This window comes from Desulfocastanea catecholica, from assembly GCF_054657295.1.
On record NZ_BAAHYZ010000009.1, the window covers coordinates 1 to 57,671 of the forward strand.

Annotated in this window: 49 protein-coding genes and 1 riboswitch (1 of these 50 running past the window's edge); of the genes, 24 read left to right on the forward strand and 25 right to left on the reverse strand. The window is 52.6% G+C overall.

The features are described 5' to 3' along the window. Nucleotides 1–10 precede the first annotated feature (10 nt). Entirely contained in the window at nucleotides 11–1,051 is a 1,041-nt protein-coding gene (locus ACYQ8U_RS09830) for an epoxyqueuosine reductase (RefSeq protein ID WP_459945365.1), read from the reverse strand. Between the two features lie 212 nt (nucleotides 1,052–1,263). On the opposite strand from ACYQ8U_RS09830, the gene ACYQ8U_RS09835 reads away from it, so the two are divergent. Both ACYQ8U_RS09835 and ACYQ8U_RS09840 read left to right on the forward strand, forming a co-directional pair. Beyond that, a complete protein-coding gene (locus ACYQ8U_RS09835; protein WP_459945366.1) occupies nucleotides 1,264–1,473 on the forward strand; it encodes a type 1 glutamine amidotransferase family protein in 210 nt (69 codons plus the stop codon). Nucleotides 1,474–2,071: 598 nt separating this feature from the next. Next, nucleotides 2,072–2,728, forward strand: a complete 657-nt coding sequence (locus ACYQ8U_RS09840; protein WP_459945367.1) for a PEP-CTERM sorting domain-containing protein — start codon at nucleotides 2,072–2,074, stop codon at nucleotides 2,726–2,728. A 641-nt stretch (nucleotides 2,729–3,369) separates the two neighbouring features. Here ACYQ8U_RS09840 and ACYQ8U_RS09845 read toward each other — a convergent pair. Continuing rightward, complete coding sequence (locus ACYQ8U_RS09845; RefSeq protein WP_459945368.1) at nucleotides 3,370–3,990, reverse strand: cell wall hydrolase; 621 nt, start codon at nucleotides 3,988–3,990, stop codon at nucleotides 3,370–3,372. 87 nt (nucleotides 3,991–4,077) lie between these two features. Here ACYQ8U_RS09845 and ACYQ8U_RS09850 point away from each other — a divergent pair, with 87 nt between their 5' ends. The 4 genes from ACYQ8U_RS09850 (at nucleotide 4,078) to ACYQ8U_RS09865 (ending at nucleotide 7,923) form a co-directional block, all read left to right on the forward strand. Further along, nucleotides 4,078–4,230, forward strand: coding sequence for a hypothetical protein (locus ACYQ8U_RS09850; RefSeq protein ID WP_459945369.1), 153 nt, complete (start codon nucleotides 4,078–4,080; stop codon nucleotides 4,228–4,230). Between the two features lie 324 nt (nucleotides 4,231–4,554). Further along, nucleotides 4,555–5,286, forward strand: coding sequence for a tyrosine-type recombinase/integrase (locus ACYQ8U_RS09855; RefSeq protein ID WP_459945513.1), 732 nt, complete (start codon nucleotides 4,555–4,557; stop codon nucleotides 5,284–5,286). Between the two features lie 222 nt (nucleotides 5,287–5,508). Continuing rightward, the gene (locus ACYQ8U_RS09860) at nucleotides 5,509–6,432 is read left to right on the forward strand and encodes a hypothetical protein (protein WP_459945370.1); all 924 of its coding nucleotides are present in this window, start codon (nucleotides 5,509–5,511) and stop codon (nucleotides 6,430–6,432) included. A gap of 339 nt (nucleotides 6,433–6,771) precedes the next feature. After that, a complete protein-coding gene (locus tag ACYQ8U_RS09865) occupies nucleotides 6,772–7,923 on the forward strand; it encodes a glycerophosphodiester phosphodiesterase (RefSeq protein WP_459945514.1) in 1,152 nt (383 codons plus the stop codon). A gap of 197 nt (nucleotides 7,924–8,120) precedes the next feature. Here ACYQ8U_RS09865 and ACYQ8U_RS09870 read toward each other — a convergent pair whose 3' ends face one another. The 4 genes from ACYQ8U_RS09870 to trpD all read right to left on the reverse strand — a co-directional run bounded on the left by ACYQ8U_RS09870 (nucleotide 8,121) and on the right by trpD (nucleotide 13,094). Next, on the reverse strand, nucleotides 8,121–9,401 hold the full coding sequence (locus tag ACYQ8U_RS09870) for a citrate synthase (protein WP_459945371.1): 1,281 nt from the start codon (nucleotides 9,399–9,401) through the stop codon (nucleotides 8,121–8,123). 236 nt (nucleotides 9,402–9,637) lie between these two features. Then, the gene (gene cobT / locus ACYQ8U_RS09875) at nucleotides 9,638–11,761 is read right to left on the reverse strand and encodes a nicotinate-nucleotide--dimethylbenzimidazole phosphoribosyltransferase (protein ID WP_459945372.1); all 2,124 of its coding nucleotides are present in this window, start codon (nucleotides 11,759–11,761) and stop codon (nucleotides 9,638–9,640) included. Continuing rightward, on the reverse strand, nucleotides 11,758–11,985 hold the full coding sequence (locus ACYQ8U_RS09880) for a hypothetical protein (RefSeq protein ID WP_459945373.1): 228 nt from the start codon (nucleotides 11,983–11,985) through the stop codon (nucleotides 11,758–11,760). The genes cobT and ACYQ8U_RS09880 overlap by 4 nt, the downstream gene beginning before the upstream one ends. Then, nucleotides 11,982–13,094, reverse strand: a complete 1,113-nt coding sequence (gene trpD, locus ACYQ8U_RS09885; RefSeq protein WP_459945374.1) for an anthranilate phosphoribosyltransferase — start codon at nucleotides 13,092–13,094, stop codon at nucleotides 11,982–11,984. Before trpD ends, ACYQ8U_RS09880 begins: the two co-directional genes overlap by 4 nt. A gap of 368 nt (nucleotides 13,095–13,462) precedes the next feature. On the opposite strand from trpD, the gene hisD reads away from it, so the two are divergent. The 6 genes from hisD (at nucleotide 13,463) to ACYQ8U_RS09915 (ending at nucleotide 21,319) form a co-directional block, all read left to right on the forward strand. Next, nucleotides 13,463–14,770: a histidinol dehydrogenase gene (gene hisD / locus ACYQ8U_RS09890; RefSeq protein WP_459945515.1), complete on the forward strand. Its 1,308-nt coding sequence runs from the start codon at nucleotides 13,463–13,465 to the stop codon at nucleotides 14,768–14,770. After that, nucleotides 14,770–15,462: a 16S rRNA (guanine(527)-N(7))-methyltransferase RsmG gene (rsmG, locus tag ACYQ8U_RS09895; protein WP_459945375.1), complete on the forward strand. Its 693-nt coding sequence runs from the start codon at nucleotides 14,770–14,772 to the stop codon at nucleotides 15,460–15,462. The genes hisD and rsmG overlap by 1 nt, the downstream gene beginning before the upstream one ends. A gap of 4 nt (nucleotides 15,463–15,466) precedes the next feature. Further along, nucleotides 15,467–16,540: a 3-isopropylmalate dehydrogenase gene (gene leuB / locus ACYQ8U_RS09900; protein ID WP_459945376.1), complete on the forward strand. Its 1,074-nt coding sequence runs from the start codon at nucleotides 15,467–15,469 to the stop codon at nucleotides 16,538–16,540. A gap of 81 nt (nucleotides 16,541–16,621) precedes the next feature. Further along, complete coding sequence (gene prs / locus ACYQ8U_RS09905) at nucleotides 16,622–17,539, forward strand: ribose-phosphate diphosphokinase (protein ID WP_459945377.1); 918 nt, start codon at nucleotides 16,622–16,624, stop codon at nucleotides 17,537–17,539. Between the two features lie 118 nt (nucleotides 17,540–17,657). Continuing rightward, nucleotides 17,658–20,294: a sigma 54-interacting transcriptional regulator gene (locus tag ACYQ8U_RS09910; RefSeq protein ID WP_459945378.1), complete on the forward strand. Its 2,637-nt coding sequence runs from the start codon at nucleotides 17,658–17,660 to the stop codon at nucleotides 20,292–20,294. A gap of 242 nt (nucleotides 20,295–20,536) precedes the next feature. After that, complete coding sequence (locus ACYQ8U_RS09915; RefSeq protein WP_459945379.1) at nucleotides 20,537–21,319, forward strand: MlaA family lipoprotein; 783 nt, start codon at nucleotides 20,537–20,539, stop codon at nucleotides 21,317–21,319. Between the two features lie 434 nt (nucleotides 21,320–21,753). Here ACYQ8U_RS09915 and ACYQ8U_RS09920 read toward each other — a convergent pair whose 3' ends face one another. Further along, a complete protein-coding gene (locus ACYQ8U_RS09920) occupies nucleotides 21,754–22,662 on the reverse strand; it encodes an ADP-ribosylglycohydrolase family protein (protein ID WP_459945380.1) in 909 nt (302 codons plus the stop codon). A gap of 337 nt (nucleotides 22,663–22,999) precedes the next feature. Here ACYQ8U_RS09920 and ACYQ8U_RS09925 point away from each other — a divergent pair, with 337 nt between their 5' ends. Beyond that, nucleotides 23,000–23,977, forward strand: a complete 978-nt coding sequence (locus ACYQ8U_RS09925) for an AsmA family protein (protein ID WP_459945381.1) — start codon at nucleotides 23,000–23,002, stop codon at nucleotides 23,975–23,977. A 53-nt stretch (nucleotides 23,978–24,030) separates the two neighbouring features. Here the strand turns inward: ACYQ8U_RS09925 and ACYQ8U_RS09930 are convergent, their stop codons facing one another. From ACYQ8U_RS09930 to ACYQ8U_RS09945, 4 genes are all read right to left on the reverse strand, one after another. Next, entirely contained in the window at nucleotides 24,031–24,714 is a 684-nt protein-coding gene (locus tag ACYQ8U_RS09930) for an ABC transporter ATP-binding protein (RefSeq protein ID WP_459945382.1), read from the reverse strand. Continuing rightward, a complete protein-coding gene (locus ACYQ8U_RS09935) occupies nucleotides 24,714–25,940 on the reverse strand; it encodes a lipoprotein-releasing ABC transporter permease subunit (RefSeq protein ID WP_459945383.1) in 1,227 nt (408 codons plus the stop codon). Before ACYQ8U_RS09935 ends, ACYQ8U_RS09930 begins: the two co-directional genes overlap by 1 nt. A gap of 27 nt (nucleotides 25,941–25,967) precedes the next feature. Beyond that, entirely contained in the window at nucleotides 25,968–27,473 is a 1,506-nt protein-coding gene (lysS, locus tag ACYQ8U_RS09940) for a lysine--tRNA ligase (RefSeq protein ID WP_459945384.1), read from the reverse strand. Between the two features lie 171 nt (nucleotides 27,474–27,644). Next, entirely contained in the window at nucleotides 27,645–28,220 is a 576-nt protein-coding gene (locus tag ACYQ8U_RS09945; protein ID WP_459945385.1) for an NUDIX hydrolase, read from the reverse strand. 156 nt (nucleotides 28,221–28,376) lie between these two features. On the opposite strand from ACYQ8U_RS09945, the gene ACYQ8U_RS09950 reads away from it, so the two are divergent. The 4 genes from ACYQ8U_RS09950 (at nucleotide 28,377) to ACYQ8U_RS09965 (ending at nucleotide 32,007) form a co-directional block, all read left to right on the forward strand. Further along, complete coding sequence (locus tag ACYQ8U_RS09950; protein ID WP_459945386.1) at nucleotides 28,377–29,069, forward strand: HAD family hydrolase; 693 nt, start codon at nucleotides 28,377–28,379, stop codon at nucleotides 29,067–29,069. A gap of 44 nt (nucleotides 29,070–29,113) precedes the next feature. After that, a complete protein-coding gene (locus ACYQ8U_RS09955) occupies nucleotides 29,114–29,338 on the forward strand; it encodes a hypothetical protein (protein ID WP_459945387.1) in 225 nt (74 codons plus the stop codon). A gap of 84 nt (nucleotides 29,339–29,422) precedes the next feature. After that, entirely contained in the window at nucleotides 29,423–30,421 is a 999-nt protein-coding gene (locus tag ACYQ8U_RS09960) for a TAXI family TRAP transporter solute-binding subunit (protein WP_459945388.1), read from the forward strand. A gap of 5 nt (nucleotides 30,422–30,426) precedes the next feature. Further along, nucleotides 30,427–32,007 carry an ExeA family protein gene (locus ACYQ8U_RS09965; protein ID WP_459945389.1) on the forward strand — a complete coding sequence of 527 codons (1,581 nt, stop codon included), beginning with the start codon at nucleotides 30,427–30,429 and terminating at the stop codon, nucleotides 32,005–32,007. Between the two features lie 68 nt (nucleotides 32,008–32,075). On the opposite strand, the gene ACYQ8U_RS09970 is transcribed toward ACYQ8U_RS09965, so the two are convergent. From ACYQ8U_RS09970 to rlmD, 11 genes are all read right to left on the reverse strand, one after another. Then, on the reverse strand, nucleotides 32,076–32,687 hold the full coding sequence (locus tag ACYQ8U_RS09970; RefSeq protein ID WP_459945390.1) for an FmdE family protein: 612 nt from the start codon (nucleotides 32,685–32,687) through the stop codon (nucleotides 32,076–32,078). 38 nt (nucleotides 32,688–32,725) lie between these two features. Next, entirely contained in the window at nucleotides 32,726–33,502 is a 777-nt protein-coding gene (locus tag ACYQ8U_RS09975; protein ID WP_459945391.1) for an ABC transporter ATP-binding protein, read from the reverse strand. Then, on the reverse strand, nucleotides 33,499–34,569 hold the full coding sequence (locus tag ACYQ8U_RS09980; RefSeq protein WP_459945392.1) for a FecCD family ABC transporter permease: 1,071 nt from the start codon (nucleotides 34,567–34,569) through the stop codon (nucleotides 33,499–33,501). The genes ACYQ8U_RS09975 and ACYQ8U_RS09980 overlap by 4 nt, the downstream gene beginning before the upstream one ends. 1 nt (nucleotide 34,570) lies before the next feature. Further along, on the reverse strand, nucleotides 34,571–35,680 hold the full coding sequence (locus ACYQ8U_RS09985) for an iron ABC transporter substrate-binding protein (protein ID WP_459945393.1): 1,110 nt from the start codon (nucleotides 35,678–35,680) through the stop codon (nucleotides 34,571–34,573). A 230-nt stretch (nucleotides 35,681–35,910) separates the two neighbouring features. Beyond that, nucleotides 35,911–36,552 (reverse strand): thiamine diphosphokinase, encoded by a 642-nt coding sequence (locus ACYQ8U_RS09990; protein WP_459945394.1) that lies wholly within the window; start codon nucleotides 36,550–36,552, stop codon nucleotides 35,911–35,913. Between the two features lie 40 nt (nucleotides 36,553–36,592). Further along, complete coding sequence (locus ACYQ8U_RS09995; RefSeq protein ID WP_459945395.1) at nucleotides 36,593–36,763, reverse strand: hypothetical protein; 171 nt, start codon at nucleotides 36,761–36,763, stop codon at nucleotides 36,593–36,595. Nucleotides 36,764–36,780: 17 nt separating this feature from the next. After that, complete coding sequence (locus tag ACYQ8U_RS10000; protein WP_459945396.1) at nucleotides 36,781–37,428, reverse strand: LysE family transporter; 648 nt, start codon at nucleotides 37,426–37,428, stop codon at nucleotides 36,781–36,783. Between the two features lie 166 nt (nucleotides 37,429–37,594). After that, a complete protein-coding gene (locus ACYQ8U_RS10005) occupies nucleotides 37,595–38,659 on the reverse strand; it encodes an ABC transporter ATP-binding protein (RefSeq protein ID WP_459945397.1) in 1,065 nt (354 codons plus the stop codon). Nucleotides 38,660–38,682: 23 nt separating this feature from the next. Then, complete coding sequence (locus tag ACYQ8U_RS10010; protein ID WP_459945398.1) at nucleotides 38,683–40,374, reverse strand: ABC transporter permease; 1,692 nt, start codon at nucleotides 40,372–40,374, stop codon at nucleotides 38,683–38,685. A 44-nt stretch (nucleotides 40,375–40,418) separates the two neighbouring features. Then, nucleotides 40,419–41,462 (reverse strand): thiamine ABC transporter substrate-binding protein, encoded by a 1,044-nt coding sequence (locus tag ACYQ8U_RS10015; protein WP_459945399.1) that lies wholly within the window; start codon nucleotides 41,460–41,462, stop codon nucleotides 40,419–40,421. 60 nt (nucleotides 41,463–41,522) lie between these two features. Next, a riboswitch (TPP riboswitch) is annotated at nucleotides 41,523–41,631 on the reverse strand. Between the two features lie 64 nt (nucleotides 41,632–41,695). Then, complete coding sequence (rlmD, locus tag ACYQ8U_RS10020) at nucleotides 41,696–43,042, reverse strand: 23S rRNA (uracil(1939)-C(5))-methyltransferase RlmD (protein WP_459945400.1); 1,347 nt, start codon at nucleotides 43,040–43,042, stop codon at nucleotides 41,696–41,698. 58 nt (nucleotides 43,043–43,100) lie between these two features. Here rlmD and ACYQ8U_RS10025 point away from each other — a divergent pair, with 58 nt between their 5' ends. Continuing rightward, nucleotides 43,101–44,888: an autotransporter assembly complex protein TamA gene (locus ACYQ8U_RS10025; protein ID WP_459945401.1), complete on the forward strand. Its 1,788-nt coding sequence runs from the start codon at nucleotides 43,101–43,103 to the stop codon at nucleotides 44,886–44,888. Then, on the forward strand, nucleotides 44,885–48,670 hold the full coding sequence (locus ACYQ8U_RS10030; protein ID WP_459945402.1) for a translocation/assembly module TamB domain-containing protein: 3,786 nt from the start codon (nucleotides 44,885–44,887) through the stop codon (nucleotides 48,668–48,670). The genes ACYQ8U_RS10025 and ACYQ8U_RS10030 overlap by 4 nt, the downstream gene beginning before the upstream one ends. A gap of 61 nt (nucleotides 48,671–48,731) precedes the next feature. Here the strand turns inward: ACYQ8U_RS10030 and ACYQ8U_RS10035 are convergent, their stop codons facing one another. After that, nucleotides 48,732–49,220 (reverse strand): asparaginase domain-containing protein, encoded by a 489-nt coding sequence (locus tag ACYQ8U_RS10035; RefSeq protein ID WP_459945403.1) that lies wholly within the window; start codon nucleotides 49,218–49,220, stop codon nucleotides 48,732–48,734. A gap of 148 nt (nucleotides 49,221–49,368) precedes the next feature. Between ACYQ8U_RS10035 and ACYQ8U_RS10040 the strand changes: the two genes are divergently transcribed. The 5 genes from ACYQ8U_RS10040 to ACYQ8U_RS10060 all read left to right on the forward strand — a co-directional run bounded on the left by ACYQ8U_RS10040 (nucleotide 49,369) and on the right by ACYQ8U_RS10060 (nucleotide 55,253). After that, nucleotides 49,369–50,664, forward strand: a complete 1,296-nt coding sequence (locus ACYQ8U_RS10040; protein WP_459945516.1) for a sigma-54-dependent transcriptional regulator — start codon at nucleotides 49,369–49,371, stop codon at nucleotides 50,662–50,664. 164 nt (nucleotides 50,665–50,828) lie between these two features. Beyond that, the gene (grpE, locus tag ACYQ8U_RS10045) at nucleotides 50,829–51,452 is read left to right on the forward strand and encodes a nucleotide exchange factor GrpE (protein WP_459945404.1); all 624 of its coding nucleotides are present in this window, start codon (nucleotides 50,829–50,831) and stop codon (nucleotides 51,450–51,452) included. 154 nt (nucleotides 51,453–51,606) lie between these two features. Beyond that, nucleotides 51,607–53,514: a molecular chaperone DnaK gene (gene dnaK, locus ACYQ8U_RS10050; RefSeq protein WP_459945405.1), complete on the forward strand. Its 1,908-nt coding sequence runs from the start codon at nucleotides 51,607–51,609 to the stop codon at nucleotides 53,512–53,514. A 158-nt stretch (nucleotides 53,515–53,672) separates the two neighbouring features. Further along, on the forward strand, nucleotides 53,673–54,638 hold the full coding sequence (gene trpS, locus ACYQ8U_RS10055; RefSeq protein WP_459945406.1) for a tryptophan--tRNA ligase: 966 nt from the start codon (nucleotides 53,673–53,675) through the stop codon (nucleotides 54,636–54,638). A 48-nt stretch (nucleotides 54,639–54,686) separates the two neighbouring features. Beyond that, nucleotides 54,687–55,253, forward strand: a complete 567-nt coding sequence (locus tag ACYQ8U_RS10060) for an HDIG domain-containing metalloprotein (protein ID WP_459945407.1) — start codon at nucleotides 54,687–54,689, stop codon at nucleotides 55,251–55,253. A 96-nt stretch (nucleotides 55,254–55,349) separates the two neighbouring features. Here the strand turns inward: ACYQ8U_RS10060 and ACYQ8U_RS10065 are convergent, their stop codons facing one another. Continuing rightward, on the reverse strand, nucleotides 55,350–56,315 hold the full coding sequence (locus ACYQ8U_RS10065; RefSeq protein WP_459945408.1) for a peptidylprolyl isomerase: 966 nt from the start codon (nucleotides 56,313–56,315) through the stop codon (nucleotides 55,350–55,352). A gap of 246 nt (nucleotides 56,316–56,561) precedes the next feature. Beyond that, nucleotides 56,562–57,671, reverse strand: the 3' portion of a protein-coding gene (locus tag ACYQ8U_RS10070) for a ChaN family lipoprotein (protein ID WP_459945409.1). The gene runs 1,968 nt beyond the window's last position; only the last 1,110 of its 3,078 coding nucleotides appear in the window; its start codon lies beyond the right edge, outside the window; it ends in the stop codon at nucleotides 56,562–56,564.

Here is a 57,671-nt window from a genome sequence, read left to right on the forward strand (position 1 = left end):
GAATTTTTGGTCAGGCGAGGATCTTTTTCTCCAATTTGTCGATAGCCCCCTGAGCGGCGTCGACAACCAATGAATTCTTGTTTCCCATGGCCATTTTAAGTGCTGGAATATGAGATGGATCTCCTGTGTTGCCTAATGCAATCGCCGCGTTTCGACGAAATATATCCATATCTTGGATGTAGTTGTACATAATCGGGCGAATGACATCCTCGTAATAGGCATCGTCGAGGAGCAGAATTTTTTCTAAATCGAAATCTTTCTTCAGCTCTTCAAGGAACCAGTCTTTTTTTGACATCTTCTCAATGACTTTTTTGTTGCGCGGGCAGGCAAGTTGACACTCATCACAACCATGTATTCTTGTCCCGAGTTTTTCATGTAATGCAGAGTTGGGGGAGCCAAGGATGTTATTCATCAACACGCAGTTCATCGGAAGCAACCGTCTTTCCTCTTTGATTGCCTGGGTGGGACACGCCTTCATGCATTCCTGGCATTTTGGTGGACAGTCACAGGTTATCGTTGGTTTGTCGTATTCCAACTCTGCATCCACCAAGAATGTGTATAGAATGATAAAGGAGCCATTTTCCTTGGTATAGGCAAAATTGTTCTTTCCAAATGTCGTGATCCCGGCCCTCGCACAAGCCATGCGCTTGGGAAGTTCGACATTTCCCTCATACAGGGAGATACCCAGCGATTTAATATATTCTTTGAAAGCATTCTCACGAATGCCGCAGGAAGACCCCTCCAACGGAGAGTATGATCGGCTTAAATAGGTTCGTCCAACATATGGCGTCAGCTCTTCAGGATACAGCATATCACCAAAGCCATAGGTTGAACATATGATGGATTTGCTCTCCGGATAGAATTCTTTTGGGCAGCATCCGTCAATCAAGCGACCCGTTTCGGGCTTGTTAACCCAGGGGGCATAGTCAGGACGGGTGCTCAGCTCCAGCGCATGATCGGCAAATGCATCCGTGGTAGTGATGCCGACTTTAGAAAATCCCAACTCTAACGCTTTCATTTTTAGTTTCTTGGTCAATTCGCTTTTGTCCATAATCCATCACCACTTTTCATTTTTTAATGTCTAATTCATTACCTCACCTGCCTGCAGGAGTTCAAAGAACAAAACCGTGAGGGTTTGAATGAGAGCCACTTTTTAAAATTATCATTTGTCAGGAGTTTGTAAAAGTGGCATAAATGACAAAAAACGAGCCATTAACGACATTTTCGGTAATCAATCGAAAATGTAACACCTCTGGATGATTTATGGTAAACATCACCTTTGTCGTCGATGCAGGTTGTCAATTCTCTGAGATTTCAGGACTGATTGACGGCTTCACTATCGCTAACCACTGGCACGCAACAGACACAGGGGCATGGTCAGAACCTCTCTTTACGACACGGATTCTCAGTCAGGATGGAAAGGCCGTCAAAGTAAGTGGCGACTTTCAGATTATGCCGGAAGGTGCGTTTTAGATTCCCAGCCAACTGACGTTGTTGTTCCACCATTTCTTCCCAGCGCTGAGCTTAATCCTAGTACTGCCGCGCCGTTGCTGGATTGGATCGTCGCCAGGTATGATGATGGAGTCAAGATTGCAAGTATCTGTACGGGGGAGTTTTATTCTTGCAGAAACCGGGTTGCTGGATGGTAGGGAACTACACACTGGTTCTGCTCAAAACTTTTTAAACGCCGTTATCCAAAGGTCCTATTGAAAACTGACAGAATCCTTACGCGTGACAAGGGCTTGATCTGTTCCGGTTCCATTTCGGCCTTTTAGTATATTGCACACTGCCTGACACTTTTGTCGTGTCAACCTCGACACCTATCATGTTTCCTAGAGGAGGGTGTACGAACGAGAATCTGGAAACATCTGGGATACTCTTTGGTACGAATATATGCTTTTAAAAAATATATGAAGCTTCGAAATCAAAATTTCTAATTAATATCACTTTTTTCCGGAATTTTCCGAAATTATTGTCCAGAAAACTGGAAAAAATACATCGATCCTTTTCAGGGAACAGATATATTTTGGTTATCTGTAAGGAATGATAAGCAAAGTGCTACAGCTTCTAAATGGCACAAATATTGCTTGATGAGACAAAAGGAAAGTTTGCTGAAATCTCAAAAGAGGGAACAAGGATGATTAAAATTATACTATCTTTTGTGTTTGTATTAGTTGGTGGACAAGCTCAGGCTTTGACAATTGATGCACTTAAGCTAAGTACTGATGGTTGGACGTTATACGATAACTATTGGACAGGAACAGACAACAGCAATTTATCCGCTGCAGAAATTGCAGCTATAGTTGGAGTCTCAGAGTTGGCTGAACTATATAAAGATGATGTAGATGGTGGAGAAGGGACAGGGTCTGATGCGTTATCTTATGATCCTTATTACACAACCTATTATTTTAACAGTGAATCGGATCCAAAGGATGCTACAATTATGTTCGATGGACCTACAGGCGAAAACATTGACAGCACAAATAAATTCCTATATGTGAAGGACGGTAATCACACTCCAGCTTTCTACGTTTTTGATATAGGAACAGCTTGGGATGGTATTGAGGATCTGGTTATGGTGAATTTCTGGGCCAGCCGAGGGGCGATTTCGCATGTAACTATCTTGGGCAATTCTCCTGTTCCTGTTCCCGAACCAGCCATCATGCTTCTTTTTGGTACAGGCTTGGTTGGTCTTGCTGGTGCTAGACTTAGAAAGAAGAAAAAGTAACATTCCTCTAATCCGAAATACTAAGGCAAGGTCAGAAATGGCTCTGCCTTTTTTTTGTCCGAATAAGAGATTTCCAGATTACCACCAAGATAATTGCTCTATTTCTGCAAAAATCGTTTGCTCGATACTACTTTCAAATCTGCCTTCCGGATAAAGTAACAATCAACCCTTTTCGAGCCGATATTTTTCCAGATTATGTCTGCAGGGCACTTTAGTGAAAGTGTTAGGCTGATCGTAAGATACCACAACAATATACGGAACAAATTCTCTTGGCCTAAAGTCAAGATATTTCCACTAGATCTTAACCGATGGAGTGAAAATCAGATAGAAGATGTTTTCAGGTTATCTTTAGGTAGCACAATCCAAACTTCATGGCAGGTATCTTGACCTTGGTTCCGACATGTATCACCAGTGCCGCCAATGAACTGGTTGCAACAGCGCCACTGTAGTTCTCCACGTTGACGCAAGTGCTTGGTTTGGCGTTATTGACGGTTGCTTTGCCTCAACCCATTTTGAAACCAAAACGTCGATATTGGGCATCAACCAAACCTTTCCCATGGATTAACTGTTTTATGACAGCCTGCTGGCAAGGTCTCCGTGGTTTTATTGAACGTATCCGAAGTCAGGCAAAATGCAGAATGCTATTTTGCCTCGCCGCCGTGAGGCTTGTAGAAGATATGTTCGCCGACCTCGACCGTCTTGCTGTATTCCTTGGACCAACTGGGGGTTACTTTTCGCTGGTGAAAATACAGAGCGCCGCCGGTTCGGTCCTTCAGCTGCCGGTTGAGAGCCTTTCGAGCTATTTCCTTGGCGATCGCGTAGGATTTTTCCTCCTCTGCGTCATCCGAACGGCCATCGCACCACCACGAGAACTGGCAGGCACCCTGCTCGCGGCCTTGCATGACAACTTCACAAATCGTGTTTGGAAAGCCCTCATGACCTAACCGGTTCATAACAACATTGGCTATTGCTTCCATACCGCTCGCCCCCTCGCCCCTGGTTTCCCAGTAGATGGTGCGTGAAAGACAAGTGATCGCGTCGTCCAGGAGCTCTTCGCCGGCCGGATCGACCGCCTGCGCTTCAGGCTTGGTGATGATCTCGGATGGAGACGGCCGCGACTTTCCGCCCTCGGCCGCTGCGTTTTCCTCCAATACCTCCGCCTTGATCTCAGCAGTTTCCGCAATCTGTGCCTGGTCAGCGGCGATCGCTTGGCCCACGAGAATAATTGCCGCAAGGCACGTGGCAATGCATATCCGGCGCATAATCAACCCTCCTTGATGAGTTAAACAAACATGGCCTGACGCCCGAGATTATACGTCAGACGGCCTTCGTGCAGAACGCGGAGCGGGGTGTTTGACAACACGCTCATCAGGCTTCTGTTGTTATCTGAGGTGCACGTCGCGATTTTCCACGAAGAGTTGCTGGATGAAAAACGCCATCACACCAACCCCATTCCCCGGACCGCACCTTCACCGACAATTGAAAAAGATGATCGTCCTTGAAGGCAAATTGAGCGGGAATTGCTGTTTTTTCTATGATATTTCAAAGAGTAATATGGATTATTTTTGATTGACATGCAATCGGACAAGGGTTAGAAAATGACAATAGTAGTTGATAACTAGCCCTGTCCTTTACCCATAAATATTTGAACAACGTAAAATCAAAGAGTTAGGGATATACGAAATAACTTTTTTATCCGATATTCAAAATCTGAGCTTGATAAAAATAATGAGTTAAATCTGCATAGCCATAACCGGAAATGATAGCGGTAAAGGGCGGAACTAGCCATAAAAAACTTAATCCCTGATGGCAAAATATTGAAAAACATGCTGGCGATTCCAGAAAATGTTTTAGCCCCGTTCAATGAAGTCTTACAACAACGAGCAGTTCAAGAATCCTTTCACGTCCATTACAGAAAGCGGCTTGGCTACTTTCTCGATTTTTGCAGAAAGTATCCACCTCCCGAGACCAGATCAGACCAGGTACGTTTGTTCATTGGAAAGCTGAAGTCCAAGAAACAAACCCCTCAACAATGTACTCAGTCACACGTTATCAGCCTGCTTTATGGCTGCGTTCTTCGTTTTTTCGAGTGTATCAGCCTTCGAGTGCAAAATTTCAATTTTGAAGACGGAATACTGACGATGCACGGCAAAGGCGACAAAGATCGAACCGTTCCTCTCCCTCAGAGGCTCATCCCTAAATTGAAAACCCAATTGGAGGTGGTGAGCGAACTCCATGACAAAGACCTGGCGGCAGGTTTCGCAGGAGTATTTCTTGTCGACTCACTCGAAAAAAAGTATCCGGCTGCTGCCAAGGATTTTATCCGGCAATGGTTTTTCCCGCAAAAGGGGTTGACTCCCATACCTGGCACAAAAGAGCATAGACGATATCATCTGCATGTATCGCAGGTTCAGGAGGCGTTGAAAAAAGCCGTAACGGTGCAAAACTCACTAAGCTCGTCAAATCGCATACTTTTCGGTACAGTTTCACCACACACCTTTTACAGGCCAATTACGACATATGAACGATTCAAACAATACTGGACCACACCGATGTGAGAACGACGATGATTTATACCCACTGCACACCTGGAAAAACCGTGAAAGAGGCAAAAAGTCCACTGGATTTTTGAACATTTTTGTGCCATATGACAAAAGCATCAAATCGGGCATGTATTTTGCTATTATTGTTAACACTACTACTGCGTGTATTAGCTAGGTGGAGTCCGTCCAGCTAGTACCTTGTTAGAGGGCAAGCAACCTATAGTGCGGGAGATTGGGATGAAGTACTCAGCGCTACAGGACGAATGGAAAGACATAGGCGACGATGGTTTCGAGTCCCCCTTAGCAGAAACTGCCCCTGAGCAGGTGCTCGTGTTCTCGGACCAGTTCAAGAACGGCTCGATACAGGTAAACATCACACCGCTGAAAGGCTCTAAAACCGGCCGAGGGGATGAAGGCAAGGAACACGCAATTGTGTTTCGGTACTCCGGTTATGAAGGCTACTATTACGCTGGGCTTGGCGCGTTCGATACCAAGTTCTTCATCGGGAAGGTTCTTCCTGGTCCGGTCTGGCAACTGCTCGCGCAAACAGGAAGGCGCTCATCCATCAAGAATACCCACACCTACAGGCTTCGCGTTGAGTGCAATGGAAACAGAATTACGTTGTACGAGAACGATGTGCGCCAGCTCGCTGTATACGATGATACTTATCAGCTTGGGCAGTGGGGGTTCAGATCCTGGCGCTCCAGCGCTCGCTATGCACATCCGATCTTCGCCGCGTCGAAACCTGTGTGTTTTGTGGTGATGCCATTCAAATCTGAACTAAACTTCGTACACAAAGTTATAAGTGAGGTTGTTGAGGAGCATGGCTTCGACTGTATCCGCGCCGACGAGATACTTATCTCTCGACCGGTCATTGAGGATGTAAAAGAACAGATCAGCGGCGCTGATCTGGTGATTGTTGATTTCACGGATAAAAATCCTAATGTCTACTATGAGGCTGGACTGGCAGATGCCTGGAAGAAGAAGTGGATCGTACTCGCACAGAGTCCTGAAGACCTGTTGTTTGATGTAAGACATATCAGAACTATCATGTACTCCAACAGGATGGGCGCCGACATTCAGTTGCGTGAAAAGCTATCCGGTGCTATCGAAGAGACGACAGGAATGCGCCGACAGGGGGACCTATCGGAAATAATTTGATTCCCTTCCAAATTCCAAATGCCCACAAATGCCAAACACCAAATGGTGCCAAATGGGGATAAAGAATTGATTTCACAATCATGAAACACATAAAGTTGTGTGTTTTTCTCTTAGAAGGCAACTTTTCAACGCCGAAAAGTAGCTTTTAAGGAAACCATCATGCCGAAATCAACTTTGAATGGGGTTGAGGTAATAATCTGATTGAGGCCAAATAAAAAACTAAGAGAGATGATCATGAACAAGTTTGTGAAGGTTTTTGATGCTCGGGCCGAGCGGTTCACCAAGCTGAAAATCCACAGCGCGGGCTGGTCATGCTTTCCGGTGGCGCTGGTCTGCTTCATGTTGTTTGCTGCAGCCTGCGGCAGTATTGGTCCCCTGCCGCTGCAAACGCTCGACGGCCAACAACCCCTGGTGATCGCTCATCGCGGCGCCTCCGGCTACTTACCCGAGCACACCCTGGAGGCCTACCAGAGAGCGATCGAGCTCGGCGCCGATGTCATCGAACCCGATCTGATCTCCACCAAGGACGGCATACTGATCGCCAGCCACTACCCCAATCTGGCCATGAACACGGATGTTGCCGGTCACCCGGAATTCGCAAGCCGTAAGCGCGAGGACTGGAAGGTGGATGGTGAGACACAGACCGGCTGGTTCGCCCATGATTTCACCCTCGCCGAAATCAAGACCTTGGGAGTCGTGACCACAGACCCTGAGCGTCCGCAACAGTACAACGGAAAGCTCCGGATGGTCACCCTGCAGGAGGTAATCGACCTGGTCAAGGCGGAGAGCACCAGGCTCGGGCGCTCTATTGCCGTGTACTCCGAGACAAAGAACCCCTCGTATCATCGCGACCTCGGTCTGCCGCTTGAGGACAAGCTCATCGCCGCCATTCAATCCGCAAACTGGAACAGCAGATCTGCACCCGTCTTCGTGCAGAGCTTCGAGCCGAGCAGTCTGAAGGAGATGCGAGCCAAAGGGTTAAACGTGCGCATGGTGCAACTCATCGACGCCGACGGCTACGACCTTAAGACGGGTGATCTCACCTATGCTGCTCCCTACCACCGCCCCTACGACTGGGAGAAAGCAGGCGACCAACGACTATTCAGCGACATGGTGACGCCCGTCGGGCTTGCCGAAATCAGAACCTACGCTGATGGGGTCGGTCCATGGAAACCGTACATCGTGCCAGTGAAAGGCCAACTCGATGCGGACGGCCAGGTGAAAGATATCAACGGTGACGGGAAGACCAATTTGATGGATGCCGACTCTCAGGATTCCACCTCGCTGATCGCCGACGCACATAAATTGGGACTGTTCGTTCACGCTTTCACTTTCCGGAACGAGAAGCGCCACCTGGCCCACAACTATGAAGGAGACCCTCAGCGCGAGTACCTGCAGTTCTTTCGTTTGGGCATCGACGGCGTGTTCAGCGAATTCCCCGACACCGCTTTAGATGCGCGGGCCAGGTACCTTAAAGAGACAAGGCGCTAAGGTTCCCAATACATTGCTTGCCTTTTCAGCGTCCTGTCGTCATTTCTTTTTCAATCACATGGAGCTGCTCTGCTCTTTCAGTCGTGCCTCGCAAAAAACCATAAATTGCGAGGCGAGAGCTTGCGACATCCGATGCTTGCCATCACACCGGTTATAAAAGAAGCCCCCAATCTTTATGAGCAGGAGCTCATCGGCAGCTAACGGGCGTGTATCGGAACATAATCATAACACAGGTTGCCCGTATAGATTTGGCGTGGTCGAGAGATTTTCCAATGGGGGTCATCGATGCTTTCCTTCCACTGGGCGATCCATCCAGGCAGCCGGCCGAGGGCAAACATCACCGTGAACATATTCGTCGGGATACCAATGGCTCGTAGAACAATGCCGCTGTAAAAATCTACATTGGGGTAGAGGTGGTGATCGATAAAATACTGGTCTCTCAAGGCAATTTCCTCAAGCTCTCTGGCGATATCCAGGAGAGGATCATCAATTTGCATTGATTCGAGCAGGTCATCACACATCTTTTTCATAATCTTGGCCCGTGGATCATAGGTCTTATACACCCTGTGGCCGAATCCCATGAGCCGGAAGGGATCGTTTCTGTCTTTGGCGCGCTGGACGGTTTTCTGGCAATTACCGCCGTCGTTTTGGATAGCCGTAAGCATTTCAATGACCGCCTGGTTGGCTCCTCCGTGCAGTGGTCCCCAAAGTGCGGCAATACCCGAAGAAATAGCGGCATAAAGGTTGACCCGGGCGCTGCCGACCATGCGGACTGCGGAGGTCGAACAGTTCTGCTCGTGGTCGGCATGGAGGATCCAGAACCCCCGCAGAGCATTGACTGTTTCCCGTTTGATCTCGTAGGGTTTCACCGGCGAGTCAAACATCATGTTCAGAAAATTTTCACAATAGGTCAGATCCGGGCGTGGAAAAACAATTTCATGACCCCTGGAAATTTTATAAGACATGGCCGCCATGGTCCGCACTTTGGAGAGGAGCCGGGTCATGGTAATGTTGATCTCTTCTTCATGACTATCAAGTGCCGGATAAAAGCTTCTCAGGGCGTTGACCATCGAGGACAGGATGCCCATGGGATGGGCTCCCCTGGGATAATTCTGAAAAAAGGTTTTTAAATCGGTATGGACCAGGCTGTTGTCATTGAGCATCACCGAAAATCGGGTCAGTTCATCCCTGTTGGGCAGCCTGCCGTTGATGAGCAGGTAGACGGTCTCCTTGAAGGAGGAGTGTTCGGCCAGCTGTTCCACGGGGATACCACGATAGCGAAGAATGCCTTTTTCTCCATCCATGAAGGTAATGGCGCTCAGGCAACTGCCGGTGTTGGCATAACCGGGGTCGAGGGTGATAAATCCGGTCTCGGCCCTCAGACTGGAAATATCTATGGCTTTTTCCCCTTCGCTCCCGGTAATCACCGGGAGCATTATTTCTTTTCCGTTATAAGTGAGAGTTGCAAATTCGTCCAAAATATCTCCTTTGTGCTATGATGCTCTGGTGACGCTGGAACCAGAGGCGTAATTTTTGAATTGTAATATCCTGCCGGAAAAAAAGGCGACACTGTATTTTGTAACCTACCAGAACCTCTTTGTAAACCTGGCAATTGTATCAGACAGACAAATAAGTCGGTATATGTTGGTTAGGGGGAGCAGGTCGTTTTTGCAATGTCCGTTTGGGCATCAAGAATGGCTTGTCGAGGTATCTCTCACTGAGAGCTATTATCCACCCCAGCATCCTCAAAAGAGGCCATTTCCCGCATCATGCGGCAGGAGAGGTCAACGAGATTCATGGTTATCGCCGCCCCGGTTCCTTCGCCAAGTCGCATATCCAGGTCGATAACCGGGGTAAGGCCGATGATGGACAGGGCAGACTGCTGTCCTGTTTCCACTGATCTGTGCCCCGCGACAAGATAGTCCTTGATTTCCGGACAGAGCAGATAGGCGAGAAGACCGGCGGCGGTGGAAATAATGCCGTCGAGGACCACACAGCAGCCTGTCGAGGCGGCGGCCAGGACCGCGCCGCAAATGCCGCCGAGTTCGTAACCGCCGACCATGGACAGGAGTTCCAGGGCGTCGGTTTTGCTCGGCTGGTGCAGTGTGAGGGCCTTTTCGAGCACTTCCCGCTTGCGCTCAAGGCCTCGATCGTCAACTCCGGTGCCGCGGCCGGCGATTTTTGATACAGGAAGCCCGGAAGCGCCGCAGATAATCGCCGTGGCGCTGCTGCTGTTGCCGATGCCCATTTCACCCATGCCGACGAGATCGCAGGGCTGCTGGGCGTGTTTTTCGAGAAATATCTCTGCCCCGGCCTCGATGGCTTTAAGTGCATCAGCCGGGCTCATTGCTCTTTGCACGGCAAAATTCCGGGTTCCCCGGGCTATCTTGCGCTTTATCAGCAGTGGGTGATCGCTGAAATCGCCGTTCACGCCCATGTCGATTATAGCCAGATCGATGTCATAGTGGCGGCAAAAGGCATTGATCGCCGCACCGCCATCGAGGAAGTTTTCCACCATCTGCACGGTCACCTTGGCCGGAAAAGCCGAAACGCCTTCCTCGACCACCCCGTGGTCACCGGCGAAGACAAACATTCGTTTGCAGGAAATTGCCGGATGGAGGTTTTGCTGGATGGCGCTTATTTGCACGGCGAGCTTTTCTATGCTTCCCAGGGCACCGAGTGGCTTGGTCTTCAGGTCGACTTTTTTCTGGGCCTGGCTTGTAAAATCCTCCGAGACAGGCTTGATCCCGGCGATGAGCGCGGTAATGTATGGCGACAGCCGGTCTTTGTCTCCGCTTTTACCATGGCTGTTGAGCCTTGCTCTTCCGCCAATGGCCGGTGCAGGAGATGGCAGCGGCAGCTTTGCCGCTGTGCTGAAATCGACAATATATTTCAGAGCATTTCCGGCGAGGATATGCGGCAGCACGGCTTCGACCTCTGTGGGCCCGATGATTTTTTCAACGAGCAGCGCCAGATTATCCTGCTGCCGTGCACAAAAGGGGACGGCCTGGACCATATGTTCTCTTCTCGGGCCGTAGGCACCATGGATTTCCAGTTCCTTGTAGTGGATCAGATTGAGCAGGTTGGTGTCTATCTCCTCGTTTTTTTTCAGGCCGCTGAAAAATACCAGCTGTCCGCCTTTGCGAAGCTTGGTGATACAGAGACTGAAGGCGATATGGCTGTCACAGCAGTTTATGGCCATATCAAAATCGGCGGCTACGGTATCCTTGCACAGGGTAATAGTGTTTTTTTTGCAGAAGGGGCGCAAGCGGTCTATCTTTTCCTGACTCCGTTCAACAACCGTGACCGGGCAGTTGTGCTCCCGGAAAACGAGGGCGGCGATCATGCCGACCACCCCGCCGCCGTAGAGAATGACCCGCTGATTTTCGGTGATGTTCAGGGACGAAAGGCCGTTGAGCACACAGGCCACCGGTTCGGCAAAGGTCAGAAGAGACGGCTCCAGGTCCTCGTTTACGGCAACCAGACTGTCTTTGGGGACGATCACCGTGTGGGCAAAGCCGCCATCCGCATGAAAGCCGATAATGCGCATCTCTTCACAGAGGTTTTCCCGGCCGGTCAGACAATAGCGGCACAGGCCGCAGGTCTGTCCCGGCCAGACGGTATAGAGCTGGCCGTTGTCCAGGTCATAGCCGGCAATTTCATGGCCGAGCACCCTTGGCAGGTGAAGGTCGCGATGGCCGCCACGCCACATCTTGGCATCGGTGCGGCAGACCGCGCAGCAGCTGACCGCCAGGGTGAAATAGCCATCTGGCAACGCGGGCGGGTTGTCTTGTGCAGTGTATTCCAATACTTCACACTGGGTCAGGGCTAATTTCATATCTTTTTATTGCGCAGAGGTTCGTAGCATTCTTCAATGATGGAGAGTTTTCTGAGTTCCGCGCCGACCACACCGGTTTCCTGCAGTTTTTTGCAGAGGTGTCTCGCCTTGTCGGCCTGCTCCAGCGGAAATACGCTGGCCTTGCTCAGGTCGCAGGGTTCAAAATTGTCTTCCCTGCAGCGGAAATAGCTTTCGCCGGCCTTGATTATAAGCAGCTCGGTCATAGCAACGCTCCCGCCCTGTGCAGCTCGGCCAGTCTGACCAGGCCGCCGGTGGGATCGCTGTTCTGGACTTCAACCCAGCGCTTCAGCGTGGACAGCGCCTGTCCGGACCGAAGAATATCCCTGGCCTTGTCGACCCCTTCGGCGATTGTCGCAACCGCATTCTGCACATAAAAGACCAAGCCGCTGTTCAAAATGACCGCATCCATCCGTGCCGCATCGCCCTTGCCGCTTAGCAGTTGGTGCATTTTAACGGCGGCGGTTTTTTTGCTCTGATCCGCGGCGAGCAGTTGCGGTGGATGGGTTTTCAGGCCGCAGTCCTCGGGGTGGAAGGCGAGGTCGGTGAGCATGCCGCTGTGCAGATGGACCCCGGAAGTCATGCCGCAGACGGAGCCCTCATCCATACCCTGCTCGCTGCCGGAGATGCCGCCGTAGACGACAAGGGCATCGGTATAGCCGATTGCCTGCATGACTTCGGCCACCGGGCGAAGCAGAGACGGCGAATAGACACCCCGCAGGGCAACCTTCGGCAGGGCGGGATGGGCAAGGGAGGCGGCAATATTCAGCGGGGAACCAAAACAGATCTGCGACAGGATACGCCCAAGCGCCATGGGGTGGACTTCCGGACTCATGCCGTTAAACAAGCCGATGCCTGCCTGGCGGATACTTTTTTCAACCGTTTTAACGCAACATTCCACATCGACCCCGAGACATTCGACCATATCGACCGTGCCGCAGCTCGAGCTGATGGCTCGAGCGCCATGGCGGGCAATGGTCACTCCTCCAGCCGCCGCGACCAGCGAGGCAGCAGTACTGATATTAAAGGTCTTGAAGCTGTCCATGCCGGTGCCGCAGTTGTCGACGATGGCCAGGTCGGCCAGGTCAACTTTTCGCGTATCGAGCTCGTACACCGCCCGCCAGCCGCCGGCGACCTCGGCCGCGGTTTCGCCTTTGGCGGTAAGGGCGGCGAGAAAGGCGCCCTGCTGCATTTCGGAAACCTCGTTGCCGAGCACCAGGCAAAAGGCCGCATGGGACTCTTCCTGGGAGAGATTTTCCTTGCCGATTAGCCGGGTGATTATTTGTCCAAGTTTTTTGTTCCTTTTCATGTCCATGACCATCTCCGCAATATTTCGAGTGATTTCAAGGTGCACCTGCACATCAGCTTTATACCTTGCTCGAAAAAAGAAAGCAATATCTCCGACACCCTCCTCGGCGAAGATGGCGGGTCAGTTCTGTGCGGCAGTGCACCTGTGCATGGCCAAAGGGCAAAAAGTGGCGGCCGGATGGATTTTTGTACACCGTGACAATTTCCTGTACTGTTACTTTATAATTGACGAGAAATAGCGTATAGTGCAATCCCTTTTGCACTTGGTGCGGGAGTGGGGCGGGCGTGTTGGGCGAGTTGTACTAAATGACAAGCGGAGGCCAGGAGGCCGTCGTGCAGGTCTACTTCAGTGGCTTCATGAATAAAGGAAAAAATATGTTGATTTCACCGGTTGCCATGGCCAGTCCGGAAGGCGAAAATATTCTCCATGGTCTGCTAGATCGTTTCCAGGCGGCCGACAGTTCCTGTCAGCAGTCGGTGACAGAAATAATCGAGGCAGTCAAGAACAACAAAGATGCGGCGGTGGTCGGCTATAGCCGGCAATTTGACGCGCCGAATCTCACCGCCCGGCAATTGCAGGTAAGCAGCAGCGAATTGCAGCAGGCCTATGAACTGGTCGATGACGATTTTCTTGACAGCCTCGGCCGGGCCATCGAGCGGATCCAGGGTTTTCACGAACGGGAAATGGAAGATTCCTGGCTGCAGACCAGGGAAGATGGCACAATTGTCGGGCGACTGGTTCGTCCCGTCGACTCGGCCGGACTGTATGTGCCGGGAGGCAAGGGCGGCAGTACCCCGCTGGTCTCCTCGGTGCTGATGAACGGTATTCCGGCCGGGATTGCCGGGGTTCCCCAGCGGGTCATGGTCACCCCCCCCGGCGAGGATGGCTCGGTCAGCCCGCATCTGCTCGTTGCCGCCCAGGAAATCGGCATTACTGAGATATATAAGGCGGGTTCTGCCTGGGCGATTGCCGCCCTGGCCTACGGTACCGAGACTATCCCCAAAGTAGACGTCATTGTCGGACCGGGCAATCAGTATGTTACCGAGGCGAAAAGACAGGTCTCCGGCATGGTGCGCATTGACATGATCGCCGGCCCGTCCGAGGTGCTGATTGTCGCCGACGAGACGGCCCGGGCGGCCAGTGTCGCTGCGGATATGCTTGCCCAGGCGGAACATGATCCCCTGGCCCTGGCCATTCTTGTCACCACCCATGAACCTCTTGCCGCCGAAGTACTGGCAGAACTTGATCGACAATTGCCGCTTCTTTCCCGGCAGGAAATTGCCCGAACCGCTCTTGGCGACCGGGGCGTGATTCTTATTGCTGCCGATGTCGAGGCGGCCATCGAGGTGGCCAACAGCATCGCCATCGAGCATCTTGAGCTGATGATTGCCGATCCCTGGGCGCAGGTTCCCCATATCCGTCATGCCGGGGCCATCTTTCTCGGCAACAATACCCCGGAGGCGGCGGGGGACTATTTTGCCGGACCAAATCATGTCCTGCCGACCATGGGCACGGCGCGATTTGCCTCGGCCCTGGGGGTGGAGACTTTTCTGAAAAAGAGCTCGATCATCAGTTATTCGGCGGGAGCGCTGGCCGTCGACGGGGAGCATATCATGCGCCTGGCCAGGCTTGAGGGCTTGACCGCCCATGCCGCTTCCGTTGCCGTACGGCTCGGCAAATAATGTTTGATTTCAGGCAGCGGCTGGAGACGGGACTGCACCTGCTGGGGCTGGAAATTTCTCCGGCGAGCGTCGATAGGCTGGCCGTATATTTTGCCGAGCTGAAAAAATGGAGCAGAAAGATCAACCTGATTGCCAAATCGGCCGGCGATGAACAGATCGTCGAAAACCATTTCCTTGATTCCTTGACGCTGCTGCCGCTCATTGGTACTGCCGGGAGCCATCTCCTTGACATCGGCACCGGGGCCGGTTTTCCGGCCCTGGTCTGCAAGGCGGCCTGCCCGGAGCTGGCCGTGACCCTTGTCGAACCGCGCGAAAAAAGGGTAAGTTTCCTCGGGCATATAGTCAGAACGCTTGGCTTGACCGAGGTACGGATTCTCTCCTGTCGGGTGGAAGATGAAATCCAGCTGCCGTCCGCCACGGCGTTCAGCCACATAACCGCCAGGGCGGTGACCGAGATCGGCCCTCTTCTGCAGATGGTCGAGCGATTTGCCCCGTCGAGCCCGCAGCTCGTCTGGATGAAAGGACCGCGGTGGCAGGAGGAAATTACAGCGGCAGCGGAGATTGTCAATCGTTCTTCCTTTCGTCTGGACCGTGTAGTAGAGTGTGCGCTGCCTTTTTCGGGGGCGGAACGTCGAATTGTGATTTTCACAGTGCATGAACATAATGAACATAATGAAAAAAATATAAGGTGAAAGAATGAAAAAAATTGCAGTGCTGACCGGGGATGGTATTGGTCCCGAGGTGATGAGAGAGGCAATCAAGGTCCTTGATGTGGCGCAGAAGAAATTTTCCTTTGCCCTCTCCTACGAGTATGGCGATGTCGGCGGGATAGCCATCGACAACCATGGCGAGGCCTTGCCCGCATCCACCCTGGAACTCTGTGAAAAGAGCGATGCCATCCTCTTTGGTTCCGTCGGCGGGCCGAAGTGGGAGAGTCTGCCTCCGGAGAAGCAGCCGGAGCGTGCGGCGCTGCTCCCGCTCAGGAAGCATTTCGATCTGTTCTGCAATTTCCGACCGGCCAAGGTATTTCCATCCCTGACCGCAGCCTGTCCCCTGCGAGCGGATATTATCGGTACGGGATTTGACATCCTCTGTGTGCGCGAGCTGACCTCCGGCATTTATTTCGGTACCCCGAAGGGCCGGGAAGGGAGTGGGGCAGACGAACGGGCCTTTGACACCATGGCGTATAAACGCTCCGAGATCGAGCGCATCGCCCGAATGGCCTTTGACGCGGCGCGTCTCAGACGAAACAAGGTGACCTCCGTCGATAAGGCCAACGTGCTGACGACCATGGTCCTCTGGCGTGAAGTGGTCATTGAAGTGAGTGGAGACTATCCGGACGTCGAGCTCAATCATATCTATGTCGACAACGCCACCATGCAGCTGGTCCGCGACCCGCACCAGTTTGACGTCATGCTCTGCGGCAATATGTTCGGCGACATCATCTCCGATGAAGCCGCCATGCTCACCGGTTCCATGGGGCTGCTGGCCTCCGCTTCACTCAACAGTGACAGGTTCGGTATGTATGAGCCGGCGGGCGGGTCGGCACCGGATATCGCCGGGCAGGGCATCGCCAATCCCATTGCCGAGATTCTCTCCGCGGCGATGATGCTGCGCTACAGTTTCGGCCTTGATGAGGCAGCGACGGCCATTGACAAGGCGGTTGCCGCAACGCTGGAACAGGGGATTCTCACCGCCGATCTGACACCCGACAAAACAAAGGCGGTCACTACCGCCGCTATGGGTGATGCGATCGTCAGGGCATTATAACAATGAAGCACAATTGACAGCACCGGGATGGGAGCAGCTGCTTCGCGCTGCTCCTGTCGTTCCGGTGTTCAGGGAAGACAGATGAGCAAAAAGGATAATGTCCTTCTGGTTACCAACCATGCCTCCAGTGACTTGGGATATAAGCTGGCGGAACGACTGTGGCTGCCGTTTACTGAAATGGAGCGGAAGTATTTCGCTGATGGGGAGAGCTACCATGCCTTTCCAGAATCCGTCGACGGCAAGGATCTGATCATCCTCGGCGTGACCCACGATGACAGCTCCCATCAGGAATTGATCGACCTGATTTCCGGCGGGAGATACTGGAACGCCGCCTCCATTAACGTTATTATTCCTTTTCTCGGCTACTCGACCATGGAGAGAGCGAAACCAAATTCCCTCGAAATTCCCAAGGGCATCACCCGTACCAGGCAGATATTTCGGGCACGGCCCAATTTTGTCGCCTTTGTCGATCTGCATTCCGAAGCAGTTCTGCATGCGCATGCCGGAGAGGTCCGGACAAAACATATCTGGACGGACGATCTGGTCGTCGACAAGATCAACAAGAGCGGCCTGACCGATTATGTGCTGGTTTCCCCCGATTATGGGTTTTCCAAAAGGGTGGCCCGGTTGGCGAGTTTGCTGAATTGTCCGCATACCGCGGCGGACAAGGACCGCTACGATACCGACAAAACCATTGTCAGCCAGGTTTCCAGCGTGGTCAGGGGCAAGACGGCGATCATCTGTGATGATATGATCCGTACCGGCGGCTCCATTCTGCAGACGGCTGCCAGATGCCTTGAGGCGGGAGCAAAAGACGTGGTGGCCCATGCAACACATCTCGTCATGGCTGGGAATTCCATGGAAAAATTTCGCGGCGGGCTGATCTCCAGGGTCATCGGCTCGGATACCTACCCGGGGCGAACCAGTGATGACCTGCTCGATGTCTATTCCGTGGCACCGCTGCTGGCGGAAGTGATCGAACAGCAACTGAAAATCTGACAGAAAAACAACAATACGGCTCTTTCCCTACCTCATGAAAAAATTGTCCAAGCATCACCCGTTAGTTCTGCAAGACTGTTTCTATTTTTAAAGTACGATATTTCCCCGCGACGGTCGCATGAAAAGAGAAATAATAGCCCAGAATCTTCAGAAATCCCTTCTCTTCAGTAACGCCATGCCGGCGGATGTCGCGGCCTTTGCCGAAGTGGCCCGGGTGCAGATTTTTGCCGAGGGCGAGTATATCTACCGGCAGGGAGATGCCAGTGAGGTCTTTTTTGTTATTGCCAATGGCGAGGCGGAGCTGGTTCTCCAGCGCGACGACCGGGTATCCCGCGTTGTCGGCAGGATAGGGGCCGGCGGCCATTTTGGCGAGACCGGTATTCTTACCGGTAAACCCCGTTCCCTTTCGGTGCGGGCCCTGTGCGATCTGGTGGTTATCTGTTTTGATAAAAGATTTTTCAAGACCGTCATTCTCTCCAATGGGAGAATTCACAGGCAGCTCGATGCGGCGCTGGCCGAGAGGCTGCGGGTCGCCTTTGTCGATCAGATGGATAATATTGGCAATGATTGCCGGCCTGAAGAAAAATCCGCCGCCGATGATGTGATTTTGTTCAAGGACAAATCCTTGTCGGCTATTCAACTGCGACGCCTGGCCAAACAGAATAAGGATGATATCCGTGCATCAAAAACTACCAGACGGACCCAGGCGGTAATCGATCGGTTTGCCGGCAACAGTGCACCTTTTATCTTAACCGGGGAAGCGGGCACCGGAAAATCGATTATTGCCTGGCAGATTCATCGGCAAAGCCACCGTGGCGGCGGGCAGTACCGGGAAATCGACCTGCGCGAGTTCGAGCCGATACGGCTTCTGCGCAAGCTCTTTGGCACGGAACAGAGTGTCTTTCCCTTTGCCCAGGCCGGTCAGGCCGGTTTTTTTGAACAGACCTCGGGGGGAACCGTCGTGTTCACCCATATCCACCTGATGCCGAAAGAGCTGCAGGAAAAACTCATAAAGGTCATTGAAAGCAGTACCTATACGCACATTGACAGTGCACGACGACTGGCCATGCAGTCGAGAATCACTTTTATCAGCACTTTTTCTATCGAACATCTGCAAAGCACCGGGAAATTGCTGCCCGAACTGCTCGCCCTGTTTACCGGGCAGCACTTCTACGTCCCGCCGTTGCGCAGTCATAAGGATGATCTGCCCAGGCTCGTCTCGCATTATCTCGGACGTCACAGTAAGGAATATGGTAAGAATATTCATAAGGTAAGTCCGGAAACCCTGGGGATATTGATGAACTATGATTGGCCGGGGAATCTGACCGAGCTGTCGAATGTTATCCGTCGTGCGGTTATGCTGGCCAAGAAAGATGAGATACTTGCCGAACAGATTCTGCTCGGTCTGCCGAAAACGGAAGGCAAGTGGGAGTATAATATACTGCGGCTTGGCTGGGTGCGTACATTTCTGACGAGTCGGATTTTTCCACGCGTGCCGCAGATGATAATTGGTTGTGTCTTTCTGCTCACGGTCATGTTTCTCTTTTTCGGACCCTCGAACCCGGAGTCAAACCTTGGCCTTACCCTCGGTTGGTATATCGGCTGGCCGCTGCTGTTTTTTTCGTTCTTTTTCCTGGCAAGAACGTGGTGCAGCGTCTGTTCGTTCGCCGTGCCGGGAACCTTGTTGCAGAATATTATCAAACCGACCCGCAATACCCCTCTGTTCATCAAGGATTATTCCGGCTGGATCATGGCCGTGCTGTGCATTCTGGTCTTCTGGCTTGAGATAGTCTGGGATGCCTACAATAATCCCTATCTGACCGGAGGCATTGTTCTGGTCATCACCTGCAGCTCGATCCTGTTCAGTGTTTTTTTTTCCAGACGAAGCTGGTGCCGATATCTCTGTCCTCTCGGGGCGGTGAATGCGATTTTCGCCATGCCGTCGGTGGTCGAGTTACGATCGAACCGGCATGTCTGTCTGAACCGGTGTCAGACCCATGCCTGTTTCACCGGCGATGCCGACATTTCCGGATGCCCGATGTTCAGACATCCGTACCTGGTTGATAATAACAGGGATTGCATCATGTGTGCAAAATGCATAAAAAACTGTGAAAACAGTTCGATCCAATTGAATCTGCGACTGGCTCCGCAAGAGTTATGGGCCCTGGAGACCCCACGGCGGGCGGACAGTTTTCTGATCGTCGCCATGGGGGCAATCTTTTTTCCCTTTGCACTGCAAAACGAATTTTTTCGATTGGTCGACTGGCTGACAGCCGTTCTGTCGAACATCGGGCTCCTTCTGCCGAACTCTGTTGTCGGGAGCTTTCTCTTTTTTGTGTGGATTCTGGTCTTCCAGGCAGGCTACTATCTTATGGTCATCGTCCAGTCCCTCTATGCAAAAATGGATAAAAATCTCCTCCTGCCGTTGTTCGGCTATGGGTGTATCCCTTTGATCCTTGGTGGCTTTATGGCGTTTCATCTCGATGTTTTTGTCAGGGGCGCGGGGCGGATTGTGCCCAATCTGCAGGAGCTGTTCGGGTGGCACTACAGCTATGAAAACATTCGCCTGATCAGCGCTGATTCAACCTATGTCCTGCAGATTTTCACGGTTCTCGGTGGTTTACTGGCATCGCTCTATGCGACCTACCGGGTGATTGACCGGGCAATGGCCGGAGATACGGTAACCTCAAAATCCCTGGTTCTTCCTTTTAGCTTTCTTGTTATTTTGGCTGGTCTTTTTACCGTCATCGTCTGACAATTTTTCCGGTACATCATAGAAAAAACCTTATGCCACCTTGGTATTGAGCGAAATATAAATGAGGAACAAGAAAACCGGTTGACTATTTACAGTTAACTTGCGACAATCTTTTCATCGTTAGGGACAGGATCCCAGGAGGATCCCAGGAATAACATCGGACGGATAAAGCAAAAACGTTAGAACACTTTCTGAAGTAGATGGTGTGCAAGTCCCAGTCAATCTTAAATTACAGTGTTATTATGATACTAAAAAACGGTCGATACGTTGTCTTTTTTGCTGTATTTATTTTGTTATCCTTTTTCGCCGGCACAGGCACGGGCATTGCTCAGAGTGCCTATCCTGATCTGCTCGACGAGGATGTGACTGAAATAGATTCTCTGGATGAAGACTATCTCGATGGCCACCCCCCTCTTGTCATCAGGGATCCGCTGGAGCCGATGAACCGAGCTTTCTTCGAGTTTAACGATGTTTTGTATGAATGGGTTCTCAAGCCGGTAACAAATGGCTATATGTGGCTTCTGCCCCTTGAGTTACGACAGGCCTTTGGTAACTTTTTCTTGAATCTGTCCATGCCGGTCAGGTTGCTCAACTCTCTTCTGCAGGGTGACCTGAAGAAGTCGGGCGTCGTTCTTGAACGATTTCTTATTAACAGCACCCTCGGTGTCTACGGTTTTGCCGATATAGCGGATGAAGAGTTTGGCATTAAACGGAGGCGTGCCGACTTTGGTCAGACCCTTGGGAAATGGGGTCTTGGTGAAGGGATATATTTCTGCTGGCCGGTCTTCGGGCCTTCAAATGTGCGAGATACGTTTGGCCTGGCTGCCGATCTTTATTCTCATCCGGTACCCTATGTCCTTGATAATTCCACCATCAATACGTCGTATTTCACAACGAACCGGGTAAACAGTCTGTCACTGAACCCAACGGCCTACGACGATTTAAAACGGTATGCCATTGATCCCTATGTCGCTTCCCGTCAGGCCTATTATGAATATCGACAGGCGATAATTGCCCATCATTAGTGCCTTACTCCAGAAGGCCTGCTTTAAATAAGAAGAAAACTGGAGACGCATTTGAAATTAAGAACTTAAAGTAACCCCCAAGGCACTTATCCCGGCTTATTTTCCGTTTACCGGGGTTAGTCTAGAAAAGTGCAACGGCCAAAAAAAATCAGGCAGAAGATACAAACTGCGTATCTTCTGCCTGATTGGGGGGGCTTGTGGATGTCCCTGTGGGAACAATTAACACACAGCAAACATCATGCCATTCATGGGGCTGGGTTGTTCTTTTATTTGCCTGTTGTTTCGAGGGCTTATGTAAAAAAACAGACAGCCCGGTACAGTATCACCTGCACCCGTTGCATAAATGTTTCTGGTGTTTCTGAAATGTAATTGGGAATCGCTTTATGTAATTCACTTGTCGAAGCAGCTCTTGTCTTTCTCCTGCGCGTTTCATTTTATGGCAGTTTGTCTAAAGCAGTCTGTATCTCTTGGTATCTGTTGAGTTTATTAAGCCATCTTGAAGGAATTTTATCCCTGCCATGGTAGGCGCCGAGAAGCATACCCACCACCATGCCACGCGCTGCCGAATCACCACCGGCCATGACCGTTTCAATGAGGGCCTCCTCAAGTGAATCTTCATTTTTAAGCACGGTGTAGACAGCTCCGGGAAGTGCGGCGTTCATCGAGCACATCTGGCCAAATTCCTTTACCTGCCGGCGGGTGTCAAGGTCTGCTGCTTCGAGACATTTGCGCAGACGAAGATCAAGATCGAGACTGGCCATGTTGTTGTCCAGTGCCTCTTCGAAGGCCTGACGCGGGCCGGCGCCGTGGAGAATCGAGTAGCAGCTCCTCGCGAGAAACAAGGCGCCATCGATAACCCCGGGCCCGGAATGGGTAAACGCAGTCTGCGCGGTAACCGCGGCAAGCAGTTCGTTCAGATTGTCCCGGTAACAATAGATAAGCGGGGCGATCCTGGCCGGGCCACCGAGATCAGTCGACTGTGAGCCGCATGTCTCCGGTCCTTTGCCGTCCTCCAGGTTTTTCAAGGTCTCTTTGGTCGCCTTGTCCTTATACCCTTGATATTCCATCATGAAAGATTGCCAGTCCCGGCTGTACTCGTTGACATCAAAACGTCCGCCATGGGCCACAAGGTGTTCGAGCAGATGAAAACCCTGGTCACCGTAGTGGGTAAAATCGCCGAGGTTTTTTGCGGGGTGATAGGTACCTTTAACCGGGGCAAGCAGATCGGTTATCCTGCCGAACTGCTGGTCTATTTTTGCTGTGTCATAAATCCAGTGTGCGCCCAGAGCGAGAGAATCCGCGGCAAAAGAGGCGAGCACCATGGATCGAGCATGTTCCTGCATGAGTAATACCTCCTGAAATATAGGTTGCTTGACGTAATCAGCTGACTTTATATCATTTCAATAGCCTATAGCTGATGTTGGGATTGGAGTGTGTCATTTGGTTGTTGCTGTTCGTTATTCCAAGAAGTTATAACAGCGCAGGAATAAGTCAAAAAATATCGGTCAGTACGTCTCTTCTGTGAGATAGCATTTCGGGACGGAGGGAGTGTGAAAAAAAAGGTACGGCGGCAAGACCCGTCAGCCTGGGGCAGATATTGCATTGTACGGACAGTAAAAGTAACACGCAGGATTTCTGTAATGCGAATGGTGCAATGCACTTGTTTTTAGGGGTTGTTGGATGGAAAGATGGATGAAATATGCCGGTATTGGCGCCGGCTTCTTTTTGCTATTGATGATCGCCACTGTCTTAGTTCTGCCGCTTGTCGCCAATGTGCAAAGATATCTTCCTGAAATAGTGGAGAAATTAAGCGCTGCAACCGGAAGGCCGGTTACCATCGGATCCCATCTGGCGCTTTATTTTTTTCCCTCACCGGGCATATCTTTTTCAGATTTGCAGATAGGCAATCCCGAGGGGTATCTCTCCGATGGCTTTGTAAGAATAGAGTCGTTTGAAGCAAGGATTGCGCTGCTTCCTCTGTTAAAAAAGGAGGTGGCCATCAACCGCTTTATTATCAGCGGCCTCGTAGTTAACCTGGAAACAAGAGCGGACGGCAAGGTAAACTGGGATTTTTCACAGAAGCAGTCAATCGATGGTTCCACTGCAGAGCCGGATGAGGCCGTGGCAGGATGGTCTCTTCCGCAGGGGTTGACCATTGGCCTTTTGGTTGTGACCGATGGGGTGATACATTGGCTGGACAGTGCCCGGCAAAGCCAGCACAGGTTTGCTGATCTGATGCTTATCGTCAATGATTTCAATCTGGATGATCCCGTTGCGGTGGAGTTCAAGGCATCCATTGCCGGAAAATCCCTGTCAGCAGAGGGCACGATCGGACCTTTTGGCCATAAGCCCGGGCATGGGCCATTGCCGGTCGATATGGCCGCTGGTTTCATTGACACCTTTGCCGGGCAGATAACCGGCAGGCTTATTGAAGAGCAAGATGGTCCGGAATCTGATTTTGTGTTGCAGCTGCCACCGTTTTCAGCGAGAAAAGTTTTTACTTTCCTTGCAGCCGATGTTCCTGCTCCTGCTGTCACCAGTGAAGCGGTCAAAATACCGCCGGTTGAACTGGACATCCCTGAAATAGAAGAAAGAGCTACGGTCGGCACCGGCAAGGTACGGATTACCCCTTTGCGGATCGAAGACAACAGGCTCTGAAAAGCAGCTCCTGCTGTTTAAATCCCTTGCAGATGGTTTGCCGTTTTCCGGGGTTAAAAAGTATCCGTCCGGCTTAAAATACCGTCCTGCAGGGTGAGGCAGTGATCCATCCGTTCGGCGAGTTTGATATTGTGGGTGACCATTATTGTCGACAGTTGGCGGTCCCGACACAGATCATGCAGCAGTTCGAAAACGAGCTCTCCGGCCCTGGAGTCGAGATTGCCGGTCGGTTCATCGGCGAGCAGCAGCGCAGGGTTCATGATCAGGGCTCTGGCCAGAGCGGCCCTTTGCTGTTCGCCGCCGGACAATTGCCCGACCTTGTGGTGCAGGCGATGGCCAAGCTCGACCCGGTCGAGGAGCATCCTGGCCGGTTTCACCACATCTTTTTTCTTTTGGCCGCCAATCAGGGCCGGCATCATGACATTTTCCAGGGTGGTGAAGTCGGGCAGCAGATGATGGAACTGGAAGATGAAACCGACCGAGGCATTGCGAAATGCGGCCAGCTCTCTGGCACTTCTTGTCAATAACGGCCGGCCCTGGTAAAAAAGTTCGCCGCCGGAGGGCTGGTCGAGGGTGCCGAGAATCTGCAGGAGGGTCGTCTTCCCCGATCCGGAGGCGCCGATGATGGCGGTCATCTCCCCCGGTTCGACCGAGAGACAGACATCCTTCAAGACGGTCAAGGCAGTGGCACCCTCCCCGTAGGTCTTGCTGATATTTTCCGCACTGAACAGGGCCATCAGGAGAGCACCTCGGCCGGATGGACCGTGGAGGCCTTCCACGAAGGATAAAGGGTTGCCAGCAGGGTTATGACGATCGAGCTGACGGCGATTATCGTCACATCGAGCGGCAATATCTTAATGGGCAGGGTGGTCATCGGGTAGACGTTGGACGGCAGTTCGATAAATTTATAGCGTGAGAGCAGCTCGCATAAACCCAGTCCGCCGAGCACGCCGATGGTCGTTCCGGCAACGGCGATGACCAGGCCCTGCAGGAAAAAAATTTTCATGATCGAGCGGGAAGTGGCGCCCATTGACTTAAGGATGGCGATATCCTTACTCTTTTCCATGACCACCATAACCAGGGCACTGATGATATTGAGTGCCGCCACTAAAATGATCAGGGTCATGGCGATGAACATGCCGATCTTTTCCAGCTTGAAGGCGGCAAACAAATTGCTGTTCATCGCCATCCAATCCTTGGCGATAAAACCCGGACCAAGCTTTTCAGTGATCTTTTTGGCAATCTGATCGGCTCGTCCCAATTCTTTTCTCACCACCGCCACTTCGATGCCGTGGGCCAGATCGTCGATGCCGAGGAAATCCTGGACATTGCCGAGCGACATATAGGCCAGGGTCGAATCGTATTCAAACATGCCTGTTTCAAAAATACCCGAGACGAGACAGGTCTTTACTTTGGGGATTATGCCCATCGGGGTGAGAGGGCCGGAGGGTGAGATGAGCCGAACCCGGTCGTCGACACCGACCCTGAGTTCTTTGGCAAGATGTTTGCCGAGGATGATATGCGGTACCCGAACCGCCTCCTCTTGATCGAGTTCCTCGATTGATCCGGCAATCATCTGTTTCGACAGCCCGACGACGTTCTCGGCGGTGGTCGGATCCAGGCCGCGCAGGACAACCCCACTGCCGCCGCCGGAGCCGCTCAACAGGGTCTGGGCATACAGGTAGGGGGTGGCCCCGGAGACATCTTTCACGGTGAGGATTTGTTCCCGTACCAGTTGATGGTTGTTGATTGTGCCACTGAGCTGCTGCACAATGATGTGGGAATTGACGCCGAGGATCTGATCACGCAGTCCTTCGGTAAAGCCGGAGTAGACGGAGAGCACGACAATGAGGGCTATGACACCCACGGTGATTCCTGCCACGGATATCAGGGAGATGAGCGAGATGAAACCATGCTTATGTTTTGCCCTGAGGTATCTCAGGCCGACAAACCATTCAAACATAAAAGTACCGGAGTCGTGCGTGGGAGATTATTCTTCTCTTTCCTGATGTAACTGTGCCTCGGGTTTGAGGTGGGGAAAGAGGATAACGTCGCGAATTGATGGTGCATCGGTGAGAAGCATCACCAGTCGGTCAATGCCGATACCTTCTCCCGCGGCCGAGGGCATGCCGTATTCCAGGGCGCGGATGTAGTCGGCGTCGAGTTCGGGGTGGATTTCATCGTCCTCGCCGCGTTCGGCGATCTGCTTTTCAAATCGTGCCAGCTGATCGATCGGGTCGTTTAATTCACTGAAACCGTTGGCCAGTTCCCGGCCGGTGATAAACAGCTCGAAGCGGTCGGTTACCGTCGGGTCCAGTTCGTTCCTTCGGGCCAGCGGCGACACCTCGGTCGGATACGAGGTGATAAAGGTTGGATTGATGAGCTTATCTTCAACCAGCAGCTCGAACAGCTCGGTCTTGGCCTTGCCCGGTCCCGCCTGTTCTTCGAGCTGGATGCCCTTTGCTTTGACCAGGGCCATGACCTTCTCGTCGTCCGCCAGAGTCTCCCTGTCGATACCGGCCACTTCGACCAACGCCTCGTCCATGGTCAGCGTTTTCCAGGGGGGGGTGAGGTCAACCTCGGTTCCCTGGTAGGTGATTTTCATCGTGCCGTTTACCTTGTGGCAGATGGATGAGATCATTTTCTCGGTAAGGGTTATCAGGTCGTCGTAGGTGGCGTAGGCCTGGTAAAACTCGAGCATGGTGAATTCCGGATTATGGCGGGTGGACAGCCCCTCGTTGCGAAAATTCCGGTTAATCTCAAAAACCCGCTCAAAGCCGCCGACAAGCAACCGTTTCAGATAGAGTTCCGGGGCGATACGCAGATAGAGTTCCATATCCAGGGCGTTATGGTAGGTTTTAAACGGCTTGGCGGTGGCCCCGCCCGGAATCGCCTGCATCATCGGCGTTTCGACTTCCATAAAGTCTTTGCCGATCAGGAATTCGCGGATCAGACGGATGATGTCGACACGCTTCCTGAATGTTTCACGGGTCTCCGGGGTAACGATAAGGTCGACATAGCGCTGGCGGTAGCGGGTCTCGACGTCGGTCAGACCGTGCCATTTGTCAGGAAGTGGCCGAAGGGATTTGGAGATCATGGTTATCTGGTGGGCCTGAAGGGAAAGTTCTCCCACCTTGGTTTTAAACAGGGTGCCTTCGACGCCGACGATGTCTCCGATATCCCATTTTTTAAAGGTCTCGAAGACTTCTTCGCCGAGAATATCTTTTTTTACATAGATCTGCAGTTGGCCACTGGTGTCTGCCAGCGTGCAGAAGGCCGCCTTGCCGAATTTACGCATGGCCATAATCCGCCCGGCGATCGAATAATCGGCCCCACCCGGTTCCGCCTCCTGTGGTGCAAGGGCATCGCCTTTGGGCAGAAGTTCCCGGGTGGTGTTGGCGGGTTTGAAACTATTACTGTATAAATTGACGCCAAGGTCGGCCAGAGATGCGGCTTTTTCCCTGCGCTGTGCCAGGGTTTGATTTTCTTCACTCATAGTAAACGCCCATAGGAATGTGAAAGAGGCTATAAAAAAAGCGGCAGTGTTCTGCCGCTTTCTTGTCGTTTGATTCAACTGCACAGGATTACCGGGAAATGGTCATTCTGTCAATCCTTTTTGGGAAAGAGAGCTCCCTGGGGCAGCACCTCGAGCGTTGGTGCGCAATACTTACCAGGCGGTGCTTTTTCTGATTATGGCATAGAACATCAAGGCGTTCAACACCAGGCCATGGGTAATCGATCCATCTGCAATGCGGGCAAAGGCCTCGTCTTCCGGTACGAGCATGACGTCGATGTCTTCCATCTCGTCAAGCGCCGGCCGGCTGACTCTCTGCACATTTTCCACCAGTACCGTATGACAGAAATTGTTCTGGATAGCCGGGTTCGGGCTGACCTTGCCGATGATCCGGCCATTTTCTCCGGCATAGCCCGTTTCTTCCAGCAGCTCACGCAGGCCCGCTGCAAGGGGCGGCTCGCCGCAGTTGACAGCTCCGCCGGGGATTTCCAGTTCGATGCGATCGGTGCCGTAGCGATACTGACGGATAAGCACAAGTTCCTTCTTCTCCGTGCGGGCAATAATGTTTACCCAGGGGGGGAATTCCAGCCTGAAAAAATCCTTTTCGATATCGGTTCGCCGGCAATGGACCCGGCCGCTGGTCAGCGTCATCACCGGCGTGGTAATGAGGGTCTGGGAGGCAGATGCCTGGCACTGGAAATCATCGCTGCCGTTTTCGTTGTTTTTCACTATCGTCTTCCTGTTTGTTGCCGTATGGTAGAAATTGTATTGTAGACAGGTGCGGCGGGATGCAGCATCACGTACTGTTCGAGCATAGAGCAAACGACATCGATCGCCAAGCATCTTTTGACTATTGAACGAAACAGATAATCAAGAAACAGGACAATGACCCGAAAATACCCACTCCATGCCATTTTTTTTGACTTCGACGGGGTAATCGTTGATTCGAATGCGACGAAGTCTGAAGCCTTTCGCACCCTGTTTGCCGACTACGATAACGAAACTATCGCCGAGATTGTTGCCTATCATCAACAGCATGGTGGTATCAGCAGAGTGGAAAAAATACTCCATGCCCACGAACATATTATCAAACAGCCGTTGACCGATACAGAACTGGCCGACTGGGCCGGTGAATATGCCAGACTCGTTGTCGATAAGGTCATTGCTGTCGACTGGATTGCCGGAGCGAAAGAGTTTCTTGACAATGTTGCGGCTGTTTTGCCGGTTTTTGTTATCTCCGGCACCCCGGAAGATGAACTGCGACATATAATCCTCCAGCGAAAAATGTCCGGCTACTTCCAGGAAATCCTCGGTTCGCCGACCAGAAAACCCGAGCATATTCGTAAGGTTCTCACCCGCTATCGGCTCGTCCCTGAACACTGTCTGTTTGTCGGCGATGCCCTGACCGATTTTAATGCGGCAAAAGAAACCGGCCTGCACTTTATCGGCATCCAGGGGGAAGCGGCTTTTCCGAGTGGTACACTGGTATTGCCGGATTGTCGAGGGCTGCAAGATGTATTGGCGCAGCAATTTATCTGTCTGCAGGGTTCGCCGGAAAACAAGGAGTGGCATGGATAAATTTCGTTCATCGATGAAGAGATACCTGGCAGTTTGCCTCTAATTTGACTATCTTCTGTAAAATTCATCCCAACTACACCGCCAATGTTATCGCCCACCATGGAGTGCTGGATGAGGGCGTAGAGTTCATCGAAAAACCGTACGTCAGAAACGATCTGGTCGTTCGAATCAGAACCTTGATGGAGCGGAATTCTCCTGCAATATATTTTGAAAAAATAGACAGGTGCGGCGTTTTTATTTTGCTTGAGAAAGTTAGAGATATGTCCTAGAAATGAGTTTATCCGATAACAGCATACCTGCAGTGTTTTGCATTCATAATATCTCATTACAAACATCCGAAGAAGGAGTCTACGATGAAAAAAAGAATCGTCAGGTTTTATATGTCTTTGCTTTGTGTAAGTATGATGGCTGGTCTGTCCTATGCAGAAAGCGATAGTCTTGTACAGATGGGCATGGTCACCGGCGGTGCCAAAGGAACCTATTACCAGTTTGGTTTGAATCTGAAGGAGTTGGTAGAAAAAAATGGCATAAAGCTGGATGTTGCCAATTCAAATGGTTCGGTAGAAAATATTTTTGCGGTCTATAAGCGCCCGAAAACACAGATGGGAATTGTTCAGTCGGATGTGTTGGCCTTTGTCGCCAAAGTGGAGACGGACCCGGAATTAAAGTTGATTGCCAAAAAAATCAAGATGGTTTTTCCGCTCTATAATGAAGAGGTGCATCTTGTGGGCCGCAGTGATATCGCCGGTTTTGAGGATCTTGAAGGGAAAAAGGTCGCCATCGGTCAGGAGGGCAGCGGAACCTATCTGACGGCTAAGCTCTTGTTTGAGGTCTCTGATATCAAACCCTCGGCAATGATCACCATCTCGGCCGACGAAGCCCTTCCTCTGGTACAAGCAGGTGAGATCGATGCCTTGTTTTATGTCGCCGGTTATCCGGTCAAACTGTTCAGCGACCAGGTGAAAGAAGCGGATAGCCTGGCACTGATTCCGATCGTCAATAAAAGCATTGTCGAATTTTATCCGGAGACTGAAATTCCTGCAAAGACGTACGCCTGGCAGACAGCAGTCGTTAAAACCGTTGCCGTAAAATCTGTTCTCGTATCATATGATTTTAGAATGGCCAATTGTCAAAATGTCGGCAGATTTGCAGATATCCTCGAGAACAATATCGACTGGCTGCGAGAAAACGGCCATCCGAAGTGGAAGTCCGTTGATCTTGAATATCCCTTAAAAGGCTGGGAACAATATGATTGTGTCAAGAATTTCGCGGGAAAGTCGAAAAAACAAGTTCAACCAGATAAGACCGGTGAAATCAATCCGATTCTCGAAGCAATCAAAGAGATATTGTAAGAAAGATGTATCTTTCCTTTTATGGGCTGAAACAAAAGCCGTTTCAGAGCAGCGCCAACCCGAGTTTTATCTGGCTCGGGAAAATGCACAAAAAAGTGTTGGCCATCCTGCAGTACGGAATTCTGCAAAACCAGGGGATTCTTGTTCTCACCGGTGATGTCGGTACCGGCAAAACAACCTTAGTTAATGCGTTGATAAACAACCTGGGGAACGACGTCGTCGTGGCCAAAGTTCCGGACCCCGGCCTGGAGCCGATCGACTTGCTGAACTATATCTCCCATGCTTTCGGCATGGACAAGAGGTTTGTCTGTAAAGAAGATTTCTTGATGCATTTTGACCGGTTTCTGCAGAGCAGGGCTGCCGCCGGCAAAAAAATTCTTCTGATCATTGATGAGGCGCAGCGCTTGAACTCCGCGCTGCTCGAAGAAATCAGGCTGCTGTCGAATATCGAAAAACAACAAGCGAAAGTACTGAATATCTTATTTGTCGGTCAGAACCTGTTGAGCGATTTTTTGCAGGAAAGCCAGAACAGGGCCATTTCGCAGCGCATTGCCATCAGGGCGGCTCTCGACCCCTTGAGCATTGACGAAACAGCTGAGTATATGCGGCAGAGTCTCAGAATAGCCGGTGCCGAAAAAGCTATTTTCAGTGCCGATGCTGTCCGTAACGTTCACGAATACTCCGGCGGCTTTCTTCGCAGAATAAATATCATCTGCGATCACGCCATGCTTCGGGGCTACCTCCAGGGAAAGAAAACCGTCACTGTTGACATGGTCAGGAAGTGTGCTGCAGATCTTTGTCTGCCCGATGCGGCGGAAAAACTTGCTGTCAACCCTGTGCAAGGCATCGATGGTTCTGAGGCGGAAAATTTACAGGATATTCCTCCTGAATCTGTGCAGGAAACTGGTTCAACCCAGGCGTGGAAAACCATTGGCATTCTCATTGTTATCGGCGTCATTGCCGCGACATATTTTAGCTTTCCCCAGGAACACCGATCACTTTTTTCGCGGATCCAGAAAAATGGCCTGCAGGCTTTACACACTTTGCAGGAGATCGATCAAGTTCATGTCCGGAAGAAGGCTGAACCGCTCCCGGAAACGGCCAGAAGAGATCATCCTGTTACAGCCAAAGGAGCCACGATTTCCCAAACAACTGCTATGGATATGGTGGCTGCAGAGGACCATGTGGATGAAAAGATGGCATCTGTCGAGAGAGACTTAGACGAGCAGCGCACGGTTAACGGGCTTGAAGAACCACTCGCTGCAATCGATACCGTCGACACCATCGATCAGGAAGAAATACCGTCGATTGAAGAAAAGAGTGTTGTGGAATTTCATCCTCGAGCTGCTACTAATGAGACGCAGCAGAAGGATAGAAATGCCGAAAACAAAGAAACAGTTTCGACAGTCTATACGGAACTTGTTGAATCTATGATAGAGAAGATGACCGGTCATATGCCCGGCGTAGCGGTAGGCCCGGCTGAACCGGAAGAAGCCGAAGAAGTTGGACAAGGTGTGGAAGCAACCCCGGCAGATGGTGATCCCGGCGCATTGATAGACTGGGTAATCAAAAAACGTGCCGAATAATTTGCCATACAAGCCCCTGTCGGCTCCGGGTCGACAGGGGCTTTCCTGCTGGAGAGGTAATGCTCTTGTTACATCTTCTGCTCGACCTTCTGGTAGCAGGGAATACACAACGTCTTGCCGGCAAAACGGCGAGTGCGGGACTCCATGGTTCGTTCGCCGCAGTCGGCGCACTCCAGGCTGTCCAATACCCTTGCCCCTCGTGGTGGCCGGTCAGTCAGGGGCTGTACGGTAAATACTTCTTCCAGGGGCAGGGTCATCACCCTCGTCAGCATCTCCTGACGAAGCTGCTTGAGACGTTCCTGTTCCTCGGCGGTGAGCAGTCCTCTATTACCCCGATCCATGAGATCGGTTAATTCCTGATTTATTGCCCCCCTGGCATCCTGATTGAAAACCAAGCGGATTCCGGTATTGTCCTCGCGGTTGTAAAAGGAAAATGCCATCTTGCCGTAATCTCGCAGAATAAGGTTCCCCTTGCCGACGGTGCAGCCGGTGAGGAACTGGATGGCATCCACTCCGCACATGTCTGTCTCGGTAACGCACACCAGTGCATTCTGATTGATTTTTCCCATTTTTGCCATGGCCATCTCAGCCGCGCGGATGCCGATGGCCAATCCGGGACAACTGTGGCCATGAAAAGCAATGGTCTGGTCAATTACACTTTGTTCAATGCGGCAGCTCATAGGATTTTTCCTCTTGTCGGTGGTTGTATGGTAAAGAGTCAATGACTCGTTTCTGCTCCAGATTCTATCGGCACGACGACAGGATAGCCATTAATGTGATGAATTTCCACGGCTAAACCATACACCGATGCAATCATCTCGGCGGTAACCTGTCCGGTAGGGCCGTAACTGTGCATCCGGCCGTTTTTCAGCAGCAAAAGTGTATCGGCGTAGCGCATGGCTTTGTTCAGATCATGCATGGTCATAACCGCACCGATAGCGTGTTCATCGACAACCCGACGCAGCAGTCCCATGATCTCCACTTGATTCTTCAGATCAAGCGCGCTGGTTGGTTCATCAAGGAGCATCAGGCGTGGTTCCTGTACCAGGGCACGGGCAATGCAGACCTTCTGCAGTTCACCGCCGGAAAGCTGGTCGATACCGCGCAGCGTCTTGTCGCCGAGATGCAGATGGCGGATGGCCGAATCGACAATCTCCAGGTCGTGCCGGGATGGCCGCCAGCGAATATGCGGCTTGCGGCCCATGAGGATGGCGTCGAAGACGGTCAGTCGCGCCGTCTCGTTCTGCTGCGCAACATAGCCGATATGAAGGGCGATATCGGCGGGCGACATGTGCAGAACGCTGCGATCTTCAACTAAAATTGTTCCACCCCTGGGGCGGTGGATGATGTTGATGCATTTGAGCAGGGTGGTCTTGCCCACCCCGTTCGGTCCAAGGATGGCCAGCAGCTCGCCCGGCTGCACCTGAAAATCAATGTCGTCAAGGATGGCCTGGCCGTTATAGGCAAAGCGGAGTTTCTGTACATCAAGGATCATCGTTTTCCTCCTCTGATAATCAGCCAAAGAAATACCGGCGCCCCCATGAAGGCGGTGAGGACCGACACCGGCAGGACATGCGGTGCCAGGATCAGGCGAGCGGCCGTGTCGGATGCGAGCAGCAGCAAGGCACCGCCGACGGCGGACGCGGGCAGGAGAAAGCGATGATCCGATCCGATCAGGCGACGCACCATATGCGGCACCACCAGGCCGACAAAGCCGATGATACCAAGAAAAGAGATGATCACCGCCGTCAACAGCGACGCGAGCAGCATGCCGAGCATGCGCACCCGATCAACCCTCACTCCCAGCCCCTTGGCCGTTTCATCCCCGGCATCGATGGCATTGTAGTTCCAGCTGTTGGCAAAAAAGAACAGCGACACCAGCAGAGCAATAAGGGAAATAAAAGACAATTCATTCCAGGACGCCCGGGCCGTGTCGCCAAAGGTCCAGAAGACCATGGCTGCCAGCTGCACATCATCGGCGAAAAACTGCAGGAACATCGTGCCGGCAGTGAAAAAAGCGCCCAGCGCCACGCCGGTAAGCACCATGATCTCTGGCGTTGCCCCACGCAGGCGGGCGATGGCGATGATGACACAGGAGGTAAGGATGCTAAAGAGAAAAGCGGCGGCCGTGGTAAGATAGGGATTGGTGATCTGCACCGCGCCGACACTGTTCGAGGTCATTATGCCGCCGCCGAGAACCATCACCGACAGAGCAGCGCCAAAGGCCGCCGCATGGGAGATACCGAGGGTAAAGGGCGAGCCGAGGGGATTGCGCAGAATCGACTGCATTGCCGCCCCGGCCACGGCCAGCCCGGCCCCGGCTACCATTGAAGTGAGCGCCTGGGGCAAACGGATATTCCAGATAATGGCGGTTATCTGGTTCGTGGTCGCCTGGCCAAGCAGGCTGCGGACGACATCGGTCATGGAAATCTTGGCTGCACCAAGAGATATGGCCAGGACCAGGGACAACAGCATAAGGAAGAGCAGCACAACGAGAAAACTGATCTTTCTGCTGATATAGCGTGTGTATTCAGCCGGTATCCGGCCGTCAAGAAAATGCATGTCAATGTAAAGGGACTCTTGCAAAGGCCAGATTCTGGAACTGGCTGTTCATTTCGTGGAAAAGAGGCTTGCCGACGAGAAAAGTATAAATTTCATCGGCCTTGGCCTGCGGATCGATATCGTAGAAACGGTCTGGGTAGAGCAGTTTACCGATGAAATAGGCGTTGGCCAGGATCGAATCAAAATTCTGATTGTACCAGTTGTAGGGCAACACCCCGTAAAGACTGCCAGTCTGCACGGCGGTTAGTGTCTGGTACGCCGGATCTGTTTTCAGCTCGTGCAGCCCGCCGGCCTTGTCACCCAATTGTAAGGTGGCCAGATCGAGAAAAAGGATATCGGGATTCCAGGCAACGATTTTTTCTTTGGCGATATCGGTATTATTCAGATCCTTCACCGCAGCATTGGCGCCATCGGCCAGATTGCGGGCATTGATGAAGCGGAAGGGCGGATAGGTCGGTTCAGTTGACTGGAAGCCATGCGGCCCGGCATAGGCCACCCCGCCAAGATAGACGCTGGGTTTTTTCGCGTCCGGGATATCGGCGGTCCGTCTATGCAGGTCGTCAATGGCCTGCTGGAAATAGGCGATCAGTTCCTCCGCCCGCGGTCTTTTGCCGACGACGTCACCGATGATGCGCAGGGCGCTGAAAAGGTCATTCCGCTGATTGACGAGATTGCCGTAATGCAAGACAACTACGGGAATACCTGTCTTCTGCTGCAGTTTTTCCGGTTCGAGGCCGGCCGCACCCTGGGTGGTGGCGACTACCTTGAGGATGACTTCGGGTTGCTCCGGTAGTGTCAGGATTAATTCCGGATTATCTTTGCCGCGAAATTCACCGAATATCGGTAATTCCTTGAAGCCGGGATTGGCCAGGGCATAAGGGCGGGCATCGAACTGCCTGCGCCGTCCCTCGATATCATCAACCGCCACGACCATGTTCTGGGCCTGGAGGTAGGTGAGCAGGCGCAGACAGCCGGAACCGGAACAGATGATTTTTTTTACTGTCTCGGGGATGACGAGGTTTCTCCCCTGTGCGTCGCTGATCTCTCTGGCCAAAACCGCCTGCGGCAAAACAAAGAGAAGTGTTAAGAAGATCGACAAAAAAAATCGCATAGTCGCACCCCTGGGTGAGATGAAAAATTATCACACGAAATAATTATTTTGATGCACAAAGGTGTTCTTTACCGCGAACCAGGGAAGCTGTCAAATAAAAAGCACACAAAACTGATATTCGTAATACTGGAAGAGCGTGCAATCGGTCCCTGGCGGAATCGACCAGGAATTTTATTGGTGTCGATGGATGAATTTTTGGAAGTGAGGCAGCAGACTGCCGGCGGCTGTATCTATTCTTCAAACAGGACGCAGAGCAGGATTCCCGCCGTATGGTGTATTGTAGCCGTATTTCCCCGCATGATATTGCTTACGCCACGGGAGGAGCCAAAAGGGATGGTCTGATCGGTGAGGGGATAGGCAAAGCCGTGTAAAGTAACGCCGCAGGCATCACCCTTGAGAGGCAGGACGGACACTTTTTGCCCGGGTGCACCACTGATTGTATGCTCTTTTCCCGGATGCAGGATGTGCATGGAACAGTTGGAGGCGAGCAGAAAGATGTGCTGTTCTTGATACTTTTCACCGGCAGCAAGCATGACGTTGGCCAGACTCATGTCCCATCTGCCGCCGAGGGCACCGACCAGCCAGACGGTCCGCGCGCCTTTTTCTTGGGCCAGATCAAGGGCCAGTTCCAGATCGGTGGCGTCTTTTTGCTTTGGATGGCGATGTATGCTGGTGCCGGCATGTTCATAGGCGGCCAAGATGTGTGCATCGATTGAATCGAGATCGCCCAGGAGAATATCCGGGGTGACGGCAAACTGTGCACAATGGTTGGCGCCACCGTCGGCGGCAATAATAAGATCCGCCTTTTCAAGCAGCACTGCCAGTTCCGGTGAGTGGTCGAGCGTTCCGTTGGCAAAGATAAGTGTAAACATTTCTTTCCAGCTGCCCCTTTTGTTGTATCGCGTCCCTGCCTTAGAAACCGATGGCCTTCTCAAGCGTGTTGATTTCCTGCAGCAGCTGCATTCTTTCCGCATCGGTGAGGTCCGAGCGTTGCAGCTTTTGCCGCAGTCCGAGCAGAATCATTTCTTGCCGATAATCGTTGCAGGTATATTGCGAGGGTCCTGTTTTGTCCTTGTCGGTCATGATGAAGCCTTTACTGGTCAGAAGAAGTCGAGGGTCTTCTGCACGCCGCTGAAGAAAAACCAGCAGGAAAAGAGGATGAGAAAGACCGCACAACCGCCGATTAATTTCCGGTAAAAGGTGTTGCTGAAGAGATGTTGACCTTTGGTAATACCGAAAGAAATCAAGCCATACCAGGCCAGATCGGCCAGGATATGGCCAAGGAAAAAAGCCGTCACGCCGAGCAGGCCAAACTTCAGGGCATGCATGATATAGCCGAGTCCGATCGATGCCCACCAGAGCAGCCAATAGGGGTTCACGGCGCTGAGAACAATGCCCATGACGACCAGGTTGCGCGATTTTTTCTCGCCTCCAGGCTGACAATCCAAAAAAAGTTGCGGAAGACTGCGCAGCATGGAAATGCCCATCCAGAGCAGAACCGCACCCCCGGTCAGGGAAATAAAGATAAAGACGTCATCTCGAACGAGAATCGGCGCCAGCCCGGAGATCAGGGCGACGACAAGGGCCAGCTCAAGCAGGCCATGGCCGAAAATCATCAGTGGGCCGGTGCTCGCTCCTCGCCTGGAACTCTCGCTGACAGTGACGGTCATCAGCGGTCCCGGCATCAGAGCGCCGGAAAGTGCCAGGACGAAGGAGGTACAGAAAATAGTGATCAGCGCGATTTCCATGATGTACCCGTTGTTTGAAATTACCGATAAGGCTAACTATACCGGGCGGCATTCGGATTCTCAACAACCGATTACCGGAGGAGAGGAATCGTTGCAAGTATTTATATCGTCGACCTTGCCAGCCCGGGCTACCGATTTACCGCAAAAAGTCTTTCAGTAGACAGACTTACTGGCTGAGAAGAACAAGAGCCGAAGGGTTCAGGAAAAGCTCTATCGGCTGGCCGATATCCGGCGGTGGCGGGTCGATTGGCAGATCGAAGGTCAGGGGAGTATCTCCCGCCTGTACACCGAGTCGGTAGCTGCTCCCCTGGAATTGCCGGCTGGTGATGGTGCCGGACAGGAGCAAAGGTACAGCTTTTGCCGCCAAAGAACCGACGAGAGTCGCGCCTTCGGGGCGGATCAGCAGGAGCGTTGCAGTTTTCGGTGGCATATGCTCTTGACGTACAGGCAGGCTGCCCAGCGGGGAACGGAAGAAGCCCTGACTATCGACAGAACCTTTTATCAGGTTGCGAAACCCGAGAAAGCCGGCAACGGTACTGTTGATAGGGTTTCGGTAGAGATGCTCCGGGGTATCGAATTGCTGCAGGATGCCATGGTGGAGGATCGCGACCTTATCGGCGATACTGAATGCCTCGGCCTGGTCATGGGTGACGAACACGGCGGTGACGGCCAGAGATTTAAGGATCGTGCGGATTTCGTCGGTCAGCCGCTCCCTCAGGGCCCGGTCAAGCGAGCCGAGGGGCTCGTCGAGGAGCAGCAGCTGCGGTTCCGGCGCAAGGCTTCTGGCCAGTGCCACCCGCTGCCTCTCCCCCCCCGACAGCTCGTCGATTTTACGATGCTCCAGGCCGGCAAGGCCAACCATTTCCAGCACCGTTTTCACCCTTCTGTCCAGCTCGTCCACTGGACAATGCTGCATTTCCAGGCCGAAGGCGACGTTTTGCTGGACGGATTTATGGGGAAAGAGGGCGTATTCCTGAAACATCATGCCGAAATTTCTTTTATGAGGAGGGACCCCTCGGATATCCCTGCCGCAAAAGATGATCGTGCCGGCATCTTCTTTTTCCAGCCCGGCCAGCAGGCGGAGCAGGGTTGTCTTGCCCGAGCCGGAGGGGCCGAGAAGGCAGAGAATCTCCCCCTGTTTCAGTGAAAAGCTGATGTCCTGGAGCAGTGGTTGCCCTTCATACCGGTTTGACAGCCTGTCCACCTTGAGGATGGTGCTAGTGTCCTGCATTCCTGGCACTTTTCGTTCTGTTTTCATAGCGATGGTTGCGGAACTTTTTTTGCGGTGTCCAGTCTGCCAAGGAGCCAGAAACCGGCACAGGTGACCAGCATGAGGATACTGCTCATGGCCATGGCCTGTCCATAGTTGATGTCGCCGGGTTGTCCGAGAAAACGGAAAATCGCCACCGGCATGGTCGGGGTATGTGGTCGGGTGACAAAGGCTGAGGCGCCGAATTCGCCCATACTGATGGAAAAGGCGAAAACCGCGCCGACGAGAATGGCCCTGCTGACAATGGGAATATCCACCCGGCGCCATACCTGATAGGGCGAGGCGCCGAGCAGGGTGGCCGCTTCGCGCAGGGTCTGCGGGATCTGCCGCAGACTCGGCAGGATGCAGCGGACGACAAAGGGAAAGGCCACCAGGGCATGGGCGATGGGGACCAGGGCCAGAGAGTCGCGCAGGTTCAGTGGTGGCCTGTTCAGGGCAATGATATAGCCAAAGCCGAGGGTTACTGCCGAGGTAGCCAGGGGCAGCATGATAATCGCGTCCCAGAAAGAGGACGCCGAGGCCCCTCGCTTTCGGGCCGAGGCGAGAAAGGTTGAGGCAAGCAGGCCGAGGATAACGGCGATGGTCATGGCCGCAAGGGCAAAACCGACGCTGTTGGCCACCGCGGCAATGGGTTCGACGAAAAAGACCGACCTGGCCTGGGTGGTAAAAAGCGCCGAGTAATAGACCAGGGTCAGGCCGTCCTGCCCGGTAAGCGAGCGGATGACCAGGGCGAGCAGCGGCGTGACCAGCAGGATGCCCATGAACAGGAGGTTTATGCCGATAAAAATCTTCTGTGTCGGGGTCTCAACCTGTATTGCGGTGTCGCTTGCCGAGTCGGTATAAAAGGCGATGCGCGATCTTTTGCCAAGGCGCGCATGCAGCCACATGAGCAGAAAATTAACGACGATCTGGATCAGGGACAGTGCGGCGGCCATGGGCAGATTAAAGAGTTGCACCGATTGGCGGTAAATTTCCACCTCGAGGGTTGCATATCCGGGGCCGCCGAGGATGAGCACTACCCCGAAGCTGGTGAAGCAAAAAATAAAGACGAGTAGCGCCGCGGAGCCGATGGCCGGCATCAACAGGGGCAGGGTGATCCGGCGAAAGGTCTGCCACGGCGAGGCGCCAAGCATTGTCGCCGCGGCGCGCATATCGGGATCGAGTCCGGCCCAGAATCCGCCGACGATGCGCAGCACCAGGGTGTAATTGTAAAAAACATGGGCGAGGAGGAAAAAGGCCACCGTCTGATCAATGTTGATCGGAGGCTGGGCCAGCTGCAAGCCACTCATCAGCCAGGTGTTGAGCAAACCGTGGCTCCCGAGCAAGGCCCGAAAGGCGGCCGCGGTGACGACGGTGGGCAGCACGAAGGGCACGGTCATCAATGCCTGAAGCAGGTTTTTGCCAAAAAAACGATACCGGGCAAAAACATAGGCTCCGGGCAGGGCCAGCACCAGGGTGATGACAGTGGACAGGGCTGCCTGCCAGCAGGTGAACCAGAGAATACGGCCGTAGATGGGCGAGTCGACCAGCTTGCTGAGTCTGGCCGGGTCCCAGCTGCCGTCCGGCAGAAAGCTAAGCAGAACTATTTTTCCCAGCGGATAAAAATAGAAGAGGAGCAGGAACAGCAAGGGCAGGGAGAACACTGCCCAGCGGAACAGAGGTCGAGACGGCTGCACGTCATGTTCTCCCTTTTTTACCTGGTGTTCTGGTCGCTTGTCGATCAGCGCAGGACGACATTCGTCCAGGCCTCGATCCAGCTGTCGCGGTTGGCTTCAATGGCCGAAGGGCGGAGCGTTACCGGTTTGTCGGCGACAACGGCGTGTTTGACAAAAACCTCCGGCAGTTGGGCATTCTTGTTCGCCGGGAAGACAAACATCTGCAGCGGGACATCCTCCTGGAAACCTTTGCTCAGCATAAAGTCGACAAGTTTTTTGGCCAGCTCAAGTTCTTTGGTGCCTTTCAGGATGCCGACAAATTCGATCTGACGAAAGGCGGTGTTGTCGGCAACCAGCGCGGCAGTGGGGGCTTCGGACAGTGGCTTTGCCGCATAATGGACAACCGCCGGCGGACTGGATGCATAGCTGACGACGATCGGCCGGTCGCCCTTGGAGGCGGCAGTGAAATGGCCATAATAGGCATCCTCCCAGCCATTGGCGGCGATCACGTCGTTGTCGCGCATTTTTGTCCAGAAATCGAGATAACCATCCTCGCCGAATCGGCCGATAGTCGCCAGAAGAAAGGCCATGCCGGGCGAAGAGGTTGCCGGGTTTTCAACCACGGTCAAGCCCCGGTAGGCAGGTTTGACCAGGTCGGCGAGATCGGTCGGGGGAGGCAGCTGATGGGATCTGAACCACTGCTTGTCGTAGTTGAGGCAGACATCGCCGTAGTCGACCGGCAGCAGGCGGTTCTGTTCATCGAGCTGCAGGGCGGCGGGGATCTCGGCGAGCAGCGGTGATGCATAGGGCAGAAAAATGTCCGCATCGAGCGCCCGGGAAAAAAAGGTGTTGTCGACCCCGAAAAAGACATCGGCCAGAGGATTGTCTTTGGAGAGAATAGCCTGTATCAGGGCGGCCCCGGCGTCGCCGGATTTTAAAAAGCGGACTTTCACGTCGTTGTCTTTTTCAAAGCCGGCAATCACCTCTTTGCCGATGTTGAAACTGTCATGAGTCATGAGGGTAATGGCTTTTTCCGTTGCAGCCGCGCTGGTGAGAGCTATGCCGAGTGATAAGACCAATACCGATGCACCGAGGCATATCCTGTTCATAAACACCTCCAAAGTCATATAAACTGCCAAAAAAAAAGCCGCCTCCGGGCAGGAGACGGCTAGAGATGTCGCACTGTTCCCTCCACCGGCATTATCCGGATCAGGTCAGGCGGTCGGGTTATTGTTGAAACCCCTCTCAGCCCGGTTGTACCGAGCTCCCGCGTCACTTGCCTTAAGATAGGCTATCTTGCAGCGCTTTGCAACTACTCCCTCATAAATGACAGCGACCCGGGTTATTTCTGCAAAAGAACCACGGTTTCGATATGGTGGGTCTGGGGAAACATGTCGACAGGCTGGATTTTGCTGATGGTAAAACCTTCGCTGGTCAGTTCGCCGAGGTCCCGACACAGGGTGGATGGATCGCAGGAAATATAGACCAGGCATCTGGTGGTGACTGCCGCCAGCCGATCGGCCAGGCCGGGTATGCCCTGCCGGGGGGGATCGATGACGACACAGTCGAACCACCGCCCTTGTTCGGCAAGCTCCAGGCACGCGCGGTCCGCCGAACTTTTCAGAAAACGGCAATTGGTCAGGCCGGCATGGGCTGCATTCTTTTCCGCGCTGCGGATGGCCGAAGCCTGGCCCTCAATACCGAAAACTTCCTTAGCCCCCCTGGCCAGGGGGATGGAGAAATTGCCCATGCCGCAGTAGAGATCAAGCACCGTGTCGCTCTTTGTGAGCTGGCAGAGATCAACAACGGTGTTGATGAGATGTCTGTTCTGGGCCAGATTGACCTGACAGAATCCGCCAACTTCCCAGGAAAGTTCGACGGGCTGCTGGGTTGCGGTGCCTGGCGGATACTGTACGGTGAAGGTGTTGTCCGTATAATCACGGTCCTTTGTCCGATTATCCCAATACGGACCGGTGATCGGAAAATCCGTGCCGATAAAAAAAACTCGCTCCACTTCGTCGTCATCGGTGCACAGGCGCTTAGCCGATTGCACATCGGCAGGTCGAACTTTTCTTCTGAAATGAAAGATACAGACAGTTTTTCCGGTCAGGGGGTTCTCCTGCAGCTCTACCTCCGTTGACAGCTCGCACAGCCGGCGCCCGTCATCATGCTTTTGCAGGACGGTGATGATTTTGTTGATCGATGCTCCGGCCAGCAGGCAGCACTCAATGGGGATAATCTCATGCGAGCGAAAGCGGTGGAAACCGACCAGGCCACGGTCACCTACCTGCAGACGGATGCGCTGCCGGTAGGCAAATGGTGCGGGGGATGGGAGGGGAGAGGCGAGGAGGTCAATCGCTGAACGGACTGCTTCCTCGCTCTGGCGGCGAAGAAGATCGGCAACGATGTCTTTTTTTATAACCAGCTGGGTTGCATAGTTGCAATGCTGCAGGTCACACCCGCCGCACTGGCCGTAATATCGACAGGGTGGGGAGATTCTGGCCGGATGCTCTTCAAGGATTTGCTGTACTTTGCCAAAAAGATGGTTTTTTTTCGCTTCTTCTGTGGTTATTATGACTGTCTCGTTCGGCAACACCTGCCGAACGAGAGTTACCTGTCCCGTGGCAAGGCGGGCGAAACCGTAACCTCCGTTGACTATCTTTTCTATGTGTATTGTTTTCGGTTCCATCTTTTATGTTGCCACCAGGCAAGGTTGAGCATGTATGCACTTGAAACGGACGCGGCATATGCGACGATTCGATTCTGAATTGCTCCCTTGTCATAATCTACCATCCCTGTCTTGTCGAATACTATTCTTTCTCTGCGCCTTGCTGCTGCTTGGTGCAACGACGGTTTCGGCCACAGTCACCCTTGATGTTACTGTAACAGGAGTGAGCGGGCCCCTGTATGAAAATGTCATGGCCCGTCTGGCCATCAATCTGCAGAAAGGCAGTGAACGATTAACGCCGATTGCTGTCAGGCGACTGCATCGACAGGCGGAAAAGGATATCGGCGCTGCCCTTGCCCCGTTCGGCTATTATAATCCGATGATCAGCAGCAGTTTGAAAAAGGACGGCGATAGCTTTCAGGCCGAGTACACAATTGACAAAGGGCCACCGGTGATTGTCCGGGAGGTCGTGCTGCAGGTGACCGGGCAAGGGCAAAATAATGCGCAGCTTTTGCGGGCCATTACCACGTTTCCGGTTAAGGTCGGCGAAATTCTTGATCAGGAGTCCTATGAGCAGGGGAAAAAGAAACTGGTCTACCTTGCGCTCAGCGAGGGTTTTCTCGATGCGGTTTTTACCGAGCGGGCCCTGCGCATAAACCACGAGACCAATACTGCCGCTGTCCGGCTGGTTCTGGACAGCGGTCGCCAGTATCTCTTTGGTGCAACGACCAGCAACCAGCAGATCCTCGACCCGGACCTGCTCAATCGATACCTGCCGTATACATCGGGTGATCCGTATAATCCGGCAAAACTTTTCGAACTGCAGTCTATTCTTTACCGGACCGACTACTTCAGCCGGGTGGTGGTGCGGGGGCATACCGACCAGATCGTCGATTTCCGTGTCCCGGTGGATATTGATCTGACTGCTCCGGCACATCTCAATAAATACACCCTGGGTCTAGGCTATGCCACTGATACCGGTATCAGGGGGAAAGTGGACTGGTCTAACCGGCTGTATAATTCCCGGGGGCATAAAGCCAGTGCCGGCTTCCAGCTGTCCGAACTCGAAAATATTGTCTCGCTGCGCTACGATATTCCGCAGTCCGATCCCCGCTATAACAAGCTGGTATATAGTCTCGGCTACCAGGATAAACAATGGGATGACACAGACACGCAACTTCTTACTGCGGCGGTCGCTCACGAATATTCCGGGCCGCGTTTTAATCTCAGTGGCGGTCTGGAACTGCGCGACGAGGTGTACGACGTGGGCAATACCAGCGGCGACTCGACACTGTTGGTTCCCTCGGCAAAAGCCGGTATGGTTTGGGCCGATGATGTGCTGTATACCAAAAGAGGCTTGCAGGTATCGGTGGGTTTTCTTGGTGGTGTGAAAGGGTTGGTCTCCGATGTCAACTTTCTTCAGGCGATGATCAGCAGCAAGGCGATCATCTCACCGATGAAAGCCTGGCGGGTGATAGGCAGAGGTTCGCTTGGCGCGACCGTCGTTGATTCTATTGATTCCCTGCCGCCATCATTGCGTTTTTATACCGGTGGTGACAACACCATCCGTGGCTACAGCTATAAGTCCATAGGGACGAAGGATTCGTCCGGTGCGGTCATCGGTGGCCGGTATCTGGTGGTCGGGAGTATTGAACTGGAGCGTGTTGTCGCGGAAAACTGGAGTCTTGCCGGTTTCTGGGACGTAGGAAATGCAACTGACGATCTGTCTCTCGAATTCAGGCAGGGAGTGGGGGCAGGAGTTCGCTTTCGTCTGCCTTTTGGGCAGATACGACTGGATCTGGCCTCCGGCCTGTCCGAGGATGGCAGTCCTCTTCGCATTCATCTCACCGTCGGAGGAGATTTGTGAAACGAACCGCCTTCTTCCTCGTCTCCCTTCTTTTGCTTCTGTCGGCGTGTTTCGTGTTCATTTTCACTACGGAATCCGGTCTGCTAGCCATGCAAAAAGGTATCAATCGATTTACCGCCGGCAAGGTTTTTATTGGACAGGCCGAGGGCAGGCTGTCCGGAAACTGGTCTTTGACCAACCTTAGATTAGCAAGTAGCAGTGCGGATATTGGGGTGGATCGGTTGGAAACCTCCTGGCGACCGGGCAGCCTGCTCAGGGCCGAGCTTAATATTGTCAAGATCGTTGCGACTGGGGTGGACATCGTTTTAAAAGACGACCCGGCTGACGCACCAGACAATGCTGTTGTCCAGCTGCCCCGAGTTTTGCTGCCTGTTGCTGTTCTGGTAGACGGCCTTGTCGTGAACAAGCTAACCGTAAGAGACAGTGATGGAACCGAGCGGTTCAGCGTTGACAGGCTTCTGGCCGGCCTCGAGGGCAATGCGGGTCGCTTAGCCGTCAAAACATTTGAGTTGCATGGCCCGGACATCGGCTTGGCGCTGCACGGGAATATCGACGTTGGCAGCAACTGGTCTTTGGATTTGCTGGGCAAATGGCATCTGGCTGGTTTTGGGTTTCATCCGATGGCCGGCATCTTGTCGGCAACCGGCCCGCTCAGTGACCCGCATGTTGAGCTTGACATACAGAGTCCCGGCGATATCCGCGTCAAGGCAGATCTGGTCAATCTTCTGCAACAGCCTCAGTGGACAGCGCAGCTTGAGGCGAATAATGTCGATTTGTCGGCTCTTATCGAGGACTGTCCAAAGATCGAACTGGCCACGGTAAAAGCAGCTTTTACCGGCAATTTCGACAATTACCGGGGCCATGTGCAGGCCGAAGGACGCTGGGATACGCTTGACGGGATGCACCTGGTCAGCGATCTTGCCGGCGATTTTCTGGGTATTGATTTTCAGTCACTGCGCATTGACAGCTCAGAGAGCTCGGCCGAGGTTTCTGGTGGAAAAATTTCCTGGGCGGATATTTTTTCCTGGGAAGGGCGGTTTTTGTTCAAAGGATTTGATCCTTCGGTTATCAGCGAGGAGTTGCAGGGCCGACTCAACGCAATGCTGGTGAGTAAGGGAAATGTTACGGAACATGGCGTTGTCGCCTCTTTTGAAATTGCTGAGCTGGATGGTGTATTGCGTGATCATCAGGTCGCGGCAAGCGGCAATGTCTTCCTTACGGAAACCGAGGTGCATACCGATGGGTTGACCCTTCGAAGCGGTGAGGTCGCGGGCCTCGCTTCCATTGAAAATGGTTTGTTCTCCTGGGCTGACGAGCCGCACTGGTCGGCAGAAATCCGCCTAGATCAATTTGACCCGTCCTGGCTGTATGAAGAATTTCCCGGAAGCGTCAATGGGAGTGTGAAAACCGAGGGTAAACTGGCAGATGGTGGGCTGGAGGCCTCGCTTCACATAGACAACGTGTCCGGTACGCTGCGCGGCAATGTACTCTCGGGCGGCGGCAAGATCAGCCTCGTAGGCGATACCCTCAATACAACCGGGCTGGCGCTGCGGATCGGGCCCTCGGAGCTGGCAGTCAATGGGCGGGCTGGAGAGAGTCTGGCCGTCGATTTTTCACTCTCTTCCCCGGATATCGGCACCCTTCTCCCGGAGAGTAAAGGAAGCTTACTTGTTCGGGGCAGCCTGCAGGGCAGCCGCAATGCGCCCCATCTGGATGCAGACCTTCAGGGCACCGGGCTGCGCTACCGGGAATACAGTCTTGATCGGGTGCAGGGAGAGATCGAGACCATGTTGACAGGCGATGGGCAGCTGACTGGGTCGTTTTTCGGCGAGGGCATGTCCCTGGGTGGCTTTTTTATTGATAAAGGTCGCATTGAACTGGACGGTAGCCTGGCCAGGCATCACATTGTCGTCGAAGGATCCACGGCCAAGGGGAAGTTGGCGTTCAGGGCCAGTGGAAGTTATCGGCAAGCCTGGCAGGGAGAACTGTCTCATTTTCAATGGGCAGCCGGCGAGTTCGGTGTCTGGCGCCAGGAAGAAAAAGCAGCGATGACGGCTGGCAGGGATGGCGTTTCGCTGAAAAGGTTCTGCCTGAAAAACGGTGAGAGCGAAGTTTGTCTCGATGGCGATGTCCAGCTGGAAAAAGAAGGACAATGGGCAATGCAGGGCAAGCTTTCCTCGGTACCGCTGAATTGGCTCGAGCAGCTGGAACTGATCCCTGTCCCGGTAAACGGAAACGTCCATGCGGAGATTGCCGCCAAAGGCAACAGTCACCGGGTAATCTCCGCCAAGGCCGAGTTCAGAGTACCGACAGCCGATATATCGGTGGAGGTCGAGGAGAGCGAGCCGGCTTCGTTTCATTTTGATGATTCCGTGCTGGCCCTGGAGTTGACCGATGGCGTTTTGCAGGCAGATTTTAACCTCCGCATGCGCAACGGCAGTCAGCTTGTCCTGGCCGCAGAGGTCGAAGGTGCCGGTGATTTTTCCGTGCCGATACTCTCTCTGCCTTTGCGTGGTGACCTGGAGTTGAAAGAATTTGACCTCGACATGCTCAGAGTCTTAACCGGTTACGGTGTCGAACCGACAGGAAAGATAAACAATGCATTAACCCTGGCAGGAACGGTAGGCCAACCGAAACTCTATGGGGCAATAACTCTTCGGGATGGAAGCATAAATCTCCCCTATCAGGGTATTACCCTGGAAAATATCGTCTTGTCCGTTGCCGCGGGGGAAGAGACGGCCCAGGTCACCGCCAGAGCAACGTCGGGCCCGGGACAGGTGACGGCCGTCGGCACACTGCTCTATGGGGATCAGGGGTTCGAAGGTGTATTGACCATCAAGGGCAGCAACTTTCTTTTGGTCAACCTTCCGGAGTATGCTTTTCGAGTCAATCCCGAGGTGCTGTTGACTTTCAGCAACGATAAAGCCGAGATAAAAGGGACGATCGACGTGCCTCATGGACTGATAGCGCCGCATGAGATGAGAGATTCGATCAGTGCCTCCGAGGATGTCATTCTCGTCAGCGGCACCAGGGAAGAACGGCTGGATGGTTTACCCTTTACCCTGGATATCAAAGTCCGACTGGGCGACGACGTACGTATCGATGGCTATGGTTTGACCGGTCGACTGGACGGCGATCTGCGGGTCTACACTACTCCGGACGATTCTTTCGCCGGAAGGGGCGACCTTGATCTTATCGAGGGAAACTTTGTTCTTTACGGTCGGACCCTGAAAATTATGCGGGGGCGAATGCTGTTCAGCGGTGGACCCATCGATAATCCCGGTGTTGACGTCAGAGCACAGATCAAGGTCAGTGATGAGGAGGCACGGGGAAAAGGATATACTGTCGGGGTGGACATCAGCGGCCTGGCTCAGGACCTGCAGTACCGTCTCTTTTCCAATCCCTTTATGGAGGACGCGGAGATTCTGTCGCTCATGATCGTTGGTCATTCCTTCGCCAGTTCCACCCCGACGGAAGGGAGTCTTCTCGAGGCGGCAGCAGTGACCCTGGGAGTGAAAGGCAGCCTGGACTTTGTGCAGGGGATCGGCAACCTCTTGATGCTTGATGATTTACATCTCGAGGGCAGCAGTTCAAAGGAAAACGTGTCACTGGTCATCGGCAAAAAGGTCACCAAGAATCTTTATATTGGCTATGATCTGAATGTATTCAACCAGCTCGGTCAGTTTCGGGTGCGATACGATCTCACTCATGGATTCTCGGTGGAAACGAAAAGTTCTTCAGAAGCAACCGGCGCAGATCTCCTGTATACCTTTGAAAGGTAGGCGGCAAATGGTCTCGATTCGACTGCGTCGACAAAAAGTTCCGAGTGGTGCGGTGATCTTTCTATCCGGTGGTTTCAAATCTGTTCTTTTCAAGGTTTTTGCACACCTTGTCGGCAGCAAAGACCTTGCCGTTCATGGCAATATAGACACCGGGAGGCAAGGATTGGACGGCACCGAGAGCGCAGCCTATATTAAATACCGCATCGCTGGTTTTAAAAAGGGCGGGTTCCAGCGCACCGGTGAGAACGATGGTTTTTTTACCGATGTTGGTCAGTGCCCTGGCAGTTTCCACCATGGTGTCCGTTCCATGGGTAATGAGGATTTGGTCACATGGGTCTTTGGCCACCGTTTCAGCAATCAGGGCCCGGTCCAGGGCAGTGAGGTCAAGGCTGTCTTTTCTCATCAGAGAATTGACGCTGTAGCTTATAGAAAGGTTGAGTTCCGACAACACTTTTTCGATGTTTGGCGGCCCCACCTCATACTCGCTTTTGGCATCGAAATAAACCTTGTCGATGGTGCCGCCAACGGCGATTATTGAAATGTCAGGCATATGTATTTCCAGAGAAAGATGAACAAAGACGACTATACCTTATGAAAGTGCAACAAGCAGCTTTTTTCTATAAAGGAGGAGCACGGTGGCGGTGAAAAAAGATCCGGTAACGATTCTGGTAGTCGATGACGACCAGGTACATCGGTATATGCTTTGCTCAATGCTGCAGGAATGGGGCTGGCGTTGTGTTGAGGCCGACGACGGTAGCACGGCGGTGGCCGCTGTCGAAAAACACCACTACGACGCGGTGTTGATGGATGTTCGCATGGCCAGGATGGATGGACGCGAGGCCTTCAGTCGCATTCAGGCCATGCAGCCCAGTCTGCCGGTGATCATCATGACCGCGTATTCTTCCGTTGATGATGCAGTCGAGGTTATCCAGCAAGGGGCACATGACTATCTCACCAAGCCGCTTGATTTCGACCGCCTGCGCCTGGCCCTCTTGCGTGCGGTCGATCATCATCAGGTGAGCAGCAAGAAACAGCAGGTGGAACCCGGCAGCCCAAAGCTGGAAACGGCGATTATCGGCAGTTCTCCGCCAATGCTCGAATTACTCGAGATGGTCAGTTATGTCGCACCGACCGAGGCGACGGTGCTGATCTATGGCGAGTCAGGGACAGGCAAGGAACTTGTCGCCGAGGCACTGCACGCGAACAGCGAGCGGAGAAAAGAACCTTTTATCAAGGTAAATTGTGCAGCGCTTGTTGAAGGTCTCCTGGAGTCTGAGCTTTTCGGCCATGAAAAAGGCGCCTTTACCGGGGCGGAAAAAAAGCGGGAAGGAAAGTTTGTCCAGGCCGACGGCGGGACGTTGTTTCTCGATGAGATCGGCGAGACTTCGCAGGCCATGCAGGTCAAATTGCTGCGGGTACTGCAGGAACAGGAGCTGCAACGTGTCGGTGGAGAAGAGACGATCAAGGTGGACGTTCGCATCATCGCCGCGACCAACAGAAACCTCGAAAAAGAAGTGGCGGAAAACAGGTTCCGTGAGGATCTCTATTATCGACTGAACGTGGTCATGCTGACCGTGCCGCCTCTTCGGGACCGGCGAGAGGATATTCCCCAGCTGGTGGAATATTTTGCCGGTAAATTCGCCGAGAAAAACCGGCGGGTTCTCGACGGGATAACCTCCGAATGCATGGAATTGCTTTCCAGGTACAACTGGCCGGGTAATGTCAGGGAGCTGGAAAATGCCGTCGAAAGGGGGATCATTCTGATGCGTGGCACTGAATTGACGGAAAGAAGCCTGCCGCTGTCCATACAAAAAAAACTTCCCGGCCATGATGCGCTGGAGGCACCCGAGCCCGTCTCTCTTTTTGATGCCGAGAAACAGCTTATCCTCAAAACCCTCATCGACACTGCGGGCAACAAGAGTGAGGCCTCAAGGAGGCTGGGGATCACTCGGAAAACGCTGCAGAGCAAGTTGAACAGATATGAAGAGTCGTAATGGTATGATAGCGGTTTATTAATGATTCGGCGTTACTTGACAAGGAAAAACCAGCTACTTATTGTTGGCACAAGTTTGAATATGGCGTGGTCTGTGTGTCATGAAGCGAAAGTCACTAAGACCCGGTGCGAGAATTGAAATTTGCTGACAAAGGGAGGAAATGGGTGAGCGAAGAGAAACGAAACGAAGAGCTTCAGGAGGACGCTGAAGTTGCTGTTGAGGTTGAAAGCGGTTCCACAACCCCCGAGGAAACCATTGAAATAGAAGAGCAGGGGGAAGAGGTGGAGCGGGACCTGGAAAAAGAACTCGCTGACGCGAAGCAAGAAATAGCCGATCTTCGCGATAAAATGCTGCGTGCGGCTGCAGAAAACGAAAATTTTAAGAAACGGATGGAGCGTGAACGATTAGCGAGCCTCAAATATGCTGGGGAGACAATCTTTAAGGAGATCCTGCCGGTGATTGACAACCTGGAGCGTGCTCTTGCGCAGGGAGGAGTTGACGGTGTTCCTGCCGAGAAGAATCTGGCTGCCTTGCTCGAAGGTGTTCAGCTGACACTGAAGAGCCTCGTTGCCACGTTGGAAAAGTTTGAGGTAAAGTCGATAGAGACTGTCGGCAAGCCGTTTGATCCCAAGCATCAGGACGCAATGACGATGGCCGAAAGTGACAGCGTACCGGCTAATCATGTCCTCACCGAATTTGAGAAGGGATACTCCTACAAGGACCGGCTGCTGCGAGCCGCCAAAGTTGTTGTCTCTTCAGGAAAAAAAGATGAAAAAACCGAAGGGTAAGCAATACTGAAAACAGTGTCAATCTCTTGACAAATAAGGGAAGATGACAACTTTAGAAGAGGTTGCCACTACCATGGGTAGAGCAATTAACAGAACGTTTAAAGAATGATGAACGGATAGATAATCCGCTGAGAATGATTTAAGGAGAGAGAAGATGGGTAAGATTATTGGAATTGACCTGGGTACCACCAACTCATGTGTGGCAATTATGGAAGGGGGCGAACCAAAGGTAATTACCAACGTTGAAGGAAACAGAACAACTCCATCCGTTGTTGCCTTCACTGATAACAATGAACGATTAGTTGGGCAGGTTGCCAAACGTCAGGCGGTAACGAATCCAACACGGACGCTGTATGCGATAAAACGTCTTATCGGACGAAAATTTTCTGACGTTGAGGTGAAGCGTTCCATCGAAATCAGTCCGTTTAAGATTGTTGAGGGCAGCAATGGCAGCGTAGCCGTAAACGTTGATGGCACGGTGTATCGGCCGGCGGAAATTTCGGCGATGATTCTGACCAAGATGAAGCAGACCGCGGAAGAGTACCTGGGCGAAGAAGTAACCGATGCGGTTGTTACCGTTCCCGCTTATTTCAACGATTCACAGCGCCAAGCCACCAAAGATGCAGGAAAGATTGCCGGACTCAATGTTTTGCGCATTATCAACGAGCCGACGGCAGCATCGCTTGCCTACGGTCTCGACAAGAAAGGTGAGGAAAAAATCGCCGTTTTTGACCTTGGTGGAGGTACCTTTGATATTTCCATTCTGGAGATCGGTGACGGTGTCTTTGAAGTAAAATCGACCCACGGCGATACTTTTCTCGGCGGCGAAGATTTTGATATGCGGATCGTCAACTGGCTGGCCGATGAGTTCAAACGGCAGCAGGGCATTGACCTCAGATCTGATAAAATGGCACTGCAGCGTTTGAAAGAAGAGGCTGAAAAAGCAAAAATGGAGCTCTCCACGACCAAGGAGACCGATATTAATCTGCCGTTTATTACTGCCGATGCCTCCGGTCCGAAACACCTCAATTTAAAGCTGAGCCGTGCCAAACTTGAAAATCTGGTCGAGGATCTGATTGAGCGTGTTGTTGGACCCTGCAAGACCGCGCTAAAAGATGCAGGCCTTTCCGCATCCGATATTGATGAGGTTATTCTTGTTGGCGGTATGACCCGTATGCCGAAAGTTCAGGAAAAAGTTAAAGAAATATTCGGCAAAGAACCGCACAAAGGGGTGAACCCCGATGAGGTCGTGGCTATTGGTGCGGCAATTCAGGGCGGTGTGCTGCGGGGTGATGTCAAAGATGTTCTGCTGCTCGATGTTACGCCGCTTTCCCTGGGTATAGAGACCCTCGGTGGAGTAACCACCAAACTGATCGAAAAAAATACCACGGTGCCGACCAAAAAGAGTCAGATCTTCTCGACGGCTGCGGATAATCAGCCGGCGGTTTCCATTCATGTTCTCCAGGGCGAGCGGGAAATGGCCCAGGACAATAAGACCATCGGGCGTTTTGAATTGACTGATATTCCACCCGCCCCGCGTGGGGTGCCGCAAATCGAGGTTACCTTTGATCTTGACGCCAACGGAATTCTCAGTGTCGCGGCGAAGGATCTGGGAACCGGAAAACATCAGTCGATCAAAATTACCGCTTCTTCCGGCCTGACCAAGGAAGAGATTGAAAGAATGACCAAGGATGCGGAGCTGCATGCCGATGAAGACAGGAAGCGCAAAGAGCTTGTCGAGACGCGTAACTCAGCCGATGCCTTAGTGCATGCTACCGAAAAAAGCCTGAAAGATCTCGCCGACAAAGTTGATGCTGAAACCAAGGCCAACGTGCAAAAAGAGATCGACAATGTCAAACAGGTAAAAGACGGTGATGACATAGATGCCATCAAAGCCGCGGTTGAGGCTTTGACCCAGGCCTCTCATAAACTGGCCGAATTGATGTACGCCAAGGCGGCGCAGGAGAATCCCGACGCAGCAGCCGGTGCCGATGCCAGTGGCGGTGGCAAGAAGAAAGACGATGATGATGTTGTCGATGCCGACTTCGAAGAAGTGAAGTAACCGGTAACACTTTTAAAAAAAGGGAGGAGGGGAAAATATTTTCCCTCCTCCCTTTTTTTTGTGCTTTAAGGTATGATATCGGCCGTCATTATTGGTCAACGGGAAACAATTCAGAATTTTTCTTATGCATTAAATCAACAGACAAAAGGCAGTCAGTCATGAAAATATTATCAGGTATTCAACCTTCCGGTCAGCTGCATATCGGCAATTACTTCGGTATGATGCAAACCATGATTTCTCATATGGAGAGCGATGAACTGTATGTGTTTATTGTCGATCTCCACGCCCTTACTTCCGTGCACGACAGTGCAAAACTTGCCACCGGAACCCTCGAAGCCGCCGCCGATTTTCTGGCTCTGGGCCTTGATCCTGACAAATGTATCTTTTGGGTGCAGTCCGATGTACCGGAGGTGTGTGAGTTGACGTGGGTCCTCTCGACTCTCGCCCCGATGGGACTTATCGAGCGTTGCCATTCCTATAAAGATAAGGTGGCCAAAGGAATTACTGCCACTCACGGGCTTTTTTCCTATCCGGTGCTGATGGCCGCCGACATTCTGCTCTATCAGGCGGAGCAGGTACCGGTTGGCAAAGACCAGAAACAGCATCTGGAAGTTGCCCGCGATCTGGCCATTAAATTCAATAATCACTACGGCGAGACTTTTGTCGTGCCGGAGCCGGCAATCAGTGAGACATTGGCGACCATACCCGGCATAGATGGTCAGAAAATGTCCAAGTCCTATGGCAATACCATCCCTATTTTTCTCGAGGGGAAGCAGTTGAAAAAGCGGGTTATGGCTATCGAAACCGATGCCACACCGGTCGAGGAGCCAAAAAATCCGGACAGCTGCAACCTGTTTAAGATCATGCAACTGTTTGCCGCACCTGCCCGGATGCAGGAAATTCATGATCTCTATGTCAACGGTGGGGCCGCCTACGGCTATCTGAAGCTTGAACTGCTGGATTTGCTCAACGATAAATTTGGTGAGGCGAGAAAGAAGAAACAGCAGTATCTGTCCGACCCGGCGATGTTGCGGGCTATCCTGGCAAAGGGCGCCGAAAAGGCCCGGGAGAAGGCGGTTGTCACCCTGGATGTTGTCCGCGACCGCGTTGGTTTGAAGTATTGATTTTTTTCATATTGCTGCTGCATTGGAACTTTCATTGGAGGAAAGAGCATGACCTATGGCCTGACCCGGGAAGAGGGACTGGAACTTGTCCGTACGCATTTGAAAAATCAGAACCTTGTCAATCATTCACTGGCCGCCGAGGCGGTGCTCCGGGCCATGGCCGAGCGGCTCGGGGAGGACCAGGACAAGTGGGGTCTTGCCGGCCTGCTCCACGACCTGGATACCGAAAGCCACCCCGATCTGGCCACCCATACCTCCGAGACGGTGGCCATCCTGAAAGACAAGGGGCTTGATCCGGAGATCATTGAGGCCATACGTCTGCATAACCCCACTGCCTGGCCCGGGGAGCAGCGCACCACCGTCTTTCATCATGCCCTTGCCGCCGGGGAGACCGTTACCGGCTTGATCATTGCCGCAGCCCTCGTCAATCCGGCCAAACAACTGGCTGCGGTAAAAGCCAAATCGATAAAAAAACGCTATAAGGAAAAGGCCTTTGCCCGAGGGGCTGACCGTGAGGTTATCGCTGAGTGTGAACAGGCGGGCATTCCGCTGGCCGAGTTTTGCGAATTAAGCCTTTGCGCCATGCAGGCAATTTCTGAAGAAATCGGGCTTTGAATGGAGAACTGAAGAAACTCGGTTAATGACAAAAGGGGTAACGGAACAAAATTTCCGCTACCCCCCTTTTAATTTTCACAACTCCACCCTGAGACTTTACTGGAAATTCACCAGTTCAACATCGAAAACCATGATTGCATTGGGCGGAATCGGACCACGACCAGACGGACCATAGCCGAGACTAGGGGGAATTATCAGAACACGCTTCTCACCCTTCTTCATGCCGAGCAGGGCTTCATCCCAGCCTTTGATCACCTGGCCGGCGCCCACCGGAAAATCAATCGGCTGCTTACGATCATAGGAACTGTCGAACTTTTTGCCATTCAGCAGTTTGCCGGTGTAATGCACAGTGACCATTGCACCTTTTTTCGGGCTTTCTCCCTTGCCTTCTTCAACAACGACATATTTGAGCCCGGAGGGGGTAGTCACGGCTTTCGGCCATTGTTCATCAATCAGAGCCTGTTCTTTTTCCAGTGCCGCGAGTTCTTTGTCCCGCTGGTTCTTTTCGAAATTTGCCAGAAGGGCATCAAAGGCCTTCTGGTCGCTTTGAAAGGCTTCAGCGGCGGCACCGACGCGGATAATCTCAATGGAATGAAGGAGGTCATTGCCGGCAATTTTATCGACTACGTCCTGGCCCGAGACAACATGGCCAAAGACTGTGTGCTTGCCGTCAAGCCATGGGGTGGCCACGTGGGTGATAAAAAACTGGCTGCCGTTTGTTCCGGGTCCGGCGTTGGCCATGGAGAGAATTCCCGGGCCGGAATGGGTCAGGCTCGGATCAATCTCGTCGGGGAAGGTATAGCCCGGTCCGCCGGTACCTGTGCCCAATGGACAGCCGCCCTGGATCATGAAGTTGGGGATGACACGATGGAATTTAAGCCCATCGTAAAATTTGTCACCTTTAGCCTTGGCGCCGCCACCGAGATCTTTCGTTCCTTCGGCCAGACCAACAAAGTTGGTTACGGTAAGCGGGGTTTTTTCAAATTCAAGCTTGCAGAGTATTTCTCCCTTGGCGGTGTCGAAATTTGCGTACAGGCCATCTTTGAGTTTTGTTTTTGCCATTCCTGATTCTCCAGATAAAAGTATAAAAGTAAAAATAAATACCAACAGAGTGCAGATTCTATACATAGATTGTCCTTTTGCAAAGGTTTTCAGGTAAAAAATATCCGTAATTTGATGGTATTTCCAGCTCGACACTCCAGTAAGACCAAAGAGCACCAGCAGATTGTCGGTTGCTACTATAGCGGATTACAGCCACGAATGACACTGATTCTTCAATGTTTGTTTCGGTTGCGATGCGACTCTCTCTTACGGCTGCGGCAGCGGGGCCGGGGGGAGAGTCAGTTCGACTTTGTAAAGAAGTTCCACGCCCTCGTCGCCTTTGCTCCTGACCACCTTGATGTCTACGGTTTCACCCGCCTTGGCGTCAAGCATGGCAATGCGCAGGTCAGCCATGTCGGACACAGGATATCCATTGACCTGCTGCAGCACATCACCTGCCAGCAGTCCCGCGGCCGCCGCCTTGCCGTGGGGGCTGAGCCGGCTGATTTTCAAAAAGCTTCGGCCATCAGCTTTCTCTGTATCAAGGACGATACCGATCTTTGGCGCTTCGGCAAGTTCCGCGGGAGCTGCCAGAAAATAATAATCCGCCACCGCCGCCAGGTCGGTGGGAGCACTCTCGTTAATGATATTCAACACCGAGGCCTGCTCTACCGGCAGTCTGCGCAGCACTCGAGGCGGTATGCCCGAGTCCTTGCGGGTATGCTGCGAGCCTGCCAGGACCACCATCTGATACTCCGGATGGCTGGTGAGAAAGGCGACGATATTTTCCGCCATGGTCTCGTCCCATAGTCCCTGGGCCTGGATAAAGCCGCTTACCGCGCCGCTGCCGTGACTGCCCTGCATATGTACCGAATGCATAAAGGAGAGTCGCTCGCCGTAGCCGGGCATATCGAGATTTCGGTCCCTGGGCAGGTCTTCTTGCACCTCTTGAGACAAAGTGTCGGTGCCGCCTGAGCGAAAGACCTCGGAGACAATCTGGCGGTCAAGATTGAGGCCGATGACCGGCAACCTGTTTTTCCTGGCAAAATTGATTATGTCCCGGAAGTAACGGTAATCAAATCGCCAGACATTATAGTAATCGGATTCTTTTAAAAAGGTGCGTTCATCAACCTCTTCGCCGCTTAAGGTATATTTGTCAAGCGCCGCCTGGGAGGAGGCGGGAAACATCTCCATGCCGATGGCAATTTTTGGGTTTTTTCTGTGCAGGGCCTCGATAATCCGCAGCTGCAGCAGATGGTCGGCAAGGGAGGTGTGGGTCTCACCGACATAGACCACCCGGGCGGCGGCAAGCTTTTCGACGATCCGTGCAAAAGGCGCCAGAGCGGAGGTCGCGCCACCGGCAGGCAGCTCCTCCAG

Excerpts from the sequence above, each read along its gene's own strand:
- ACYQ8U_RS09865 (WP_459945514.1), top strand. The coding sequence starts at position 6,772 with ATGTTGTTTGCTGCAGCCTGCGGCAGTATTGGTCCCCTGCCGCTGCAA.
- trpS (WP_459945406.1), top strand. The coding sequence starts at position 53,673 with ATGAAAATATTATCAGGTATTCAACCTTCCGGTCAGCTGCATATCGGC.
- ACYQ8U_RS09845 (WP_459945368.1), bottom strand. The coding sequence starts at position 3,990 with ATGCGCCGGATATGCATTGCCACGTGCCTTGCGGCAATTATTCTCGTG.
- ACYQ8U_RS10000 (WP_459945396.1), bottom strand. The coding sequence starts at position 37,428 with ATGGAAATCGCGCTGATCACTATTTTCTGTACCTCCTTCGTCCTGGCA.
- cobT (WP_459945372.1), bottom strand. The coding sequence starts at position 11,761 with ATGAAATTAGCCCTGACCCAGTGTGAAGTATTGGAATACACTGCACAA.
- ACYQ8U_RS09910 (WP_459945378.1), top strand. The coding sequence starts at position 17,658 with ATGAAAAGAGAAATAATAGCCCAGAATCTTCAGAAATCCCTTCTCTTC.
- ACYQ8U_RS09915 (WP_459945379.1), top strand. The coding sequence starts at position 20,537 with ATGATACTAAAAAACGGTCGATACGTTGTCTTTTTTGCTGTATTTATT.
- ACYQ8U_RS09960 (WP_459945388.1), top strand. The coding sequence starts at position 29,423 with ATGAAAAAAAGAATCGTCAGGTTTTATATGTCTTTGCTTTGTGTAAGT.
- ACYQ8U_RS09970 (WP_459945390.1), bottom strand. The coding sequence starts at position 32,687 with ATGAGCTGCCGCATTGAACAAAGTGTAATTGACCAGACCATTGCTTTT.
- dnaK (WP_459945405.1), top strand. The coding sequence starts at position 51,607 with ATGGGTAAGATTATTGGAATTGACCTGGGTACCACCAACTCATGTGTG.
- ACYQ8U_RS09950 (WP_459945386.1), top strand. The coding sequence starts at position 28,377 with ATGACCCGAAAATACCCACTCCATGCCATTTTTTTTGACTTCGACGGG.
- rsmG (WP_459945375.1), top strand. The coding sequence starts at position 14,770 with ATGTTTGATTTCAGGCAGCGGCTGGAGACGGGACTGCACCTGCTGGGG.
- ACYQ8U_RS09920 (WP_459945380.1), bottom strand. The coding sequence starts at position 22,662 with ATGCAGGAACATGCTCGATCCATGGTGCTCGCCTCTTTTGCCGCGGAT.
- hisD (WP_459945515.1), top strand. The coding sequence starts at position 13,463 with ATGTTGATTTCACCGGTTGCCATGGCCAGTCCGGAAGGCGAAAATATT.
- ACYQ8U_RS09935 (WP_459945383.1), bottom strand. The coding sequence starts at position 25,940 with ATGTTTGAATGGTTTGTCGGCCTGAGATACCTCAGGGCAAAACATAAG.
- leuB (WP_459945376.1), top strand. The coding sequence starts at position 15,467 with ATGAAAAAAATTGCAGTGCTGACCGGGGATGGTATTGGTCCCGAGGTG.
- ACYQ8U_RS09860 (WP_459945370.1), top strand. The coding sequence starts at position 5,509 with ATGAAGTACTCAGCGCTACAGGACGAATGGAAAGACATAGGCGACGAT.
- ACYQ8U_RS09840 (WP_459945367.1), top strand. The coding sequence starts at position 2,072 with ATGGCACAAATATTGCTTGATGAGACAAAAGGAAAGTTTGCTGAAATC.
- ACYQ8U_RS09925 (WP_459945381.1), top strand. The coding sequence starts at position 23,000 with ATGGAAAGATGGATGAAATATGCCGGTATTGGCGCCGGCTTCTTTTTG.
- ACYQ8U_RS09965 (WP_459945389.1), top strand. The coding sequence starts at position 30,427 with ATGTATCTTTCCTTTTATGGGCTGAAACAAAAGCCGTTTCAGAGCAGC.
- rlmD (WP_459945400.1), bottom strand. The coding sequence starts at position 43,042 with ATGGAACCGAAAACAATACACATAGAAAAGATAGTCAACGGAGGTTAC.
- ACYQ8U_RS09880 (WP_459945373.1), bottom strand. The coding sequence starts at position 11,985 with ATGACCGAGCTGCTTATAATCAAGGCCGGCGAAAGCTATTTCCGCTGC.
- ACYQ8U_RS09985 (WP_459945393.1), bottom strand. The coding sequence starts at position 35,680 with ATGCGATTTTTTTTGTCGATCTTCTTAACACTTCTCTTTGTTTTGCCG.
- ACYQ8U_RS10040 (WP_459945516.1), top strand. The coding sequence starts at position 49,369 with ATGCTTTGCTCAATGCTGCAGGAATGGGGCTGGCGTTGTGTTGAGGCC.
- ACYQ8U_RS09990 (WP_459945394.1), bottom strand. The coding sequence starts at position 36,552 with ATGTTTACACTTATCTTTGCCAACGGAACGCTCGACCACTCACCGGAA.
- ACYQ8U_RS10005 (WP_459945397.1), bottom strand. The coding sequence starts at position 38,659 with ATGCAGGACACTAGCACCATCCTCAAGGTGGACAGGCTGTCAAACCGG.
- ACYQ8U_RS09930 (WP_459945382.1), bottom strand. The coding sequence starts at position 24,714 with ATGGCCCTGTTCAGTGCGGAAAATATCAGCAAGACCTACGGGGAGGGT.
- ACYQ8U_RS09975 (WP_459945391.1), bottom strand. The coding sequence starts at position 33,502 with ATGATCCTTGATGTACAGAAACTCCGCTTTGCCTATAACGGCCAGGCC.
- ACYQ8U_RS09830 (WP_459945365.1), bottom strand. The coding sequence starts at position 1,051 with ATGGACAAAAGCGAATTGACCAAGAAACTAAAAATGAAAGCGTTAGAG.
- ACYQ8U_RS10060 (WP_459945407.1), top strand. The coding sequence starts at position 54,687 with ATGACCTATGGCCTGACCCGGGAAGAGGGACTGGAACTTGTCCGTACG.
- trpD (WP_459945374.1), bottom strand. The coding sequence starts at position 13,094 with ATGGACATGAAAAGGAACAAAAAACTTGGACAAATAATCACCCGGCTA.
- prs (WP_459945377.1), top strand. The coding sequence starts at position 16,622 with ATGAGCAAAAAGGATAATGTCCTTCTGGTTACCAACCATGCCTCCAGT.
- lysS (WP_459945384.1), bottom strand. The coding sequence starts at position 27,473 with ATGAGTGAAGAAAATCAAACCCTGGCACAGCGCAGGGAAAAAGCCGCA.
- ACYQ8U_RS09855 (WP_459945513.1), top strand. The coding sequence starts at position 4,555 with ATGCTGGCGATTCCAGAAAATGTTTTAGCCCCGTTCAATGAAGTCTTA.
- ACYQ8U_RS10025 (WP_459945401.1), top strand. The coding sequence starts at position 43,101 with ATGCGACGATTCGATTCTGAATTGCTCCCTTGTCATAATCTACCATCC.
- ACYQ8U_RS10065 (WP_459945408.1), bottom strand. The coding sequence starts at position 56,315 with ATGGCAAAAACAAAACTCAAAGATGGCCTGTACGCAAATTTCGACACC.
- ACYQ8U_RS09995 (WP_459945395.1), bottom strand. The coding sequence starts at position 36,763 with ATGACCGACAAGGACAAAACAGGACCCTCGCAATATACCTGCAACGAT.
- ACYQ8U_RS09835 (WP_459945366.1), top strand. The coding sequence starts at position 1,264 with ATGGTAAACATCACCTTTGTCGTCGATGCAGGTTGTCAATTCTCTGAG.
- ACYQ8U_RS09980 (WP_459945392.1), bottom strand. The coding sequence starts at position 34,569 with ATGCATTTTCTTGACGGCCGGATACCGGCTGAATACACACGCTATATC.
- ACYQ8U_RS10015 (WP_459945399.1), bottom strand. The coding sequence starts at position 41,462 with ATGAACAGGATATGCCTCGGTGCATCGGTATTGGTCTTATCACTCGGC.
- ACYQ8U_RS10035 (WP_459945403.1), bottom strand. The coding sequence starts at position 49,220 with ATGCCTGACATTTCAATAATCGCCGTTGGCGGCACCATCGACAAGGTT.